The organism is Ruegeria sp. CDSB013 (assembly GCF_059611165.1).
Genome location: NZ_JBXWPA010000003.1, coordinates 1 through 56,355, shown reverse-complemented (window position 1 = coordinate 56,355; position 56,355 = coordinate 1). Strand labels below are relative to the sequence as shown.

The following is a 56,355-nucleotide window of genomic DNA, read 5'->3' as shown; positions in this document are numbered from 1 at the left end:
GCCGAGATGACATGGAAAGCGGGCGTCGATGCGGTCAGCTTCGGTGGCACCAAGAACGGTCTGATGGGCGTCGAAGCGGTGGTTTTCTTTGACGAATCCAAGGCCTGGGAATTCGAACTGCGGCGCAAGCGTGGTGCGCATCTGTTCTCCAAGCATCGTTACTTGTCCGCCCAGATGGCCGCATATCTGAATGATGATCTGTGGCTGCAGATGGCGCGACAAGCCAACGCTAACTGCGCGCATCTGGCCGATGGTCTACGCGGCAAAGGCGCAACCTTTCTACATGAGCCGCAAGCCAATATGATTTTTGCGCAGTTTTCGCGCGCGCGTCACAAGCAGTTGCACCAAGCGGGTGCGGTTTATCATCTGTGGGGCGCAGAGCTGGACGGTGCGGATGACGACGAGATCCTGGCCTGTCGACTGGTCTGCGACTGGTCGATCAACTCAGATGATATCGACCGGTTCATCGGCTTGTTGTGATTTCAGGGATTAGGGGCGTCATCCTGTACGCAACATGGTTCAGGATAGACCACCCCAAAACTTTCGAATGACAGCAGCCGTCTGATCCGGGTGCGTGATTGGGACCATGTGATCAGCACCCGAAACAACGCCCGTTCTGGCATTGGGAAGCCGCCGGGCAAGACCTTCTCCGATCGCGGGCATGACGGGGTGCGTCTCAGACCCGCTGAGGATCAGAACCGGCATGGATGCGCGGTCCAGAACGCCAGGGTTCAATATCCCCTTCTGATCAAGGAACAAAGCGTCATCAACGGCGGGCACAACGTGAATACCGCGGATCATTCCCGCGCGGGTTCGTTCAGGCAAATCGGGCCATCGTGGTCCGTCCTGCACGCCCCACATCCGGTTGAACAAACGGGCGGCCTGCTCAAAATTTCCGGCCGCGAGCGCATCAGAGACAGGTTTCGCCTCTTCATCATGTTGCCGCACCAAATCGGGCGTGTCCTGAATCGCAACCGCAAAGAACACAGGCTCGATCAGGACCGCACTGCGGACCAGGTCCGGAAATTCGACAGCCAACCGAAGGGCAAGCATTCCACCGAAGGAATGCCCAATCACGTCCATCGGTTCGGTCAGATGCGCGGCCGACAGTTGGATCACTTGGTCAAAGAAATCCCCTCTCCCGTCCCAATCGGAACTGCGGCCATGGGACGGCATGTCGGGGGCCGTAAATGTCGCCTCGCCCTCTAGAGCCGTCGCCAGCCCCGACCAAGCCCCGGAATGCGCGATTGTGCAGTGCAGGGCGAGCACCTCGCGCGCGCCCTGCCCCAACGTTCTGACAAAAGTGTTGTCTGCCAGGGGGGTGTCCCTCACCCCTTCAGTTCCGACAAATGACGATCCAGATCATCCAGCCGGTCCTGCCCCCAGAACCGCTGATCATCTTCGGTAATATAAAACGGCGCGCCAAATACACCGCGGTCCACGGCCTCTTCCAGATTGGCGGCATAAGTTTCCGCGCCCACCAGAAGGCCGCTATCCGCCAGCCCTGGATCAAAACCGGCCTGCGTTAGGCAATCGCGGATCACATCATCCTGCGCGATGTCTTTCTCCTCGGCCCAACAGGCCCGCACGAAAGAATGCGCAAGTTTGCCGACATCCCCTGATCCATCCTTGATTGCAGCGATGATCGCATAGGACGATGGTGCCGCATTGGTTGGCCAATGCGCGGGTTGCAGATTGAACTCCATACCAAGCTGTTTGGACTGTCGCTGTAGTTCCTGAGCCCGATATTCGATCCGCGAAATATGGCGGTCTTTCGGAGGAGTGCCCCCCGTGCGCCCAAACAGGGCGACAATATCCAGCGGTTTGTAGTTGATCTTCGCGCCATGTTTCGCCGCCACCTCTTCCAACCGCATACCTGCAAGGTAGGTATAGGGCGAGAGTGTCGCAAAATAGTAGTCAATCTGGGTCATCTGCACTTTCTCCGCTGCGTTATCTTTGCTGGACGTTAGACCCGTGCTAAGCGGTGTCAACATCACGAATCTGTCACATTGCCATTGCTGCCCGGGGACCTCAGCCGATGCCGACACTCAACGAACCCAAGCTTATCGCTGGGAACGCCAACCTTCCTCTTGCCGAATCCATCTCGCGACGCATGAGCCTGTATCGCGGCGTCGATCAGAATCTTGTCGATGCGCGGGTCGAACGCTTCAATGACGGCGAGATTTTCGTCGAAGTGTTCGAGAACGTGCGCGGTGAGGATATGTTCATTGTCCAACCGACGTCGAATCCGGCGAATGACAACCTGATGGAGCTGCTGATCATCGCTGATGCGCTGCGTCGTTCTTCCGCACAGCGTATCACCGCCGTGATCCCCTATTTTGGTTACGCCCGTCAGGACCGCCGCACCAAGGCACGGACGCCGATCAGCGCCAAGCTGGTGGCCAACATGCTGACCGGTGCAGGGATCGAACGGATCCTGACAATGGACCTGCACGCAGCGCAGATTCAGGGGTTCTTCGACATGCCCGTCGACAACCTCTACGCCTCGCCGATTTTTGCGTTGGATGTGAAACACCAGTTCCAGAACAATCTGGACGAGCTTATGGTCGTATCACCTGACGTAGGCGGCGTGGCCCGAGCGCGTGAGCTTGCCAAGCGCATCAACGCCCCCCTGTCGATCGTAGACAAACGCCGCGAAAAGGCTGGCGAAGTGGCCGAGATGACAGTGATTGGCGACGTCAAAGACAAGATCTGCCTGATTGTCGACGACATGTGCGACACCGCCGGTACGCTATGCAAGGCCGCTCAGGTACTGCTGGATAACGGCGCGAAAGAAGTGCACTCCTATATCACCCACGGTGTCATGAGCGGCCCGGCGGTCGAACGTGTGACAAATTCGGTGATGAAATCTCTGGTGCTGACCGACACGATCCAGCCCACCAAAGAGATCACCAACGCCAAGAACATCCGCATTGTGCCGACTGCGCCAATCTTTACGCAGGCGATCCTGAACATCTGGAACGGGACAAGCGTGTCTTCATTGTTCGAGGATAAGACTCTGACACCGATCTACGAGTCGATGTATCACATGGATTGACCGAGTTGGGCGGCGTAACAGCCGCCCTTTTTTGTCAACACAGCAAGACAGGACGTACCCGTGACAGCCTCAAAACGCATAATTCTTTCCAGCGACCACGCGGCTATCGAGCTGCGCCAAGCGGTCGCCGACCACATCGCAGCGCAAGGCTGGGAGGTCGTCGACATCGGCCCCAAAACGCCTGAAAGCACACACTACCCTATCCACGGAAAAGCCGCAGCTCAGGCTGTTGCTGCTGGTGATTGCCAGCTTGGGATCGTCCTATGTGGTACGGGTCAGGGGATCATGATGGCGGCCAACAAGGTTCCCGGCATTCGCTGTGGCGTATGTTCTGACGCCTTTTCGGCCCGCATGATCCGCGCGCACAACAACGCCAACATGTTATCGATTGGCGCGCGTGTCGTGGGTGAAGGTCAGGCCCTGGATATCGTAGATGCGTTTCTGGAGGCCGAGTTCGAAGGCGGTCGTCACGCAACCCGTGTGGACATGATTGGTCAGTAAGACTGCGCTGCAACAGGAGGCGTTGGATAACCCAAGTTTTTTGAAATACTAAAAAAATCGGTACTTTTCCCAAGACGATGGAATTTACCTTTACACTGAACCGCTTCACCATGGCCCTTTCGGGTGTTTATTGGGAGGAACCCAATCCTCGCCCCATTTGGACAAGCTTGGGTTGTCTGGATCTTGCAATGGGCAACGTTCCGTACTTAGGGCCGCCTTTGTGTTCGTGAGACACTCGCAAATCTCACAAATTTTTGCGTCTTTCCCAACTACTACTTTCGTTCCGCGATATACCAGATTGTTTGGCGCAGGTACCTGATGCGCACAGGCTCGGCAGGCCGCAAGCCTTTTTTCAATGACCCAAGGCCTCGCAGGCTTTAGCCCATCCATTCCCCACTTTAAGATACTGTTCGAAGCTTTCTTAACCAACTTCATTGAGCCAGGCTTTTGCTCAGACAACAAGTTATCGCGAACATGACGCAATTTGCGCGTCGCCATCAAAACGCGGGCAAAACTTGGGTCTTCAATTGCACGTCTCGTCACAGTCAAAGGTGCCGGAGCCTCAAGTTCGAGTAAGACACCTAACAACTTAGCTGCTTCTTCGATTGTATCCGCAGTTTGTATCTCGTTCGGTAACTCGAATTGCATTAACTTTCCGACCCCCAAAGTCATCCTATCGTTCGGCTCGTATTCAGTTTTGTTTCTCTTGAAACCCAATCTCGTTTGATTGACGAAGTCTATGATTACGGAGAGAGGCTAATTTAAAACATAGGAATCCCCTAGTTTATTGTCCAATCGTCCGCGTACGACACTTCCCCGAAGGCCGTCCAAGTCACCCTTATGCGTGCGATACGGGTATCCGACCAAGTTTTAAATACGGCTGTGAAACCTTCGGTTGTGACATTTTGTGCTTTCACTTCGGCCCGCAACGCAGAAGAAGTATCTACGTCCCACAGTGAAACGCTGACTTGAACTACAGGTGGTTCGCGGAAAGCCTCGCTGAAACTTATCTTGGAACAGCGTTCACGCGGTCCTTCGCCGGTCCACATTTCTCCGCCTTCGGCAAACTCAGAAAATAACACCACGTCGCCCTGATCAATACCAACAGGATGGGTAAGAAATTTTTTCATTCATTCATCTTTTTTAATATCCACCAGAGGTTAACCCGGTACGTCACTAAAACTCCACAAAAAAACGGCCCCAAACAATGGGGCCGTTTTTATCAATAGAACGCGAATGGCCTTACAGGCTCATATGCGTTCCAAGGGCTTCCATGTCGGCCAGCAGTTTGGCAGCGTCATCGACAATTGTCTGATCATCGCCTGCCTTGGCTGCTTCGTGCGAAGCACGCGCCTCGGCGACCAGATCGTCCAGATGCGACCGTGTCACTTCGGCGACCGGAATGGCTTTTTCGGCCAGAACCGACAGGCCATCGCCATTGATCTGAGCAAACCCGCCGGTGACCAGATATTCACTGGACCCTTGGGGTGCCTCGACCTTCAGGATGCCCGGGCGCAGCGTCGTGATGGTGGGGGCATGATCAGGCATCGCCGTCATGTCCCCGTCCGCGCCGGGAAGCTGGACCGCGGTCGCGCTGAGCGAAGCAAGGCTTCGCTCGGGGCTGACGAGGTCAAATTGCATCGTGTTTGCCATCAGGTTTGCTCCTTAGGCAGCTTCTGCGGCCATCTTCTCCGCTTTGGCGATCACGTCGTCGATGCCGCCAACCATCAGGAAGGCTGCCTCGGGCAGGTGATCGTATTCGCCAGCCACAACGGCCTTGAACGACGCGATGGTGACATCCAGAGGAACCTGAACGCCGGGCGAGCCGGTGAAGACCTGTGCCACGTCGAACGGCTGCGACATGAAGCGTTCGATCTTACGGGCACGGGCCACGGTCAGCTTGTCCTCTTCCGACAGTTCGTCCATGCCGAGGATGGCGATGATGTCCTGCAGCGACTTGTAGCGCTGGAGGATCTGCTGAACGTCGGTCGCAACCTTGTAGTGCTCTTCACCAACGATGGCCGGGTCGAGCAGACGCGAAGTCGAGTCGAGCGGGTCAACCGCCGGGTAGATACCCTTTTCCGAGATCGCACGGTTAAGAACGGTGGTCGCGTCCAAGTGAGCAAACGAAGTTGCCGGTGCAGGGTCGGTAAGGTCATCCGCAGGCACGTAGATCGCCTGAACGGATGTGATCGAACCCGACTTGGTCGAGGTGATGCGTTCCTGCAGGGCGCCCATGTCGGTGGCCAGTGTCGGCTGGTAGCCCACCGCCGAAGGAATACGACCCAGCAGAGCCGAAACCTCGGAACCCGCCTGCGTGAAGCGGAAGATGTTGTCGACGAAGAACAGAACGTCGGTACCGGACTGGTCGCGGAACTGCTCGGCCAGGGTCAGGCCGGTCAGAGCAACACGCGCACGTGCTCCCGGAGGTTCGTTCATCTGGCCGTAAACCAGGGCAACCTGCGATTCCGACAGGTTGTCAGGCTTGATGACGTTCGATTCGATCATCTCGTGGTACAGGTCGTTTCCTTCACGGGTCCGTTCACCAACACCCGCGAACACCGAGAAGCCCGAGTGCACTTTTGCGATGTTGTTGATCAGTTCCATGATCAAAACGGTTTTACCAACGCCGGCACCGCCGAACAGGCCGATCTTACCGCCTTTGGCGTAAGGGGCCAAAAGGTCAACAACCTTGATGCCTGTGACCAGAACTTCCGACTCGGTCGACTGTTCTGCGAAGGTCGGCGCAGGCTGGTGAATTGCGCGGGATTCGGTTGCCTCAACCGGGCCCTTTTCGTCGATGGGGTCGCCAACAACGTTCAGGATGCGGCCCAGAGTGGCGTTACCAACGGGAACCGAGATCGGTGCGCCCATGTCGGTTACAGCCTCGCCGCGGACCAGACCTTCGGTTGCGTCCATCGCGATGGTGCGGACAGTGTTTTCACCCAAGTGCTGAGCAACTTCCAACACGAGGCGCTTGCCGTTGTTGGTGGTTTCCAGCGCGTTCAGAATTTCAGGCAGCTGATCTTCGAAGTGCACGTCGACGACGGCCCCGATGATCTGTGTGACTTTGCCTTTTGCATTCGCCATGTTTCGTCTCCGGTTTGTCTCTACAGCGCTTCGGCGCCGGAAATAATTTCAATCAGCTCGTTGGTGATCACGGCCTGACGCGAACGGTTGAACTGGATCGTCAGCTTGTCGATCATCTCACCCGCGTTGCGTGTTGCGTTGTCCATCGCGGACATACGTGCACCCTGTTCCGAGGCTCCGTTTTCGAGCAGAGCCGAGAAGATTGCAGTCGCAACCCCCTTGGGCAGCAGGTCGGCCAGAATAGCCTCTTCGCTGGGCTCGTAGTCGAACACGGCACCACTGTCGTCGCCCTCGGTGTCCTCGAACGAGGCAGGGATAACCTGTTGTGCCGTCGGGATCTGGGTCACAACGTTGACGAACTTCGAATAGAAGATCGTGGCAACGTCGAACTGACCCCCGTCGAAGCGGGACAGAACATCCTTCGCGATGTCTTGCGCGTTGGTGTAACCCAGACGCTTGACCTCGCTCAGGTCGATATGTCCAACGAACAGATCGCCAAGATCACGCTTGAGCGCGTCGCGGCCCTTCTTGCCGACAGTCAAAACCTTGACCGTCTTGCCTTTCAGGCGCAGCTCTTCCGCTTTGACACGGGCCAGCTTGGCGATACTCGAGTTGAAGCCGCCACACAGGCCGCGTTCAGCTGTCATGACAACCAGCAGATGGACATCATCACTGCCCGTACCACGGAGCAGCTTGGGGGCGCTGTCGCTGCCCCCGACCGATGCCGCCAGCCCCGCCATCACGGCATTGAACCGTTCGGCATAGGGACGAGAGGCTTCGGCAGATTCCTGGGCGCGGCGCAGTTTTGCAGCCGCGACCATCTGCATGGCCTTGGTGATCTTGCGGGTCGATTTGACCGACTCGATCCTGTTTTTAAGATCCTTAAGATTTGGCATGTGCCCGCCTCTCCCTTAAGCGAAGGTTGCGGCGTATTCGTCCAGCGCAGCCTTGATCTTGTCGGAAGCGTCGCCCTTGATCTTGGGATCTTCGTCGGTGATCCACTGAAGCAGGTCGGCGTGCTTGCCGCGCAGGTGCGCCAGCAGGCCAGCTTCGTAACGGCCAACATCGGACACGTCGATCTTGTCGAGGTAACCGTTGGTGCCGGCGAAGATGACGCAGACGATTTCAGCGTTGGTCAGTGGCGAGTATTGCGGCTGTTTCATCAGCTCGGTCAGACGCGCACCACGGTTCAGCAACTGCTGGGTCGCGGCGTCAAGGTCGGAACCAAACTGCGCAAACGCAGCCATTTCGCGGTACTGAGCCAGTTCCAGCTTAACCGGACCGGCAACCGACTTCATCGAGTTGGTCTGAGCCGAAGAGCCCACACGCGAAACCGACAGACCGGTGTTCACAGCAGGACGGATGCCCTGATAGAACAGTTCGGTTTCCAGGAAGATCTGGCCGTCGGTGATCGAGATCACGTTGGTCGGAATAAACGCCGAAACGTCACCACCTTGCGTTTCGATAACCGGCAGAGCGGTCAGCGAGCCAGCACCAAAGTCTTCGTTCAGCTTCGCCGAACGCTCCAGCAGGCGGGAGTGGAGATAGAAAACGTCGCCAGGATAAGCTTCACGTCCGGGCGGGCGACGCAGCAGCAGCGACATCTGACGATAGGACACAGCCTGTTTCGACAGGTCATCATAGATGATCAGTGCGTGGCGGCCATTGTCGCGGAAGAATTCGGCCATTGCGGTTGCGGCATAGGGTGCCAGGAACTGCATCGGCGCCGGGTCGGACGCGGTTGCGGCCACAACGATCGAGTAGTCAATCGCGCCGGACTCTTCCAGTTTCTTCACCAGCTGCGCAACGGTCGAACGCTTTTGGCCGATCGCAACGTAAACGCAGTACAGCTTCTTCGACTCGTCGTCGCCTGCTGCATCGTTGTAGGTTTTCTGGTTCAGGATCGCGTCCAGAGCAACGGCAGTTTTACCGGTCTGACGGTCACCAATGATCAGTTCCCGCTGGCCACGGCCAATCGGGATCATGGCGTCAACCGACTTCAGGCCGGTTGCCATCGGCTCGTGAACCGATTTACGCGGGATGATGCCCGGTGCTTTGACGTCAGCAACGCCACGCTCGGTGGATTCGATGGGGCCTTTGCCGTCCAGCGGGTTACCCAGACCGTCAACAACACGACCCAGCAGACCGTTACCAATCGGAACGTCCACGATCGAGTTGGTGCGCTTGACGATGTCACCTTCTTTGATGTCACGGTCGGAACCGAAGATAACGACACCAACGTTGTCGCTTTCCAGGTTCAGCGCCATGCCCATGATGCCGCCGGGGAATTCGACCATCTCACCCGCTTGCACATTGTCCAGACCGTATACGCGGGCAATCCCGTCACCGACGCTCAGCACGCGACCGATTTCGGCCACTTCGGCTTCCTGACCAAAATTCTTGATCTGGTCCTTCAGGATTGCAGAAATCTCTGCAGCTTGGATTCCCATTTATCCGACCTCTTTCATTGCATTCTGTAGGGAGTTGAGCTTCGAACGGATCGAGCTATCGATCATCTTCGAGCCCACTTTAACGACAAGACCGCCAATGAGGCTTTCATCAACGGTCGCATTTATTGTCACGGTCTTGCCCACACGCTCGGACAGCGTCTTGGACAGTTTTTCCAGTTGTGTCTTGGTCAGCGCTTTGGCCGACGCGACATCGGCGGTCACTTCGCCACGTTCGTCCGCCAGCATGTCGCGCAGAACCTGCACCAACTCGGGAACGACGAACAGACGGCGCTTCTGTGCCATCAGAGCCAGCGTGTTACGCATGATAGCGTGCAAACCCATTTTGTCAGCGATTGCGGTAATGGCGCCTTCTTGTTCGGCACGCGAAACCAGAGGCGATGCGATCAGGTCGCGCAGTTCGGCGCTTTCGCCCAGTGCTGCTGCCAGATCGTTGATTCCGGTTTCCAGACCTGCGAGGTCATTATTCTCTTTGGCGATCTCAAAGATCGCGGTGGCATAGCGCTTGGCAATGCCTGTGGAAATCGAAGCTGGTTCGGACACGTCCACCCTTCCGATATTTTGGGCCCCGAATTCGCGTTGCGGCAGCTACCCCGGGGGCGTGAAGAAACCCCGGCCAGACGGTCGGGGATCAAAATCACCGGGGATGTAGCAGAGCCGAACCCAGCTAGCAATATATTATCACGGCAACAGGTTTATCCACAAAATGTTCAATTTCAATTACTTAAGGAGGGTGCGACCCTTTTATCCGGCTGAAACAGACGAAAAATGTTACGAAAGTGTAGGTTTTTGCGATTCCTGTGTCCTTTTTCCCTCAATTTTTGCGAATTGAAGAGGGGAAATGACCGGGCTGCTCAGGCTGGTTTCAGAAGGCCATCAAGCGCCTTTATCGGACGACGTTCGGCATCCTTTGCAACACTGCCGCTGGGCGGTCGGATGTGTTTTGTCACCTCAACCATAAGCACTCCGCCTGCCATGACTGTTGGCAGCCTTTGGCCAGTCTTTTCGATCAGGCTCGCCGACTTCAGCCAGAAACGGCGGAATGATGGCGGCAGATACAGAGCCGAGCAATGGCTTTCCGGGATGAAGTGATGCGCCTTGAGCTGACTTTCCAGCTGCGAGGCTGTGTACGGTCGGCCAAAGCCAAACGGGGTCTTATCCGTCCGAGACCACAAACCAGCCCGATTGGGCACAACAAAGAATGCGCGCCCCCCTGGCCCCAACACGCGCCAGCACTCATTTAGCAATTGGCTGGGCCGCTGCGAGGTTTCAAGCCCGTGCATCACAATCAGCTTGTCGACATGACCTGTTTCAATCGGCCACAGGGTTTCTTCGGTCAGAACCGACACATTGGGCATTCCGGCGGGCCAGGGCATGACGCCTTGCGGGCCTGGCATCAAACCGATCACGCGGCGGGCGTCCGCAAGATAAGGACGCAGCAATGGAACCGCGAAGCCGAATCCTGCAACCGTTTGTCCCTTGGCCTCGGGCCATTGCTCGATCAATCGCCCACGGATCGCCGCTTGCGCGGCACGACCCAGAGTGCTGCGATAGTAGAAGTTCCTCAAATCCTGCACATCAAGATGCATTGCAGACACCTGGTCAATCGGCTTAGCTGGGCGCAGTCTAGCAACGAAAGGGCAAAAGGCCATGCCTCTTGAGGTCGTCACCATCCCATGTCTCAGCGACAATTACGCATTTCTGGCGCATGACGCCGCAAGCGGCAATACCGCACTGGTCGACGCGCCCGAAGCCGGACCCGTTCTGGCCGAGTTGGACAAGCGCGGCTGGACATTATCCCATGTTCTTCTAACCCATCACCATTGGGACCATGTGGATGGCCTGTCTGCCATTTTGGAAAAACACCCGGCCAAAGTTGTTGGCGCGGCTGCCGATGCGTACCGCCTGCCCCCGCTGGATCAGCAGGTCAGTGACGGCGATACGTTTGAATTCGGAAGCGAGCAGATTCGGGTGCTGGATGTGTCCGGCCATACTGTTGGCCATGTCGCCTTTTACATGCCGGACAGCGCAGTTGTTTTCACAGCAGACAGCCTCATGGCTTTGGGGTGTGGGCGCTTGTTCGAAGGCACGGCACCACAGATGTGGGCTTCTCTCAGCAAGCTGGCCGCGCTTCCCGATGAGACAATCGTATGCTCGGGCCACGAATACACGCAATCAAACGCAAAATTCGCGTTGACCGTCGATCCAACCAATGCTGCGCTGCAAAAACGCGCTGATGATATCAACCGCGCGCGCGCTGCTGGCGAACCCACGGTTCCTTCGACGATGGCGCTGGAAAAGGCCACAAACCCGTTCTTGCGGGCCGCAGATCCGGCGATTCAGGCGCATTTGGGAATGCAAAATTCAGACCCCGCAGAAGTTTTTGCTGAAATTCGGACTAGAAAAGACAGCTTCTAGTACCCAAATTGCCTTCCTCACGGCCACGGTCACGTGAAATGTGACTGTCAAGAGCAAGAAAACCCTTGAAGCCGGGCCACGATCAACCAAACTCTAATAGTATGAGGACATGGTTGGGATGGGGTTCCGGCCGAAGCCTGCCCCTTTCGACCCAAGACAGAGGAGCACCCGCGTGCCTTCATTCTCGAGCACATTAGAACAAGCCATCCACGCGGCCTTGGCAGCTGCGAATGAACGGCGTCATGAATTTGCCACGCTAGAGCATCTGCTTCTGGCGTTACTGGAAGAACCTGACGCCATCCGCGTCATGAAAGCCTGCAGCGTCGATCTGGAAGAACTGCGCAGCACTCTGGTTGAATTCATTGACGAGGACCTGTCCAATCTGGTCACGGATATCGACGGTTCCGAGGCCGTGCCAACGGCCGCTTTCCAGCGCGTCATACAACGCGCGGCGATCCACGTCCAAAGCTCGGGCCGGACCGAAGTGACCGGCGCAAACGTTCTGGTCGCCATCTTTGCCGAACGTGAAAGCAATGCCGCCTATTTCCTGCAAGAGCAGGACATGACGCGCTATGACGCGGTAAACTTCATCGCGCACGGCGTGGCCAAAGACCCTGCCTACGGCGAAAACCGCTCGGTATCCGGCGCGGATCAGGTCGAGGAAGAGGCTCAACCTGGCGTCACCGAAGGCGAACAGAAGGAAAGCGCGCTCGGGAAGTACTGCATTGACCTGAACGCTAAATCGCGCGCAGGCGATGTCGACCCGCTGATCGGTCGAGCTGATGAGGTTGAGCGTTGTATTCAGGTCCTGTGCCGTCGCCGCAAGAACAACCCACTGTTGGTTGGGGACCCGGGCGTGGGCAAGACGGCTATTGCGGAAGGCCTGGCACGTAAGATTGTTGGCGGCGAAGCGCCAGATGTACTGTCTGAGACCACAATTTATTCTCTCGACATGGGTGCTCTGCTGGCAGGTACCCGCTATCGCGGCGACTTTGAGGAACGCCTGAAGGCGGTTGTGACCGAATTGGAAGACCACCCCGACGCGGTGCTGTTCATTGATGAAATTCACACCGTGATCGGTGCCGGTGCAACGTCGGGTGGCGCGATGGATGCGTCGAACCTGCTGAAACCTGCCCTGCAGGGCGGCAAGCTGCGCACCATGGGCTCGACCACATACAAGGAATTCCGTCAGCATTTTGAAAAGGACCGCGCGCTAAGCCGCCGGTTCCAGAAAATCGACGTGAGCGAGCCTTCGGTCGAAGACAGCGTGAAAATCCTGCGCGGTCTGAAGCCTTATTTCGAAGAGCATCACGAGATCAAATATACCGCCGATGCCATCAAGACCGCGGTGGAGTTGTCGGCCCGCTATATCAACGACCGTAAACTGCCCGACAAGGCCATCGACGTAATCGATGAGGCCGGTGCGGCGCAGCATCTGGTGGCTGAGAGCAAACGGCGCAAGACCATCGGGGTCAAGGAAATCGAGGCGGTCGTCGCCAAGATCGCCCGCATCCCGCCCAAGAACGTCACCAAAGATGATGCCGAGGTGCTGAAAGACCTCGAGGCCTCGTTGAAGCGTGTTGTATTCGGCCAGGATCTCGCAATCGAGGCGCTGTCGAGCGCGATCAAACTGGCGCGTGCCGGTCTGCGTGAACCTGAAAAGCCCATCGGTAACTATCTGTTCGCCGGCCCGACCGGTGTGGGTAAGACCGAAGTAGCGAAACAGCTGGCGGATACGCTGGGTGTGGAACTACTGCGCTTTGACATGTCCGAGTACATGGAGAAGCACGCCGTCAGCCGTCTGATCGGCGCGCCTCCGGGCTATGTAGGCTTTGATCAGGGCGGTCTGCTGACCGACGGGGTCGACCAGCATCCGCATTGCGTGCTGCTGCTGGATGAGATCGAAAAGGCCCATCCGGACGTGTTCAACATCCTGTTGCAGGTGATGGACCACGGCGAGCTGACCGATCACAATGGACGTACGGTGAACTTCCGCAACGTGGTGCTGATCATGACCTCGAACGCGGGTGCGCAAGAACAGGCCAAGGCGGCTATCGGCTTTGCACGTGACCGTCGCGAAGGCGAGGATACGGCCGCAATCGAACGTATGTTCACGCCGGAATTCCGCAACCGCCTGGACGCCGTGATCTCATTCGCGCCACTACCGAAAGAGGTCATCCTACAGGTGGTCGAGAAGTTTGTTCTGCAACTTGAAGCGCAATTGCTGGATCGCAATGTGACCATCGATCTGACCCCCAAAGCCGCCGCGTGGCTGGCGGAAAAAGGGTATGACGACAAGATGGGTGCACGTCCTCTGGGTCGTGTCATTCAGGAACACATCAAGAAACCACTGGCCGAGGAGTTGCTGTTCGGCAAGCTGGCGAAGGGTGGTGTGGTCCGCGTGTCTGTCAAGAAAGGCGATTTGAACCTGGATATCCTTGGCCCCGATCAGCCAAGAATTCCGGGCGACAAACCTCCGCTTTTGACCGCGGATTAAGACGCCGCATTCGCCTAACAAGTCTAATCGCCCGGTTGTTCAGCAACCGGGCGATTTCGTTTCGGCCACAAACTTTTTCGACGGATCAGCCAAACCTGCGCGTTTCATTATCACTGATGAATTGCAAAGGGGATTTTGATGACCAAAACCGTCGCCGTTTGGAGCGTAGCATTCGCCCTTTCCGCCGTTGCCGCCATAGCAACCGCTCAGCATAGATTTCGGTATCATGACGAAACGGAAACGCAGCCATTGCGCCTGCAGGCCGCAACGGTTGATCCGGGCAACAGCCACTCTGAAATCTCTGAGACCCGCAAAAGTATACGCGTCTCGGCCAACGGGATCCCCGATCACCTTGTCGGGCGCTTTCCGAACCAAGGCAATCCGCACAGCATTTCCGAGCAGCGCGTCAACTTGAAAGTACCGACGAACCCGAAATCCAATCGATCCACCACCCCGCTTGAAATGGGTTGGAATTTTGGTGTGTCTCTGAACGGCGTCGTGTTCGACCCGCTGGCCGCTGAGTTCTGGCAGGGCAATCCCCGCTCAGGCTGGTCATACAATGCGCTTGGGGGCGCGGTTACTTTGGGGTTCGACGAAAACTATGCGCACGTTCAACCCAATGGAAAATACCATTATCACGGCATTCCCACCGGTTTTATTGAGCTGCTGAATTATTCACCCAACCGACATTCACCGCTGATCGGATATGCGGCAGACGGCTTCCCAATCTATGCGATGACCGGCGTTGTGGATGGGAAAGTGACACAAATTAAGTCGTCCTACCGTCTGAAGAACGGCAACCGCCCCGGAGGAAACGCGCCCGACGGAAAACATGATGGCACGTTCAATGAGGACTACGCCTATGTAGCAGGCGCCGGAAATCTGGATGAATGTAACGGAGCCTTTACGGTTTCGCCTGAATATCCATCTGGAACGTATGCCTATTTCCTGACTGAAAGTTACCCGGTCATCCCGCGCTGCTTTGCGGGCAAGCCCGATAGCAGCTTTCGGTTCGGTCGTCGCTAACCCGGGTTTCTTAACGAGTGTCTCGGTTACCTTTCGGTGAGTTTCAGCTCGATCCGGCGGTTTTGCGCCCGGGCCTCCGGGGTGTCTGCCGGGTTTACGGGCTGGAACTCACCAAAACCGTTTGCGGCCAATCGGCTCGGCGGGATACCCAGCGCATCGACCATGTACCGCACTACGGACAAGGCACGACCCTGACTAAGTTCCCAATTGTCGCGATAGCGCCCGGAACCGGCCAGCGGCACGTTATCAGTGTGACCATCAACGCGGATCACCCAGTTCAGGCCTTCGGGAATTTCAGCCGCCACGCTGCGCAGGATATTTGCCACCTTGGCGATGTCCTGCTGCCCGGCCGGTGACAAAACGGCCGAACCCGTGTCAAACAGGACCTCGGACGAGAATACAAAACGGTCGCCTTCGATCCGAACGCCTTCTTCATCCCCTAGGACGTCGCGCAATCTTCCAAAGAACTCTGACCGATAGCGCTGCAGGTCCTCGGCCTGCGCCGCCAATTCCTGATTTTGTCCAGACAGAGCTTCGGCCTCGGCCTCCAGCCGGGCACGCTCAGCCTCTTCCAACAGACGCCGACGGCGTTCTTCCGAGGCCGCGCGGGCCAAAGCTGCGTTCAGGTCCTGACCCAGGGTCTGAATTCGAATGTCCGAAGCGGCGTTGCGTTCTTCATAGTCGTCCAACAACGCCTGCAACCCGCCAAGTTGTTGGCGCAGCGCCGCCATCTGTTGATTCAACAACGCCGTCTCTCGCTGCGCTTTTGCGGAAATCGTTTTCTCATCTGAGATCGCTTCACGGGCCACAGCCAATAGGTTTGCACGCTCTTCGGCTAATGATCGCTGCGATTGTGCCTCGGCCTGCGCCTCGGTCTGCGCAGCCAAAGCGGCTTGCAGTTGCGCCTGCAACTCCTCTGCGTCCAGCGCACCAAACTGGCGCTCAAGTTCGGCCCTGGCAGCTTGAGCGGCAGCAAGCAGGGTCAGCGTATCTTCAGCTTCTTTGCGCTGCGCTTCCAATGCCAGCGTCATCGCCGTCAACTCGGCATCCGCATTCTGCAGACGATTGCGGAGGTTCTCGGCAGCGGCAGCCTCGGCAAGCTTGGCGGCTTCTTCCGCGCTGAGTTGGTTTTCCAGTTCACCGATCCGAGTGGATTGCGCAGCATCGCTTTGTTCGAGATCCGCAACCAACGCCTCCAACGCCTCGCGTTGGGCGGCTGCCAGCCGGGCGGCTTCGGCCTGTTCATCGATCTCCGACCGGCTTTGCGCCAGCGCGAGGTTCAGCGCCTCTTGGTCCTCCAGCAACTTGGCACGCTGGGATTCCAGTGTTGCAATTGCACTGCGTGCCCGCTCCTGATCCGTCAAAAGTGCGGCGACCTGCGCCTCAAAATCCGTGATACGCGCCTGCGACAGAGCAAGGTCCACTTCGGCCCGCGCCAGCGTATCTTCAGTTTGCGACAGGGTCGTGTTCAACGCGCCAAGACGGGCCTCCAGACGGGTATTCTCACGCTCCTCCAATCCCAACGCCCCGGCCAGCGCTGCGACTTCATCCGAGAGAGCGGTCAGTTCGTCTTCTTGCCCGGAAATGGTTTCGCGCAACACGAACTGCACCACCATAAAGATGGTCAGAACGAAGGTCAGCACCATCAGCAACCCGGTGATCGCGTCAACAAAACCCGGCCAAACCGAGCCCTGAAAACGCTGACCTGTGCGGCGGGACAGAGCCATGGATTACTCTCCTTCCGGAGCGGTGCGAACGGCGCCTCTGGGCAATGTCAGGGCTTTGACAAGCAGTTCGATATCCTTGCGCAATTCGCTCATGCTTTCCTGACGACCGGCCGAAATTTCTTCAAGGATACGCAAAAGCTGAACGTCCATCGACCGCAGGCGCATCCGGCTTTCGGCGTCAATTCCATCCCCTGTACCCTGATCACGCATGTGATCCAGAAGGGCGTCCTGCCCAAGGGCCACGCGTTCCAATGCGGCCGTCACCCCTTCGGATTCAGACTGTCGCACGTTCATCTCACCGATCGCGTCGACCAGTTGGCCCAGTTTGACCGACACGGCAGCACGATCAGCCTCTTGCCCCGAAAACAGGTCCTGCAGTGCATCCATCTGTTCGGACATCGCGTCCAGAACTGGGGTCAGAACCGCAAGCTCTGCGCCACCCTCATCTGCAGCCGCAAAACCAACGCGGGTGATTGAGGACAACCATTCCTCAAGCTCGCGGTAGAACCGGTTCTGGCCGTGACCTGCGAACAGTTCCAGCAAACCGACGATCAGAGACCCGGCAAGGCCCAAAAGGGACGACCCAAATGCCACGCCCATTCCTTGTAGCTGGGCTTCTAACCCCACCATCAGGCGGTTGAATACGGCCAGCCCTTCTTCGCCCTCTTGCGGGTTCAGGCTGCGGATCGTGTCGACAATGGCTGGGACGGTGGTCGCCAAGCCAAAGAACGTGCCCAAAAGGCCCAGATAAATCAGAACATTGGTAATATAGCGCGTGATCTCACGCTCTTCCTCGACGCGTTCCGCGACCGAATCCAGGATCGACCGGGTCGAACTTGAGCTGATCTGCGATCGTGCACCGCGTTCGCGCAGCAATGAGGCTAAAGGTGCCAGCAATTGCGGCGTGCGCGCGTCTTCGCGGACAACGCCGCCAACAAAAGCTTCAATCCAACGCACCGACCCAATCAGCTGTGTCACCTGAAAGAAACAGGCAAAAACGCCGATTATGAAAACCAGGATGATAAAGCCATTCAGGTACGGGTTGGCCTGAAATACCGGCAACACATAAGGCAGCGCCATAAAGACGCCCAAGCCTGCCAGGCCAATTGCGACCAACATCATCACAATTTGACGGATGGGATGCGAGAATTGGGGTCTCGCGCCCTGATGTGCCTGCGCCATGCGCGTACTTCCCGGTTCTTGCCTGCTCTGGCGTGAATCTAGCCAATATCCGCCGGGTACGCCAAGGATTTATGTGGTAATGCTGCGCACCCGTTGCGCTAACCACTCAAGATCGGGATCGCGCAGGTCGATCTCGGCCAGATGTTCAGCAGTATTATACAGGTATTCTGTGTTCGGACCGCGCCCGCCAACTGCGTGTGCTATGATCTGCGCCTGCTCTTCCAATGGCATACCGCCACAATATTGGACGTGATCCGCGTCGATCACATAGGTCACCGCGGTGACGACTTCGCCGTTGTTCAAATGCACATCAAGGTTTTTCTCGACATAGGCTGACGAAATCAGCTCACGCTCGCGCAACTCGTGCAAGGTGCGTTCTTCATGGCCGGTCTCGACCGAAAGTGCCAAGCCAGTGCAATTGGCATCGGCCTGTTCATCCAGTGCCAGCACAAGGCCGGGGTGTTCTTCGGTGCCGCGATGGTGGATCGAGCTCATGCAGAACGACCGGGCGTATCCATGCAATGTGGCGTGTTCGCTGCGGGCGACCGGAAAGCCCGGATTCCACAGCAGTGATCCATATCCAAAAACCCACATCGTCATAGCTCTGGTCCTTGCCCGTTTCGGCCTATAAACATCAAATTCAACGCGGGAAAAAGGGCCAACTGCCATGCGCGGTCTAATACGAGTAGTCATTTTTTTAACGGTTATCTGGAGCGCCTATTGGTTCGTTGCCGGATTCGGATTGCGCAACGCAATCACCGCCTGGTTCGACAATCAGCAGGAACAAGGCTGGCAGGCGGACTTTTCCGATGTTTCAACAGCCGGGTATCCGTTTCGTCACGTTACGCGCCTGAACAGTCCTGCTCTGGCAGACCCGGTCAACGGCACCGCGTGGAGCGCGGATTGGATTGAGTTCCAAAGTCCTGCGATCTGGCCCGGGCGCCAGGTGCTGCGCTTTGCCGACACGCCCCAGCGCCTGTCCTATTTTGATCAGACCGCGACCATTGAAGCCAGCGATCTGCAAGCCGAGCTGCAGCTGCAACCCGGTGTGGCGCTGGAGCTGGAAAAAATGGCTTTGACCGCGGGTTCATGGTTGATCACCGATGATGCCGAAGCGCTGGCTGGCGGCGATACGCTGACATTGGTTATGGAACAGACCTCTATTCCGGTAACCTATGCCATCGGCGCTCGAATAGACGGGTTTACCCCGGGAGATGGTCTGCGCGATTTGATGCGGTCTGCGACCACGTTGCCGCAGGCGTTTGAGACGCTCGAACTGGACATGACGGCCACGTTCTACAAACCGTGGGATCGTACGGCTCTTGAACAGGGCAGACCGCAGCCGGTGAAGATTGACCTGAACCTGGCCGAGATGAAATGGGGCGCTTTGCGTTTGTTTGCAGCGGGTGAGTTCGACATTGACCACCAGGGCATCCCAACGGGCGAGATTGCGGTCAAAGCTGAAAACTGGCGCGACATGATTGCAATGGCTAATGCCGCAGGTGCCCTGCCCGATCAGGCCGTTGATCCTGTGACGCGGGCACTGAACTTTATGGCCGGGTTGGGTGGAAACCCAAATGCGCTGGATCTGCAGCTTAACTTTCGGGACGGTTTCGTGGCACTTGGGCCGTTGCCGCTGGGGCCTGCGCCTCGCCTGATCCTGCGTTAACGGCAGTATGGCCCGCGACGATGGCGGGCGGTATCCAGATGGAAATGATCCCGATGATATCGGTCGGCGTTTGGCCCAAGTACAGTGCCAAACGGCCCGCACGCTTCGCGCCAGATCTTGACCAGTTGTTTTTGCGACGGGTTCTTGCGCCACCCTTTCAGGACCGACACAACCTCTCCATCGGCCATCTTGAAAGCCGAGATATCAATCGCGCGGCCTTTACCGTGCTCGGAAATACGGGCGCCTTTACGGTTGTTTCGCGTCCGACACGCGTAATGAGCTGCGACCTGCAACTGGACCACCGGCCCGCGTCTCTTGAAGGTCGGCTTGACTGCCTTTTCAACCCACTTGTTCAGCGAAACAGCCGTTCCACAATCCATCGTGGAAGGACGACTAAGCGTCACCCCCGAGATCGAGGTGATCTGCACTGCGTCCTTGATCCCACACGCCTTGATCTTACCCGGTACAGTGCCGACTGGCTTGCCCTGTATATTGATGTCGCCGCATACCGACCCCTTACGCAACTTACGCTTTTTGAACAGCGCCTCCTGCTCAAGGGCTTTGGGCCGCAGGTACGGCATCAGCGATGTGTCTGGTCCAAGCAGGGGCAGGTCTGCGGGACGGGCCGCAACCGCCAAAACCTGTGGCGACGCTGGCCGCAACTCCGGGCGTATCGTCGCCGGAGGCAGTTGAGGCAACACTGCGCTGCTGAGGACGATCTGTTGCGGGACCAGTACAGTGCCGGGCCGCGACAACGGTACTAACGAGCGTTCCAGTGAACCAGCCTGATTCGACGCTGCGCAAAGCGCTGCAAATGCAATCAGAGTGGTTCTCCAGCCCCGTGTCATGGGTTCGTTTTCCCCCGTCCGAAATCTGGCGCATCCGTGTCTTGCCCGGCGTCAATGATGCCGCGGCGGATCGCGCGTGTACGGGTGAAATAGTCGAATAGTTGCTCGCCGTCACCTGTTCTGATTGCGCGCTGCAAGGCAAACAGCTCTTCGGTAAACCGGCCAAGGATCTCCAGCGTCGCTTCCTTGTTGGTCAGGAACACGTCACGCCACATCGTCGGATCCGAGGCTGCAATGCGGGTGAAGTCCCGGAACCCCGCAGCGGAATACTTGATAACTTCGGTATCGGTGACCCGACGCAGATCATCCGCCACGCCAACCATTGTGTAGGCGATCAAGTGCGGCGCATGCGATGTCACGGCCAGAACCAGATCATGGTGATCCGCGTCCATTTCATCAACGTTTGAGCCCATGCCTTCCCACATCGCCCGTAGGCGGACAATCGCGTCCGGATCAGAGCCTTTGACCGGAACCAACAGGCACCAGCGGTTGTCAAACAGCTCGGCAAATCCCGACTCCGGACCAGAATGCTCGGTCCCCGCCAACGGGTGCGCAGGTATGAAATGAACGCCATCAGGGATTTCCGGTCCAACGGCCTGAATTACGTGGTGTTTGACCGAGCCGACATCTGTCACTGTCGCCCCAGGTTTCAATGCGGGCACAATTTCCTTTGCAACAGCCCCCATCGCGCCGACAGGGACGCAGAGCACGACAAGATCCGCTCCCTCGACCGCCTCTTGCGCGCTGTCGCAAACGCGGTCGCACAGACCGATACGGCGGGCCGTTTCGCGGGTGGCCTCGGACCTCGCATAGCCAGTCACCTCGCCCGCAAGCCCGGCGCGTTTGATCGCCCAGAACATTGACGAGGCGATCAGGCCCAGCCCGATCAAGGCCACACGGTCGTAAACTTGGCTCATGCGGCGCCCCCTTTGAACGCAGTGATGGCCGCAACAACGCGGCGGCAGGCTTCTTCGTCGCCCACGGTGATCCGCAGGGCGTTTGGCAGGTTGTAGCCCGCCACGCGGCGCACGATCAAACCCTGGGTCTTGAGATAGTCGTCACACGCTTCGGCCTCGGCTTGGTTGGCAAAGCGGGCGAGGATGAAATTGGTGCAGGACGCATTCGACGGAATCCCGATCTTGTCCAGTTCTTCCGACAGCCACACCCGCAGGCGCGCGTTTTCAGCCTGGCAGAAGGACAGGAATTCCAAGTCATTCACCGCTGCCTCTGCAGCAGCCAACGCGGTCAAGGACAGGTTGAACGGCTGGCGCACCCGATTCAGAACGTCGATAATCGACTGCGCCGCATAGCCCCATCCGACACGCATTCCGCCCAGACCGTACACCTTGGAAAAGGTTCGCGTCATGATCACGTTGTCAAACCGATCCACCAGCAATGCACCACCGTCGAACCCATCGACAAACTCGGCATAGGCCCCGTCGATCACCATCAGGCAGGTCTTGGGCAATGCCTCGGCCAGACGCAGTAATTCAGCCTCGGGGATCATGGTCGAGGTCGGGTTGCCCGGGTTGGTCACAAACACAATCCGCGTCCGGTCGTTCACGGCAGCCAGAATGTTGTCGACATCCACGTGGCGATCCCGCTCGGCCACCATCACTGGGGTTGCACCAGCCATGCGGGCGATGATCGGGTACATCGAAAACCCGTGCTCGGTATAGATGACCTCATCCGCAGGGCCCGCATAAGCCTGAGCGATGAACTGCAGGACTTCGTCACTGCCAACGCCGCAGATAAGTCGTGCCGGGTCCAGCGCGTGACGCTCGCCGATCGCCGCGCGCAGACTGGCGTGGTCGGTACTGGGATAACGATGAAGCGTTGCCGCGCTATCGCGAACCGCTTCGATTGCCTTGGGGCTTGGCCCAAACGGATTTTCGTTCGAGCTGAGCTTGATCACATGCTCCACCCCGGCCACATGCGACTGACCGCCTTGATAAAGCGCGATGTCCATAATGCCGGGTTGCGGGGTGATCTTGTTCATAAGAGGCTCCGTTGTTGGAGCCTCTCATACCCGTCTCAACGCGTTGAGAAAAGCGGCAATTCCGTCACGCTGCTTTGAAGCGGGCGGTCGCCGGGTCCGCGTTGTAATAAGGGGTAAATTCCTCAGTCCGGTGGGACAGGTCATTGACGCTGTCGATGATGAACTGAACCGTCTCTTCGCTCATAAGGTACGAGAAATTCAGGCGGACCCATCCGGGTTTCTTCATCTCTTCCCCTGCGGACAATGCGGCATGCAATTCAGCGGACGTTTCACGGTCGATTTCCAGCAAGCGATGCGCATATGGCCCGGCACACGCGCAACCACCGCGCGCCTGAATGCCGTAGATGTCGCTGAGCATCCGGGTAAACAGCTGCTGATGCACCGGCCGGCCAGAGTTGTCCCGCACAAGGAAAGAATAGATCGGCAAACGATGCGGGTTTTCAGTACCTAGCAAAGTCAGGTTCGGATTGTCGCCCCACCCTTTCAATGCCATTTCATTGTACCGGGCTTCGCGTTCAGCAATTTCATCCGTGCCGACGACATCCTTGACGATGAAGGCCAGCGCGGCGCGAATATCTCCGATCACATTGGGTGTTCCGGCTTCTTCTCGCGTGGCCAAATCCTCGCTGTAGTCATGGCGCCAGGGCGACACAAAGCTGACAGTGCCGCCACCAGGCCAACTTGGGCAAGTGCGGCGAACTGCGTTCTGATTGACGATCAGCACACCGGACGCGCCCGGGCCGCCCGGGAACTTGTGCGGAGAGACTACGATGGCATCCTTGCGCGCATCTTCTGGCCCCATGTCCATCGGCAAATAAGGTCCACCACCGGCGTAATCCCAGATCGAAACAGCGCCATGAGACTTAAGCAGCCGCGTGATCGGGTCCGGGTCTGTAATGATGCCGGTTACGTTAGAGGCAGCGGAAAATGAACCGACAATCAGATCGGAATCGGAATTGTCCACCAATGCCCGTTCAAGTGCATCCAGATCAACGCCACCTTCAGGCGCTTCGGGGATTTCGATGACCTGCGCTTTGCTTTCCCGCCAGGGGAGGATGTTCGAATGATGCTCATACGGCCCGATCAGAACAACCGGCCGGTCAGCCCCCTCAATTCCCATCAAACTGACCAGCCGGTTAAGACCCGCAGTGGCGCCGGACCCGGTAAAGATCACCGCGTCGTCTTCCTTTGCTCCAACAATGCGGGCTATTTCCGCGCGCGCTTCGCGGCGCAGACGGGTCATATACGACCCACAATAGGAGGCCTCAGTGTGGCTGTTGGCATAAAAAGGCAGCACCTCATGGGCGACAAAATCCTCTACCTGCTGCAGCGCACGACCCGAAGCGACGTAGTCCGCATAAACCAGCGGCACGTCCCCATTCAGACCGGGGATCAGAACATTCTCTCCGATCAGCCCGTCGCGCAGGGTTGAATTGCGAGTGGTGGATTGGAGGTCTGCGCGAAATTTTGACAAGGTCATGGTGAAATCTCCGTATTGCACAATCAAATATGATTGATCATTGCCGCGGAAACCTCCCCTATCTTTTGGTAGAATTCTAAAATTTTGTGTCATATGATGCGGAATGGCTGAAAATTTAGATCAAATCGATAAACGTATCTTGCGTGAGCTTCAAACAGACGCAACGCTATCTCAGCGTGAGTTGGCTGATCGGGTCGGGCTATCGCAAAACGCCTGCTGGCGCCGATTAAAGGCTTTGAACGAAAATGGTGTCGTTACCGGATCAACCGCGCAGATCGCGCGTGAGAAACTGGGGCTAAGCCTTGTCGTCTTTGTCATGCTACGCACCCGGCATCATTCGGCGGACTGGTTGCAGGCCTTTCGCCGCCACGTCCTGACCATCCCCGAAGTGGTGGATTTCCATCGCATCGGCGGCGACTATGACTATCAGTTGAAGGTCGTCACACAGGATATGTCATCTTACGATAAAGTATATCAGCGCCTGATCGACAAGGTCGAACTGGACAGCGTCACATCATATTTCGCAATGGAGGCAATCGCTGAGGGGCGCCCTTTGCCGATCTGATCCGCTATTCATCTGGCCCCAGTCGTCCCGGCGAAAGCACAGCCCGCCTCAATTGGGAACAGCGCCTCTTTCAAACAAAGAAAGGCCGCGCAGATGCGCGGCCTTTCGAAAATTCGATGTCGGCGAGATTAGTTCTTCGCGTAGAATTCGACGACCAGGTTCGGTTCCATGACGACCGGGTAAGGTACATCGCCCAGGCCCGGCGCGCGAACGAAGGTCGCGGTCATTTTCGAGTGGTCGGCGTCAATGTAGTCAGGCACGTCACGCTCGGCCAGAGCAACGGCTTCAAGAACAACAGCCAGTTGCTTGGACTTGTCGCGCACTTCGATCACGTCACCTTCTTTGACACGGTAGCTGGGGATGTTGACCCGCTGGCCGTTCACTTTGACGTGGCCGTGGTTCACGAACTGACGTGCAGCAAAAACGGTTGCAACGAACTTAGCGCGGTAGACAACAGCGTCCAGACGACGCTCCAGCAGACCGATCAGGTTTTCACCGGTGTCGCCGTTCACACGCACGGCTTCGGCGTAGATGCGGCGGAACTGCTTCTCGGTCAGGTCGCCATAGTAGCCCTTCAGCTTCTGCTTGGCGCGCAGCTGCAGACCGAAGTCCGACAGTTTGCCCTTGCGCCGCTGGCCGTGCTGGCCGGGGCCATATTCGCGACGGTTGACCGGGGATTTCGGACGACCCCAGATGTTTTCCCCCATCCGGCGGTCAATTTTGTACTTGGCAGACGTGCGTTTGGTCACGGCTGATCTCCTTCTTTAGGTCGAGGCCCACACAGGCCACTATGAAGGGCGTTGTCCTCTTGAGGTTTCCCCCATGACAGGAATCCCCTTGCGGGGTCCACCAACACCAATGAAGCCGCGCTTATATCCGCAGAACTGGCGGAGTCAACACGGCTATGGTTTTTTTGCTATGTGCGAATGCAGGCAGCCTGATTGGAACTTTAGTCTGCTACGCTTCGGACGCCCGCAACTGCGTTTTCCCAACCCTTATCCATCGGCGACCGCGTCGGGAAAGCGACAACGGTTTGGTCCGTGAGGCTGGAATTGCTTTCGCTTTCAAACTCGGTATACGCACTGACCCAGAATTCCTGATCGCGCGCCGGATACCCATTTTCAAAAACCAGCGTTGGATCTGCCTCTCCGGCGACCGAAAACAATAGCGCCGTGTACTTTTGCGCGCCATTGGTCAGAACGATACGACCCAGTGCTCCGTCTGCCAGATTCGGCAACGGCGCTATTCTGCTTAGCACTTTTGATGCGTATGCTTCGGCCTGGCCCGACAACACAAGGCCCTGCTCGGCCGGACTGGCCAACGAAAGGGCCTGCCCTCGCCACGACCAAGCGGCTCCTACTTTCAAAAAAGACTGAGGCGCCGCCTCAAGTCCGTTTAACTCTGTCTGCGTCCACGAAATGGATATGCGACCGCTGTCCCCGGCTGTCATTGTATCCGCCTGTACCTTTCAACAAATCACTGCTTACTACACCTACTTATCAGGACAGAATCTGGCGGAAAAGAGACCGAAGTGCAGCAATCACGTAAATGTTTCCGGTGTGTCAAGTCAAACTGATACTAAAAGTGAAAATAATTCAACCTTAGATTGTTTCTGACAAATGGCGACACACTAGTCTCAAGAAAGATCAAAGCGATTCTCTACTCAAACATTTGTTTTTTAATTGCAAATTAAGCCTAGGGTATTCGCCCTTCATGTACCACCAATTCCACGCGGTATTTTGGGAACCATGATATTCCGCTTCATCCAATGCTATCTGTGCATCCGATTTGAGCCGTCCGATCGTTGCATTACAGCAACTAAATTGGGCAGCGGTGCCAATCTGGGCCTGCCCCTACTTCAACTCATCAATGGGTGTCATTCGACTGCTTCAGCTTGTCCAAGTAAGCTCGTTTCGCGGCCGCCACCTCTTCATCGCTCAAATTCGACCGATTCAGGTCCAGAAAATAGTCCGCGCCACCTGCAGGCTGGACGTTCCGATTGTCACTTGTGATGAGCCTGTCGGATCTCACATTCAGAATGGACAGTGTCTTGATCAACGCGAAATCGTGATCGCCCAGCCCAGAAACGTTGACAGATTCGACCTCGGCGCGCGGTGAAACCACCTCTTTCACGCGGCGCACCACCATCTCAAGATCTGCACCCTGTTGCAACGCCTTGCCGTACTGTGACAGATCCTCGCGGATTCTATGGCTGCGAAGGTTTTGCCAATATGTAATTCTGATCCAATCAGCCGCGTTTCTGGTCGTAAATAGAAAGATAATGCGATCCCCGGCATCAGTCAGGCGCAAGACCTCATCCAACAGAGTTTTGGCAAGAACGTGCGTTTGCTCATATGACCAAACCCCTTTGCGACCGGGGATCAAACCAGCGAATTCTTCATTGCTGATCAGCAGGGGTTTGCCACCATGGTCCGCAAAAGGCTTCAGCGCCTCGCGAACGATTGCTCCGAAATTGCGAAGGGTGCGATCCTTGGGGGCGACCGCATACCGCCGCGCGGCCAGGCTGGCTTCTTGCAAGTCATCAGGCAAAAGAACATTCACGCGATCTTTCAGGTATCCCCGATTTTTCGAGAGCGTCTTTTGCAAGGTCGTTGTGCCCGTTTTATGAAAACCTTGATGAATTACGACCTTCAAAACATAACGTCCCGTTCGTCCTTGGCCTGCGTGCTGTTGGGCTTTCAAAAAAATGCCAAACCTGCTCAACACAGGTTTGGCGCTTCTTTGGTCAGACCAATTTGAATGTAAAATGACCCATAGTTTGCCCATTTGGCAAACACTTTTGGCATGCAAATCATAGCCTTAACCGAGACCCATCTTTGAATGTTACTCTTTGGCGCCCATAAAATACACATAGCATGCACATTAAATCTAAATACTATTTCTCATGAAATTTGAGCCCTCAGTTTGAGCTGATGGTTGTTTTAATGCCTTACGGCCCACGAAGTCGCCCTCTCGCACTACTGAAAATCAAAGACCAACTGCTGTGAGGCATTCAGCAGCCCGATTTTTCGCCCCATTGAAGCTTCTGCTTTCAAAGTAACTTCGGCAGCAGCACGTGCATCTTCCCCGGCATCATGGTGTTTGAATTGAAGCCCTAACACCTTCTTGAGATTGGCCAGACCATGCCCACCATTGCCCCCCAACTCCGGCCAGGCTTGGCGAGCGATGGTAACGCTGTCTGACCATACCGACTTCAACACTTGAAGTCCTGCAAGTCGGCACGCTGCGTCAAAGGCTTTCTCATCGTAACGGCTATGTTGAATAAGCGGATTTGCATTAAGAACCGGACGCAGGTCTGGCAGTACTTCTGCAAATTTGGGGGCGTTTTTGACAGTCGCAGCATCAATGCCATGCAATCGGGTGTTGCCTGCAGCGAATGGCGTGCAGGGATCGATGTATGCACTATAAGTTACAATTGAGCTGTCAAACCCAACAAAAGCGAGGCCAATTTGACAGATGCTCGCGATATCGTACCCGGCAGTCTCGACGTCCACAGCTATGAACCTAGGGTTGTCGCTCAGCGGTTCGACCTGATTGAAACAGGTTGGTAAAGACAAAGATGCAGCAATGGCCATGATAACGACTTTCACACGCTCACTGACTGATGCAAAGCCCGACCAGTAGCTGAGCAAAGCAGCCAGGCTTCTTTTCCTGACCACGCAGCACATGATAGCAGTCATTGGTACAGATTGTAGCGAACAGCGTAAGAGAGCCCGACCTGCTCATTCGACATAGCGCAGCGAAGGTCGGATTTTTCATGGGGTTGGCCACAAATGCGGCTCGAATCGCGGCCATCATCGCGTCCTGAGGCCCTTGTTCTTGCGCCTTGCTGGATGCCATCACCAGCTTGGAGGCAGGCGTGTTTCTATGTTTGTTTGCATAGTCTACCATCTGCGCGTTGCCCTTGGTGCTGACCGCAGCGCTGCAGAGTGCTCTGCCAGATGGGATGAATGGCCGTTTTCAAGAAGGCAGCCCCATTTTTGAAGCCTCTATATTAACCAGACATTAATGAATCGTTTTTTTCCATAAAAGATAATCCCTCCAAATGGCCAGTAGGCCGCCGCATTTTTGACATATTCAAATCACAGAGTTTATAGAGATGCTCTCAGTTAAAAAATAAACCTAATTCCAAAGACTTAGAGGGATTCTGAGTCAATGTCCTAGTAAATGTTTCCGTAATTGCAATACCTGCAATTGCGAGCCTTCCCCTAATAGAAATGAACTTATGGCAGCTTTCCGCCGCTAAAGGAGGTTATAAATGCCTACGAATTTTGTAAAATCAACAAGCTCTAGCGTTTCTCCTGCATTCGGTGTGTGGAAAGGTGCTCGACGTCTTGCCCGCGACGAGGATGGCGCGCTTACTATATTCGCCCTATTTATGTTTGTGGCTATTGTCGCCTTTGTGGGAATTGGTATCGATTTCATGCGCCACGAGAGCGAACGTGCAAATTTGCAGTACACGCTGGATCGGTCTGTTTTGGCTGCGGCGGATCTTGATCAAAAGGCGGAACCAGGATCTGTCGTTCGTTCGTACCTAGAAAAGGCGGGCCTTCTGGAAAATCTGACCAATATCAATGTAGTCAACGACACTGGTTATCGAGAGGTGTCGGCGACAGCCCAATCTGAGATACAGACCCAATTCATGCACCTCTCTGGTGTTGATACATTGATCGCACCCGCAGCGAGCACTGCCGAGGAAAGCGTCGGTGCTGCCGAAATCTCAATCGTATTGGACGTTTCGACCTCGATCGACTTGTTTCAATTAAAAAATGCAACGAAAAACATCATCACAAAGATAGGAAAGAAAAACGGGCATTGGAGCAACGAAGTTTCGTTTTCCCTGATTCCGTATTCCAGCCAGGTTAACGCTGGCGCAGATTTGCTGAAATACTACAATGTCGACCGTTTTCATGGCCACTCGCATTGCGTCAACTTTATCGACAATGAATTTAGCAAGCCTGATCTTTCTCTGACCAGAGTGCTGGAGCAAACGGCTCATTTCGACCCTTACACCGAGACAAAAGAGCCGATTCAAAATCCCGTTTGCCCAATCCGCCCTGGATCAGCGATCCTGCCATTCCAAAACAATGAAACAGTGCTTCATGACTATGTCGATGGCTTGACCAAGCTAAGCAACCCAGTGGCAGACGAAGATTCTGGCCTGGACAACGGTGCAAATTGGGGCCTTATTTTACTGGATCCGAGCACACGCCCAGTCATCAATGGTCTGGCCACTCCTGTATCCGCAGATGGTGATGGTATCGTCCCGGAAGCATTCAAATACCGCCCAATGGATTACAATAGTAACGTTCTAAAAGTTCTGATCCTGGTGTCCGACGGGGACAACACCGATCAGCACATGCTCAACCCCTCGATGCGTACTACCTTGTCGGATTTGTGGTATAATGAGGAAGCCGATCGTTTCTCAGTCTTCCAATCAAATGGCACCCCTATGTATTGGTGGCCTCATGATAACAGCTGGCAGGATCACCCTTACGGCAACGGGGACTCACGTTGCACGACCAAAGGCAGCAAAACTTCATGCGTTAAAGAAGACGAGCCCGGCAAGTCGGTACAGTTGTCCTACGTTGAACTGCTGAACCTTGTGTCCTTGGAATACATCGAAAACAATATTTTCACCCAGTCGCCAAGTGCCTATGGGCAGTGGGAAAGCAGCGCGTTCAGCAAGAAAAATGCAGTAGCCAAGGATGCGCGCACCAAGCACGTATGCAAGGCAGCCAAAGATGAAGGCGTGATTGTCTTTAGTGTCAGCGTCAATGCCCCTGCGAACGGTCAAAAGGTGCTGCAAGGCTGCGCAAGCTCTGCCAGTCATTACTATGATGCATCGGCGCCTGACCTTACAGATGCCTTTACTTCAATCGCGTCCTCGGTTCGTATGTTGAGGTTGACACAATGATGCGCCGGATGTTCTCCGCTCTAACTGAGCTTCGCCGCAAGGAAGACGGCAATGTGACTGTCGAGTTTGTTATCATATTCCCTGCCGTGTTTTTCCTGGTTCTTTCGGGATTGGAGCTTGGCTTAGTAACACTGAAACATGCGCAACTGGAGCGGGCTGTCGACATGACCGTTCGCGACATTAGGCTGAACACCGGCATTAACCCACAGCATGACGATATTAAGGCGATTATCTGCAACCGAGCCGGTTTTATCAGCAATTGTGAAAACAGCTTGCGTCTAGAAATGATCCGTCAAGATCCATTTGCGTCCATAACAGTACCGACCATCCCTGACTGCACTGACTTGTCCGACGAGGTGCGCCCTGTGCGGACTTTTCAAAACGGCCTTGAGAACGAGTTGATGGTTCTTCGGGCCTGCGCCAAGATCAATCCCAGGTTCCCGACATCCGCTATGGGCAAGGCAATAGTTAACGAAGAAGGTCAATACGCTTTGACCGCTACAACCGTTTTCGTACAGGAGCCTAAATAGTATGAGGATTAACCGACTTTCGATACACTGTTCAAAACGATTCCTCGGCCGGGAAAACGGCTCGATTTCCGTCGAAGCCGTTCTTGTCATCCCAATCCTCTTTTGGGCGATCATGGCGGGTTATACATTTTTTGACGCTTATAGGCAGAATGCCTCGAACACCAAAGCAGCACATACGATCGGTGACCTAGTTTCTCGAGAAACTCGGGAGATCAATAGCGAATACATTGACTCGATGGTGGAAATGTTCAAATTAATGGTGGCAAATGATACGGATTTGAAAATTCGAATTTCGTTAGTTCTTTACGATGCAGCCAACGACAATCATTCGGTGAACTGGTCTGCAATTCGCGGCGAGTATGTTGAAAAGTTAACGGACGACAATATCGGTCTATATAAAGATCTTCTTCCCCCGATGTCGGATCAGAATACGCTTATTCTGGTTGAAACCTCCAACACGCTTGTCCCGATCTTTAGAGTAGGCTTAGACAATATCGAACTGAAAAACTTCATTTTCACCCGACCGCGCTTCGCAAACAATATTAAAGCGAACGTCTAAGTGCCTGAGCTCGGCAACGAAGGGTCCCCGTAGGTGCCACCAAGGCCCAAGCGTTACTCCCCCAGATCAACAGCGGCGGTTCGATCAAGGCGCAACGGAATCAACTAAAGAGCCCAAACTACTGAATGCTGCACTGCACACGATTGTCCGCTGTTACTTGGTCGCCAAAGCGCGTTGCTAGATTTTTCTTCCCATCAAGCTTGCTGATGCTACGAATAAGTTATGACAGATTTTTCGAATGAATTTTTTGGCCAGCCAGAACAGCAGGACCTGCAACGCAGGGCGGACCGTATTTGGACATTGGTCAAGAATGACCCGACTTATTCCTGCCATGGCCGCGCGGTGGGCCTTAGCGCGGAGAACGACATCGATTTGGTGAAGCAAATTGCGATGACTCGACTACAGGGCGTTTGCATGGCCGAAGGAACTCCTGTCGAAGCTGCCGATCGTAGGCGTGAAGGGCTTGAACAGCACGGTCTGAAAACGGATCAGTTCGTTGACTGGCAAGGGAGCGCAGCATCGCTTGAAGCCGCGGCCATGGTTTTGGCGTCGCGCAAGTTACCCGATGATCTCGAACTCGTGCGTGTAGATGCGCAAACACCAGGTGATGACTTGGCCAAATTGGATACGCTCACACAGGCATGTGGAGTCCTGCTTCCGATGGGCGCGTTCATCCGCGGGCTGAGACGCCCGAGCGTGTGTTTGTTGGCACGTGACCGCAAGGGGGAAGTCGTCGCGGCAACAGCAGCCGTTGCGCAGTTTCATCCTGATCACCGGAATGCCGATCAGGCTTGGTGGGGTATGCTAGCGACAGATGAATCGCGGCGGGGCGAGGGGATTGCCCTGATCATGGGCGCAAATTCAATGCTTGCTATGCGTGATCTCCATGGTCTTGGGACTTTTTTCACAGGGATCCGTGAAGGTAACGCGCCTTCTGAAGGTTTGTGCAGAAAATTGGAGATGGCGCCAACTAATGACGTGCATCTCATGGCGATAGACCCGGACGTGTTCGCAGCTGGGCGGTTGACCAAATAAGTCGTGTCCTAATTGCGTCTTTGGAGTATGCGACTGCTCCAAACTGAGCGACACAAGCCGACATTCCCAGAGCGAATTCAAACGGCAGCTTTGTCCCGCATCTTACCATTTTAAGCGTCGTGTAGCGAACGCCTGCTTCTCGGCAATGGATGCATTCCGCATGGTCTGTATTTACCTGAACCGATTCAGAGCCTAAGTGCTGACAGTGACTGGGGCAGCGGCCTCTCTCAATGGAGATTTTGTGAAAGAGTCCCGGGCCTAACGCCCGTTCCTGCCGACGCAAATTCAGGAACACCCACACTGATAGGCACACTCATGCGCGACGCTGAGTGGCCCGTTTGTTGTACTTTCGTAAAATCGAGACATCCCAATGAACATCTCAAAGCACGAGCAACGTGTTTTGCATGAACTCGCTTTAGGCGGCGAGATAAAATTCGTGCGCGCTGACAACGGCAAGGTCAAATCCGTACAGTGCTTCACACGTGACGGCTTCGTATTCTCAGCTTGCACCTTGGACGTATTCACGCGGCTCAAGGAAAAGCGCTTCATCAAATCCATCAAAGGCGGCCAATACCGCATCACCAAACTGGGCAACACATCCGTGCGCGCCCAAATGAACCAGACTTGAGGAAACACAAAAGAAAAACGATGACATTGACGCCATTCTAGACGTCCACCGATTGGCATTTGGCGAGGCCGAAGGCGAAGATATAGCTCAGCTCGCCAAGAGCATCCTTGACCATCCGGAGACGATTTCGATCAGTGCTGCACGGGACAGGAAACTCGCGGGTAATGTGCTGTTCACGCGATTTGTCTTTGCGGATCATCCCGATGCGACATGCTACCTGCTCGCACCGTGCGGCGTTGTTCCAGAATACCAAGGCCATGGCGTTGGAAAAGAAAACATGGAGACTGGCATCGAGCACCTCAGGTCCATCGGAACGGACGCAGTGTTCGTGTTGGGTGTCCCGACATTCTACCCGAGATACGGCTTTGTGCCGACCCAAAAGCAGGCACCTTATCCTGAATTGATGAGAGCGGCTGATGCTTGGATGGCTCTGGAGTTGACCTCAGGTATAGTCGAAAGACTGAGCGGCCCGACAAAGGCTATCCCACAATTCATGCATCCGCATTGGTGGGATACGTCACAACACGGTTGATGTCTGCATCGCCAGCAGAACCAGGCACTCGGTTTCAATGAACGAGTGCCTGGTTCGTCCCGCGATTGAAATCAACTCCACCAAATGCCGCAATTTCCCAATTTGAATGCTATCGCCATCCAATAATACGGTTAGATAAAAATCATACCAATTAGTATGATTTTTGTTGACTTGGTACTCACGCCAACATAATCACACTTGAAAGTATGATTATGAGTGGCCGAACTTCATTTGCTGCTCCTACAACGCAAAGGATACGGCAATGTCTGAAACAACAACCGCTCAACCAGGCAAGAACCTTCGATTCAAAGGAATGTTAATCGCGCTTGTCGGTGCAGCTCTGATGAGCCTCGACCCGGTGTTCATCCGGCTTTCTGGAGTCGATGAACTTGAAACCACATTCCTTTTTGGTTTGTTTACCGCAATTTCCATGGCTGTCGTCATTCAGGTAACTGACAAACGGGGTTTGTTCAAAGTCCTGATCGAAAGCGGGTGGCCTGTGATTGTCGCTGGCATTTTGATGTTGGCCAGCAGCACTGGCCTGGTCTTCGCCATTAAGAACACCTCTGTCGTCAATACCTTCGTAATTCTCAGTGCAATACCCGCCGTTGCAGCTCTGTTTGGTTGGATTTTCTTGCGCGAACGTGTCTCCAAGCAAACGACGTTTGCGATCATCGGGGTTATTGTCGGCATTGTCGTGGTTGTTTCCGGTTCTACCGGTGGCGGTGCCAGCAGTTTATACGGCGACTTGCTTGCCCTGTTTGCCGTTGCCGTTCTGGCCCTGATGCTGACATTGCTGCGCAAATTTCCGGACGTTAGCCGCATGGGCGCGGTAGGCTTCGGTGGCTTCCTCGTCGCAGTGGTCATGTTCTTCTTCACCGAACCATCCTCCTTCAGCACCAACACATGGCTGATCATGGGCGTGATGGGTCTTCTTACGGCCCCGTTTGGCCGTGTACTGTCGATGGTTGCGACTCGCTACGCCACAGCGACTGAAGTTTCGATGACCCTGATGCTGGAAACCGTTCTGGCACCAGTTTGGGCATACATTTTCTTCACTGAAGCGCCGGGTGCCAACAGTCTCGCCGGTGGCGCCATCATCTTGATCACCATCACTGCTTACACGCTGTATCTGGCGAAACAGAAGGACTGAAGCCGCAAAGTTTCAGTCCTCTTTATGATGACAGGAGTTCAAAATGGACATCAAACAGATCTCAGCCGACTTCAGCGTAAGCTCGCAAATTTTTGAGAATGACCCGACAGCCGTGAAAGACGCTGGATTCAAGGGGATCATTTGCAATCGGCCCGACGATGAGATTGCGGGGCAGCCCAGGTTTGCCGAGATAGACAAGGCAGCGAACAAACTTGGATTGGCTGCCCGCTATGTGCCCGTTCAGCCCAGCGCGGTAACGAGCGAAGATGTGGCTGCATTTATCAAAGCGCTCGGAGATCTCGAAAGCCCGGTTTTGGCGTTCTGTGGGTCGGGTATGCGCTCTGCCTCACTGTGGTCCCTGCTGCACGCAAAGTAACCACTGACTGAACTTCCTGACCAATTTCAAAGCAAGAGGTGACCATGACTAAATTTGAGATTGTAGGTTATGATTTTTGCCCATTCTGCCAACCCACCTTAATCACGCTCAAGGAAAAGGGCGCTGAGTTCAAGGTTACTTACATAGAGCCCGACAAAAAGCCGAAGTGGGTGTACCAGTTATCGCCGCAGGGCGCGACGCCGTTTCTATTGGTGAACGGTAAGCCGCTATTCGAGTCTGCTGCCATGAACGAGTTCGCCAACGACGCAACCAGTGGCGACCTGCATCCCGAGGATGCGTTCCAGAGAGCGCAGAATCGCATGTGGATTGGTCGCAGCTATGATCTGCTGGATCACATCTATGAATTGAAAACCGCCAACGAACAGGTTGTGTTTGAAGTTGAAAAAGAGAAGCTGAGAGCCAAACTCTGCACGATTGACGAGGCTTTGGGCGATAACACGTATTTTAACGGGGGCGATTTCAGCCTGGTAGATACAGCGTTTGCACCTTCACTCCGAGCCATCGTGATGCTGGATGAACATTTCTCGACGGGCATACTATCTGAATTACAAAACATCGCTCGTTGGTCCAACAACGTCCTAAAAAGGCCATCGGTTCGGACGTCAGTTGTTGAACACTTTGAAGCCAATTCAGTGGCAAAAATCGCTGCTAGCGAAGCGTTCGTGGTTCGCTATCGCACGGTTAAGGCGGTGTGCGCACTGAACCCTAAGACTGATTAGAGTTAGCCAATACCATAGTCGTTGCGGCCTCCGCGAGCCGGACGATCTGCTGGTCGTTCGGCTGCCTTCTTCCAAGCAGAGCTTCATCCCGGTAGGCTGAAAGCATCGATGTATAAAGAAGTATCTCCTCGTGGGGGTCGGAAATGGACAGCCGTTTTTTGAAGAAATTATATAGTGCGGCATTTGTTTCATCAGGGGCCGCTGTAAAGAAAGTCTCTATGATCTCTGGCGATTTGACACTTTCTGCGGTCAGCAACCTAAAGACACGCATTGGTTCTTCTTGGATGTGCCAGCGGATAAATCCCTCTGCGAAGCCGACTAGCGCTTGTCGCGTATCAGAATGCTCAAGATGGCGAGTGAAGTCCGCATTGCTTGATTGTCCAAGGAACTTGATAGTTGTTCCAAACAATTCGATCTTGGATGGGAAGTAGCGATAGACGGTCTGCTTCGTCACGCCTGCTAGCGAAGCTATCCTGTCCATATTGGCGGCTTCATAGCCCGCCGAAAGAAATTCTTCCCTAGCAGCGTTCAGGATGGAGACGCGCTTCGCTTCTCTCTTTTCTTCCATCTTGCCCATACTGCAGTAACCACCCCCAATATTATCATCCCCATAAGTATGATAATATTGACTCCGGAGCAAGCGCAAGTTAATCATACCGTTCCGTATGATTATTAGAAAGTTCTCTAGATGCTTACCCTCAACCCAATTGGGTGAATCAAAACGCCCTACGAACGACTTGAAGATTGCCCGAACAATGTCGAGGCCGAAGGACCTGAATGTGAAGTCATCTTGTATCAAGAGTTTGCGCCGGGCTTGAAAGGTCTACGTGTCGGCCAATCGGTATTATTGTCATACTGGTTTGAATGTGTTGAAAGGCCTCTTGTTACACAAACCCGTGGACCAAAGGCCAACGGTAAGGAAGTTGGCACCTTTTCCCTACGTTCTCCGCATCGACTAAACCCAATTGCTGCCTCAACTGGTCCAATTCAGTGGATATCCGACGACAAACTTGGTGTGAGAGGGCTAGACTGCCTCAGCGGAACACAGCTCTTGGATATCAAGCCAGCGACAACATAAGCAATTTGATTTCCGGAATGCCGTTATTCGCGTAGCCGCAGCAAGAGCTTACTTTGGCGGCACTGCCGACAATGACCTAGATCGAAGCGAAAGACCAGTTTGGGTCAGAAATAATTGACGTTTGGGCCAAACAGCTGGATGTGGCCATTTGATGGAATGCGGATATTCCGCCGCATTGAAACAAATATGCGCGGTGTTGAAGATCGGCCAAACACCCGTTTCAGCTCGTCACCCTGGATGCTCTATTCACTCTACATGAGACCTTCACACTGCTACATCTTTTGGAGTGCCCGCAGCAAACAAACGGAAAGAAAGTCCGATCACAGACTTTGAAAGAGAATATGCCTTTGCGGGCGACATGGACGCGTAGTTCCGACTCATCAAAGAAGCGTTTGAAAGCGGAGATGAGCAAAAATTTGAGCACGCGCTTCGCGCCGTATGTGACGCGAGAGATAGCCTTCGTCGCGGAATTCTCAACATGGTAAGCCGCTCAATGTACAACCTATGTGTAGATAGTGGACCCAAATTAGAACGAAATGGGCAAACTATGGGTCATTTCACAGAAACCGACTGTTCCGTTGGGCATAAATAACCCATAATCGGCAGCCCCCAAAAACCAAAACATTGTTTTTTATATACATTTAGTATCACCCTTGATTATGCTGCGGCCACTTCGCCCATCTTGACAACTCATTGTCGCCCACAAAAAAATTTGGGCCACAAAAAAGCCGCCCCGAAGGGCGGCTGTTACTCCAGCTTTTTGTTCTTCTAGAATTCTGAGGTTCTGTAGAGCTCCACTCCCGCCGCTTTGGGTTCCCAAACTGGCAAGATCCCTCGAGATTTTAACTTCCTTCGGGCTTCCGGAACTGTTGTTGCCATTCTCGTCGCAACGTCGGTAATCTTTTGATAGTCCACCTTGAAACGGTCCACGCTAGCAGGGCTAACAAGATCGCGCATCTGCCCCATGTGTCTAGCTTGTCCGCAAATTGTCAGAACCGGTTCCATTCCGTCTGGTGGAGTTCGAAGAAGGAAGTCGACTGAGGTGGCAGAAAAGCCAAGCTTTCGCGCGACATCCGAAATCGATTTCCCGGGAGAACCGGTTTGACAACCGAGTTTTTCACCCACTTCTGCCACGTCAACAAGTACAGATTGGTAACGCAGTTCTTCGTCGAGAAGCTCAACTCCAGTTAGTTGCCTTTGGAGCAACAGTTCGACAATCTTGACAGCGGGCACTTTCAAGGCTTCAGCCGCATTGGCAATTCCCAACATACGCTCTGAGGGCTCAGAAATGGGCTGTCCGAAACTTCGCAAGCGATTCACAAAACTGTCCAGGTCGTTGGCGTCAACTCCCTGAGCAATGCTCCTTCGGCCATCTCTACAGCCCGCGATTGGTTTAAGCATCCCAGCTTCGATGAGCTGCGTCACTTGGGGCCGTTTGCAGCCTAGGTATTTTGGAACCTCTGAAATCGGAACCGAACGCCGCATCCTGCTGAGAAGGTCTTCAGAACGAGCAACGTCAATGGCTCCGAAATCCCGTTTCGCGTCATAGTCCGCAGGCAGCAGATCGGCGACCATCAGCGCATTTCGAACTGTTCTGGGGTGCACACCAAACTTCTGGCTCAGTGACACTACAGAATGACGCCGCCGCTGCAAAACGGGTTCTCCAAACAGAATCGTCCCCGCACCAATTGGCATGGTTTCCAGAATATGTTCACGGAAAACCTCCCGAAATGGCCCAATCGGTTTTCGGTTTTTTTTGAACTGAATCCACTTATAAAGAACACCGAACACACCTTGCGGCCCGGCTTGGACCTTGGAGCATGGCGTCTTCTTCTGCACCGCTTCAAGCCCTTCTCGAACGCCTTCAGGGCCACATCGAGTAAACTCGTACCCAACCGCCCCGGCCAAGTCCCAATCCGCTTGCGATAGATTTGGAAGATTTGCATTTGGACCAAATGCGATACACGCACCGAGCATTTCAGATGTACGTGAGGCTAGATCAATCAGCTGCCCATCTAGCCACTCTGGCCCAGGGCGTCCTTCAAGTCTGGCTTCAAGGTAAGATTGCAATTCAGAGACGCGCCTCTGTTTCCCAATTTCGGCCAGCTTCGCCAACCGCGCTTCGTCTGGCATATGGGCAGCCAAGTCCAGAAAGAGATTACCTCGGCCTCTCCCAGGCTCTCGGACCAAAGAAACGGAATGAACGGGACAAGTTCTCACAGGTGAAAAAGCCCAATTGATCTTCCCAACCGGCATTCTCAACGACTGATGGCAGTCCGAGATGTCGTTCAAGATGCATTGCGGGCAATAACTTACCCGATTGCCCGCAACGAATTCTGAATGAAACTCTTCATCTCGATGTTTGTAGTAGCGAAAGGCAAGCTGTGTGTATCCGCCCTGAGTAAGTCGCTCCGCAGGAATGCCGGTCAGCTGGCGCATCTGCTCAACCGCGTTGTCTCGGGTCCTTGCGAGGTCCTGAAGCGGAATACGTACAAAAGAAGAAAACTCTTTCGCAGACATATCACATTGAACACGGGCGAACCGGCTGACCCATGAAACAAAGCTCTCACCTGGCAAAATGGGCATCATTGGCAAAATTGTACTCAATGAATCAACCCCGTCCAACTTGCTGATGTTGCCGCCGGGTTCGTTCTGCATCAAACTCTTCGGCGTCGCTATCGATCTCCAGCGCTGCCCAATCATTGATCTCGAACACGTTTTGATCCCAAGAACAGCCTTCTTGGATGCTCCAAGCTTCAGCAAAGTGAGATCGCTTCAAACAGCAGCTCTCTTCGTAGAGGGCTTGTTCGATGGCCGCGAGGATAGTCTCGATTGCTCTTCCGAACAGACCCCGGCTGCCATGGATAAGTCGCGTCAGTGTATCCGGTTCGATGTCGGGTCGGATGCCGGCCATCAGACAGTATGTATCAATCAAGCCTTGAAGGTTTTGTTCGTGGTGGCCCACGACGAGCGGTCGAGACATGATTTTTCTGAACCGTCGGTCGACTTGCTGATCATAACGCGCCACCTCAAGAAGCCGGTCAGTACCACTGAGAACAAGGACTACTGCTTGGTCTCCTTGCATCAACGATTTCAGCGTTTTGAGCATGTCGTCAATCTCACGTGCTGAGCGTGACAGGAAAACGTCTTGGGCTTCATCGATCCAAAGCACGACGATGCCCAACAACGACAAGCGATGCCTCACGACACGCCAGATGTCCCAAGCGGGGGCCCGCTCTGAAACGTCGTTCATTCCAAGTTCTCCGAGAATGGCGCGGCCCAGGCTTTTGAGTGTCGCTGGACTTGGCACCTGAATGCGGATGTACCGAGGCAAGTCCTGCTCTGTCGCCGCTTGCAACGCCGGGTGGCGACTCAGGACCCTGTGAACCGCGGTAGTTTTGCCATCCCCCGGCTTTGCAACAACCATAAGCCCCCTGGCCTCAAGCCCTCCTGCATGGAGTTCCGGAGCAGGCAACCTACCACCTTGCTGGTCGGGTTGAAGCAAACGGTCAAGTTCACGCGTAATTTGGTGGTGCCGATTGTTTGTGAAGTACTTGGCCCGCAACGACTGCATAACAGTCTGAGGATCGATAACTGGGTTGGTCTGGTTCATTTGTCACCCTCCTCGTCGCTCTCCCAAACATCTTTTTCAACGAGTGGATGACGGTCCTGGTTACCCTCGTCCTCGGACAAGTAGTTCGGTTTTTTCGGAGCAACGGTAGTGCCAAATTGCGTTGGCCCCTGTTCCAGCCGTGTCTCAGACGAGGAAACGGTGAATCCGACAAACAGTTCCTTTTCCAACGCCTCCATGCGTGACTCAGAGTAGACCTGTGAAACCAGACCGAACTCGAGCGATTTTTTGAGGTTCATTGCGTCAATGGCTTCAAGCGCATTTGCGACGACATTTTGCTCCCACGCGCTTTGGCGCGGTTCAGCACTCTTCATCTTGCGTCGAGCTGCAACCCACTGTTGTGCATGAACACTGTCGAATTCATCGTAAACCGCTGGCACTTCATGCCAGTGTTCCCCAAGCTTCACAGAGATCGTCCCAATATTCTCAGGCAACCAGCTGACTTGCAGATCCTGCTTGCCACGATGCGCAAACCACTCCGCCAATTGCTCTGAGTGATACTGAACACCCAAAACTGTGACACCTGATTTGCTCAGGGTCCGTTCAAGTTTCTTTCCAAAAATCAGCCACCTCTTGCGCATATCAGGCGCTGCCTGAGCGGGGAAGTTGCCGTCCGCGATGTCTTTGTTCCACTGCTCGAGCGGTGTCCGGCCGTGCAGACCTTCATGAGGTGTATTATGGTAAACGTCCACAATCCAGCGTACCAGCGCAAAGCACAGATCTTCTGTGTTCAAGCAGGTGCGCTCCTCTGTCGGATGATCTCCGCGTTCAACCGAATTCGAAAACGTGCGACCATGAAGTCGGGCGGCAAGCCCCGTCGATGCAGTCTTGAAAAACCTTTCGACTGTTCCGCGCATACCAGGCATGCCGGCGATAGTTTTTTCGACGGTAATACCCAGATCCAGGCAAGTGCTGATGAACTCTTGAGATTTGAATGCAGCTCCATTGTCAGTAACAAGGACTTCCGGCAAACCAAACATGTCCCAAGCCGCTTCGGCGCCTACGGCATCCACCCATGCACCTTTATCCTGTACCGCCATTTGCAAGCAATCGATTGCTGTGGCGGATTTAGGGTTCTTCGTCAGCTTCATCGCAAGAATGCAGCGGCTGCGGCAATCAATAATGACAGACAACCACCAACGTGTGCTCTTTGCCCCCTTTTCACCAAGCAAACCGAGGTCCTCAAGCTCTTTCAGGGTCAAAAGTTCGCCGAGACGTGTACTAGAAACCAGAGTGCGAAGATCGACCCGCCATTCGTCCATTTCGCACCGTTCAAGCGGCCGGGATGTCTCGATCCCTCGCCCAACTGGCTTGCACCGTTTCATCGCCTCGTCGTACCCGTACCGGTGCAGCAAAACTTCGAACTCACTGAAGCTCTTGATGCATTGACGCACCGCACTCCGACTAGGAACCCGAAGCGGGGTCAGACCCTCCTTTTTGCGATCTTCATTGACCTTTTCAAACGCCCTCTGAACGTCTTCTGTGGTTTTTACTTGAGTGGGACGGTTGAGATTGAAGTAACTATTTCGCGTTTCTGAATTGAGCAACTTCTGCTCTTCGGAGCTAAAATAGCTATACCGATTTCCGCGGTTGTGAACGCTATCGAGAAGACCAAGCTTGCCGTTTCGACGATATGCGGTCACCCACTTCCTCAGCGTGGTCGCATGGACGGGCTCAACGCTCCTTACAATCCGTCCGCCGCCCTGCCGACGCCGCCGCTTTCCAGACCGAATTTCTTCGTCGCGCATGCACTCTTCTGGGGTCCGCATCTCTTCCAAGGCAATTGTTGCGGCCAATTGACAAATTTCCGCCATACACTCCTTGATCGACTTGTCATTTGGTGAGACACGATCCTCGCTTTCCAGCTCCAGATAAGCGCTTACCAAGCTGTAGCGTTTCCAGAACCGCTCTTTCTGCTTTTCCGTCAAATCGAAAAGCGAGATAGAGTTATTGAAGTTTTGATTGCGATCCGCCTTGGGCAGGAAGTGGTTACGTTCATGCACAATTTCGCCAGAGGCGTTGCGACGGCTCAATTCTTCATAACCAAAAAACTCGGCAAGTCCTGATCCAGAAGTTGGGTAAAGGACATAGCCATTTGCCGTTTTGCCAGCCAACCGCATACGTTTCCCTGCAATCGTTACGCGGTCATACATCGAGATTTCAAAGCGGCTTTTTGTTGAAGTACTTGCGGTATTCTTCGCTTCAGCCATTTTCTTGATCAGATCATAGTGAACAGTCATGGGAATTATCCTTTCCGTTGGACAATTGTTTGGGGGTCGATGATTTCACGGGTAAGTGGCACAAGGTGTTGCGCGGAAACCAAGCGTACGAGCGCTTGCCAACCGTCTACGCCAAGCCCAGTTTTGATCGTCAGGTCGCGCAGCGAAGCAGCGCCAACAAGGTCTTGGGCTACATTCCAGGCCACTTCGTCGGCACTGGGCATTGGATGACGCGCAGCCCAGAACAACTGAGCATTCCGTTGTTCAATCCGGTCTGCGCTGTGCTCCGTCAGGATCCGTACTTCATCGCAAAAGCCAGACCGAGTGGAAAACCACGCAATCTCCTGCATTTGCTTCACAAATTCTGGCTTCGTAGCCCGGAGACTTGGCTTTACGGCAAAGGCAACTTTAGAGCCTCCACGAATGTGTGCGACGTAGTCGAACACATGCTCCCGGACCTTTTCGCTGAAGCCATTCCAACGGAACCGCACTTGATCGAAGATGTCTTCAATCTCCAGCTGGGCGTTCAATACCAGCAGATTGACCAACTCAAGACGAGACTCCGCCTGAACCCTTACACCCGGGTTTGAACCGATCACGGTGTAAGCAGTGCAATGGTGTTTCGCGGCCTTCGCAATGGCGCGGTCTGAACGAAAATCCGACGGGAGCCGAATTCCGTCAGGAAAGTTTTTCTTCATGTGAATACCTCACGTCTTATCGAGCCCACCGAACATGTTCGGTAGAAAAACTCGTGATTTGAATTTTGGTGGGAAGCAGGCGGCCGAAACCGCCCGATCACACGGCTATTCGCGTGAGATTCAAGAAACGTGGAGCAAAAGAAGGAGTGATGTCGCGATGGCTATCGCAACACGTCTTCAAGAACCCCAAATGTTTTGTAGTAAACGCCATGATAAGCGCCTCATATCGACTTAGTGCCTATAGGAGCTCACAGCAGAAGCAGGATATGTAAACCTATCGCTGAAGAGAGCTACCAACGGATCGGAAACTCAGAAAACCCGTATCTGATTGGGCGCGATATGTTGGTCAGCATTTTGCATGGGCGTTTCTCGTACTCAAAACTCGGAGGTCTGCGCAATCGAAAAGACGCGGGTGTAGTTGATGTGACTTTCACGCCGACAAAATGTGACAAATTTGTCAGATCATTCGACCGCGCTTCAAGCAACTGGCAGCCTCATTGATTAGCCGATTTGTGCATTTCGTCTTTTTCAACGAAAAGGCGCCTCCGAACTCAGCACTGCGTCACCGGCAGCAAATTTATCTACAACGAATGGCATATCTCTCAGCCTCGCTTTCATTTCGTGCACCGCCCAGGTTGGGATAGGTTTGACACGCCAATCAGCATATCAAACTTCCGCCAATATCTCAATAAAACATTGTTTTTAAACATTTATCCTTGGGAGTACTTGCGTTGCAAAAACCGACCCTGAATTAGGCTCTGCCTAATTCACTTCTTCCGAGTAAGGATAAATTGAAAGAGAGATAGTTGTCGTTGCGGCATGAGAGAGCGCTCAAGTGTAAGAATAGAATTCCTGCACTTTCGTCTCGTCAAATGGCCTCAATAGCCAAATCACCCGTGTCCTGATCGAGGTGATTCGCCGATTGTTGAAACTGGAGTCGGGGCTCTTTGGAACTCTCGGCAGTCTCCGCTCAATGTGCTCCGACACTATCGCAGTCAATTAATCGGGACGGTTTCGCGGCGGTTAGTCCAATAGTGATATTGCGCGGATTGCCTTGCAAGTTATCAACGGCAAAAATGTTCATTTCCCGGAGCTGTCGAATTCACGCACCGGTTTTGCAGTAAAAAGCCGGGATTTGATGATTTTATTCAGGTCGCGAAAGTTATGCATTTGCAATATCGCGATCTCGCATCCTGCGGACCCGATCAGTGTTTTGAATAATCCCATTTCAATGCGATTGGCCTTTTCGCCGCGTTGCTTGATGATCTTCACCAAGCATCGTGCGCCATACTCATCGCGCACCTCCTTCCTCTGAGGCCTTCACTGCTTGGTAGCAGGCCCACAACCGCTCCACCTCTTCGCGAGGAACATCAGATATCCGCTTGTGTACCTTCAGTTGCTGTTTCATCGCTCGACGAGATGCATCATCTTGCATGATTTGTTCCGCACGAAGTACGTCGACTTTGTGTAGATGCCCAACCTCTGCTTCAGCCAATAGACGCTCCAACAATCCTGAAGTCGCTGAAGAATCCGAGTAGATCCATCCGGCTTCACAGAACTCGATGAGATCGAGTGTTTGGTTTGCTACCTCCTCAGCGACCGGAGCCGTCGACAGGTCGATTGGAGACGCATCCAGAACCTGTTGTGGCCATGATCGCGCAGGATAAATGGGCGAACTCCAAATTTGTGGCTTGTCATCGATCACCCTCAAAACTGCGATCTCAATCGGGTAAAAGCTGTCTTGGACGGCGACGATCCTTAAGTCGCAGAATATGTGGCTGACTGTTGGTTCCGGGAGGCCAAGGTCTTGATAGACGCTACCAGACCCTTCTGTGATTTCGTCTTTTTCGGTCACTTTGGCCACTTATTCTCTTTAATCCAGATGTCTGTCCATTCTGCTGGTCCATCAGCTGGAGCAGCGTCCACGATGTGCTCTTGTACAGTCGTCAGAAGTGCCGGCCATGCATCTGAATCCTTTTTCAGACGTGCTTTTAGCTCATCAATCAGGTCATCCAGAGGGATGGACTCCAACGGACGTCCAAAGGTCTCTCCATCGGAAAGCTCATCACTCAACGAAGGGATTCCAATCGCCTTGCTCATGACAATGCGCGCACAGGGCAGTTGCCTTGTGCTTCTTCCGTACGATATCCCCGACATGACCACATCTTGCACATGTGCGCTTGCTGTCCAGTACGAGACGCTTGAGCGGGAGATCCAGGCATTGATCGTACCGACGGAAGATGATCTGGATTGAACCGTCTGAGGCCGCCGTCACATCCGAGATCTGCACTTGAATCGGTGTCTCACAGTTCTCTCGAACCAGATGCTCTGCTTCCGCCAGGAACCTTCCAAGCAGGACGAGCCGACCCGGACCAATGCTTGGCCATAATGATGCCGTATCAGCGCTCACCAGGTCTGGAAAACGATTTGCTACGTTGAGCTCAAGATCTGTTGGCCACCTCGCCTCAGCGCCTTCAAATCGACTTTGAAGGTAGTTGTTGTAGCACCAGCAACAAAGCGTCGTGAGATAGCCCTGGATGCTTTGGATTCCGGCAGAATTTCCACATCTCTCACACCTCTTCTCGATCTCTTCGACACGCGTCTCCAGCTCGTCGAAGATGTTTCGATTGCATTCTCGTGTGTAGACGCGCAATCCGCCGAGTTTTTGCTTGATCTGCACGACCACCGGCAACTCATCCCCAAAGATGTCAGGGTGTTGTGCAGCACTGCGCTTTACATCCTCAAGCACCAGTGCGAGTTGGTCAGCCCATCCCTGGCGATGCTCTCCAAGCTCCTTCAGCACGCTTGTGTGGATGTCATTCCAGTCGACAACCTGTTTCATCACTCATCCTCCAGCGCGTCAGCTTTCTCATGAATAACACGCCTGATTTCTTCTTCCGTGAGATCTTCGATACCTTCGAAACCCTTGGGTGAGCTTGGGAGCACGACATTGCGTTCACTGTCGTGAACCGCAATCGACAGGCGTAGGAATCTCGGATCTTCAGTTTTCGAGAAAACTGGGTCAATCGTCCTGGCCATCGTCATTCTCTTTCTTAGCGATGCGCTCATCCAATTCGCGAATGCTCGCTTGAATCAGCGACAGCAATTCGTTGTCACTCTCATTCACCTTGCGCGCTCTGATTTCCTCTGCACTGACCGGACCAGACAGTTTTGCGCGGCCCAATGCGATCTCTGCTGCTTGCAGTGCCAAAAGTGCCCTGGTCAGTGGATCAATCTCGACGCCATCAATGAGAGCATCAAACTCCTCTGCGCTGCTGATCGGATCAGACAGCGGTACTTGTCCGGCGAGAAATTTGGCCTTCTTCAGCTTCAGGAATGCGCGCGCCACTTCATCAGCCTTAGGGCGGGGCTCTCGCGCACCGGTCTTCTCTAGCCACATTGAGGCGATCTTCTCAACCAGTGCCCACACGGTCTGCGTGCGATCATGCAGCGAGATCTCGAAGCGTACTGCTTTCTCTTCGATACCGAGCTGCTCGGACTGTCGTTCGCTCACGCGCACTTCGTAGTCGCAGAGCCCACTAATATCATCGCTGACGTTCCCGGCATGGGCCCGGGCAATCTCTCTTTCGTTTGCGAAGACGACGATTTTGAGCATCACTCACCACCCTTTCTTCACACATGCAGGGCAGCGCCCCCGATCATCAGTCCGGTCGATCTGGCCGATGTAGCCGCAAACAGAACAGGTCATTCGATCCCGAACAGGCTTTTTCCGAACACCAAAAAACCTCTTCCTTTCAGGGTGGCGCTTGCTCGCGACATCATGCGCGCACCAACAGCACAGGGTCGTGTACCACCCATCCAAAATGTGGGTCTCGGCAGCGTTTGAGCATCGTTCACAGGTACGATTTTCTCGTGCAATCGTGACGGTGATGATCGACTGGATGTGTCGATCATCACACCGGTGGTAGATGCGGAGCTCTCCCAGTTTCTCTTTGATCTGGAGGATGAAGGGGTAGGTGGCATCCTTCAGATCGCAGTATTCTTTGATCTCTGTGAAGAGCGTCGTCGCCAACCCAGACCAACCTTCGGGTGTACGACCGAGGCTCTCCTCGACCGATTGCTTGATATCGTTGAAGTCAATTGTGTTCGTGACGTCGTCCGCCATGTCGGACTCCTCCTGAGGATGGTAGGAGGCGTCGGAATCGAACCGACTCGTGCACTCTAATCTGGAGCAATTACAAGGATATAAGCCTCGCCCGCATACCAATGCTGCCTCCCACGGATTTCGCGTGGGTTATCGACCTCAGGTCGATATTCGTTGGCAGTGGATGCGTGTGTACGTCATGAGCCGAAGCTGAACCAGATCGTGTCGCCATGTCAAGACGGAGTGTGCTGCACTTCGAAATTCACCGCGTAGTTCCGGGAACCTTCTCGCTAAACGAGTGCCAAATAGGCTGTCCGCATCGCAGAATTGTAAGCACAGTAGGCATGTGCGGTCTAAGGCTTTCTCTAGCCACTTATACGAAAGTCAGCGACGGTCGATACCGAGGCCACTTTAATAGACGCTACGCGGTGCCCAAATTGCAGCAAAGCGCAGATAGCGACCTTTGCAAAGTTTCGCGGACGGCCCAAACCGAACCTTCTAAAATAGGCTTTGCAGCTCCGGGTTGCGGACAAAAGTAGCTTTCGCTGCGCTTGCACCAATGACCGTTTTTTCTGGTATTCATGGCCCAGTTTCTTTGCAAAATCCACGTCCAAAATATCTAAAACTCATCAAATTCCGGGACGTTGCCAAGCCTAATGAGGAAACTTGGCGACCCGACTTCGCCACTGTTCGGATCTTCACTGACCATGTAGGCATCGGCGCCAGCGCAATCGTCGGATTGCGCTTCTCTTTCTGCTCTGTTTTGTGCTTCCGCTGCCGTGGAGTATTCAAATTGCTTGCCAATTTTCAAGCTTCCTTGCCCTCCGCGTCCTGGCTTCCGTTCCACATATGTTTGGCAGATGTAGTGAACTTTTTCTGAGCTCTCATCTGAGAGTGTCATGGCAATATCCTTGAAACGAGTACGGGCGCTACTGATGCATGAGATAAACAGTGCTCGCTAGCCACTTTGTTTGTGTTTCGCTCAATCAAGTCGCGCGGAGAGGAGGGCCAACGATCCTGTCACCGCTTTTTGGCGGGCTTCGGCGGACAGGCTTCAGATGGAGTCGTCGCATCCCTTTCGAGCCGAGTTTTGCGAAGCCGGGCGTTCTTGATCTGTCTTTGCTCAGCTTCTTCGTTGACCATTTCCCTAACGACCCGCGTTGTTTTGTCCATCGGCGTTTCCGCCTTGGGAACGTGTGCATTGAAGACAGTTGTTTTTTTCAGCTTTGCCAATGGTTATTCTCCTATCCGTTTTCAACGGCGCATTTGTCAGTTGAGTATTTCAAATTGATGCCAGGTGATTGCCTGGTCCTTGAGAGACACGCGCGTGTCGTAAAGGACTGCGATGGAGCAGCTTTGTTTTAACGTCAGGAGCGGACATAGCTTTCATCAACGCACTATAGTTCATTTGGAATCTCATTTCCGATCCTACGTTTGTTGTCGAATGGGGTGTGCCGATGACAAGATGGTCGCTTGTTGCACCGATGAGTCTGTTTCTGGGAGGCATAGAAAGCCCCAAAACGTCCGTATCTTGCTGACCAATGGCGAGAACTAATTGTGTGCTCTGTCCACTTTTTGGAACAAGGTGAAGTCTTTTGAATACCGGGTCGCAGATGCTCTGAGGGTAAGATGAAGGTTTGGACCCTGTTTCAATGACCTCGGCGACAAGCGTAAAGGCATCCGTATACATCCCGCCTATCTGATCTCCGGAAACCGGATCAACGCCCAGAAGTATTGCTTCCCCCAGCCTTAAATCGTTGATGCGACCAGCTGGGTGCCCACTGAAGGCCCAAGGAAGGTTGGCCGAGTTACCGCCAGATACCGTCTGAAGGAAGGGGCCACACTGCCCCTCTGTGTCATTCGCCAAGACAGACAAGGCGTCCATGTCTGCTGCATTCGGGGCAATTCCACTCAGGCATGCGAAGTTCGCTCCGATGCCTTTTAGCGCGACACCTGGCATATCCACCACTTGCCGTGCAATTGAACCGAGGTATTTGGGCATGACCCCTTCGCGCAGATCGCCCATCTCAACCATCAAGATAATGCCGTGAATGCAGTCCTTCCGGATTGCGGCGGCGGCTAGAGCGGTAATCACGAGGATTTCTGTGTTGTAGCTTGCCTCACAGTACTGGACGACCTGATCGACCTGGCTCAGCATTGGTGTACGGATCAAGGTGATCGGGCATGTCATGCCCGCATTGCGTAACTTCCGAACGTTGCTAAGACGCGCTTCTGCAAGTCCCACAGCGCCACCGTCCAGCATGGCCCGAGCGATGGTTGGATGCCCGCACACCGCTTTGGTCACACCGGTGACGCTGATGCCGCGTGTCTTGAGGCGCCCGATCACAGTCTTTGCATTGTGGCGTATCTTGCTCAGATGCACCTCAATGCGGGGTGTACTCATATCGCAGCCACAGGCGTGGGTTGATGCAACCCAGGATAGGCGGCGACAACCATTGCAAGCAAATGCGATGCCGGCCGGCTGAGCACATCCGTTACGGGTAACCCGAGCATTTGTGACTGTGCGGCGATAGTGTCGGTAATCTCGGCCTCAGACATCCCCTCGTGATTGAGCGTGACGCCGATGACTTTTGTGTCAGCAAACGCTTCGATGAGGGCAATCTCACTTGCAGGCTTGGGCATTGACATATTGGGAAAATCACAGCGATGCGCGCGCTTTGGAGCGTGTTGAAGGATCACGGCGTCCGGCTGGCTGCCCCGCAGGATAAAGGCGGATGTGCAGAACGCCGGATGGCTCAACGCTCCTTGACCTTCAATCAAAATGACATCGGGTTGTTCAGCCTCGGAAGCGTCAACAATCGCACCTTCAAGCTCGCCGCAACAGAACTGCGGCGGCACGGCATCCATTGCCACTCCAAATTTTGCGCCCTGCATCAAACCCGTTTGGCCCGTACCAACAAGAACAGTCTTGATGCCCCTTGCATTCAAGGCGCGGGCCAATACGGTCGCTGTTGTCCGTTTTCCAATGGCGCAATCGGTTCCAAGAACCGCTATGCGCAGTGCCTTCACACCTGCAATACTTCCGTCGAACAGACGCATATCCTTGCTGGGTTTAGGTTTTCGAATATCTCGAATGGTGACTTTGCGTTCGACTGCAAAAGACGCGATTTCGAGATCATCGCTCAAATACTCATGCAATCCACTGACGATGTTCATACCAAGTGAAATCGCATCGAGAACAACGTCGCGATCTGTCGATGAGAGTCTCCCCGTAGATGGTGCCATTCCGTAAATGAGGGTATCTGGGATGACGGTTTCATGGGCGATAGCAGCGTCCAAACTTCTAAAGACCGGAATGTGGTTTACTGCATCGTCAAGAATCTGCCCGCTGTCTTCGCCGTCGTGGTTGCTATCAATGACAGACAGGATCCTGTAGGCCTCTGAATGACGAACAAGGCCATTAGCAGTTTTGCCATCAATGTTGGCGAAGTTACCTTGGCAATAGACAATCGCAGTTGGTGGCGAGACGATCTTAGTGGTAGAGATTGATCTTATGGGTTCATCGCTGGTCAATGGCGGCGCTTGTGCACCGCTGACGGGACGACGGATAGTGTTAGCCGCGCTAAAGTCGGTTTTCATGATGTTTCCTTTTTGTGGTCGACACCGAAGGCAACGCTGCCGTCACCATTGGGTAATGAAGTCGAGAATATCGTGCCGCACGCTCAGTTATCGAGAATGCAAAGTCCCTTAGATAACTTGAAATTCTTGTTGCAGTCCCACCGGTTTCCGGACCTGTCGAGATGGGCATTCGCAGGAAGGTCTATTACGTTACAGCTCGCACCTAAGGCAGCGTATCCCCGCTCGCACTTCCATCCCGTTCCGTAACTTGCATCGTCAAAGAAGGCATGTTCAGGGATCACAACGGGCGCGCACGACCCATCTTGTGCAAAGTACCCACGTTCGCATGTCCAGGGTCGACCGTGTCCTGATGAATTCAGATACGCGTTGGCCGGGACTTCAATAGCGACGCAAAGGTCGTCCGATGCTTCGAACCCCCGTTTGCATTTCCACGCTGGCCCATAGGTAGTAGCTGCCAGGTAAGCGTTTGCGGGTACGACAATTTCTTGGCATGTGTCGTCGATTTTGAGAAAACCGCGAGAGCAATGCCAGCGCTCACCTGATGGATCAAGAAACCCGCCATCAGGTACAATCACCGCAACACAGGCCGTGTCATCCTTCTTGCGAAACCCATGAAGACATTCCCAACCAGAGCCATAGGTGCGGTTGGTCGGATACGCATTTGCTGGCACTATGACAACGGCGCAGACATCGCCACTCAGCCTATACCCGGCGTTACATTTCCAGCCGTCACCGTAGCTCTTTGCAGTGGCATTTTCAGGCACAGGTTGCGATGTGGATTGAGCATATGCAGGCGTTGAAAACAGAAGCAGAGCACAGATTGGGAGCACAATCAGAGCCGCAATCATCTGAATGCCTGGTGACGGATGCGCTCCCCAGATCGCCTGACAGAGTTGCGGCATTGCCTTTGAGTTATGATCCATCCAGCTCAAGCCCCGCGATACAGGCATCTGCAAGGTCACGGCTTGGCGTTTCCGACCCCGGCAACGTAGCCCAACCCGTATCCATCATAGCCTTGCGGCGACTGAAGCCAGAGGCCTCTTGGAGGGTTACGATTATTTCTTCGCGCTTGGGGTCAGCAGCTGACCTGTTCAGGCAAACCGGCACCATCGCGAGCGTCACTTCTTCGCTTGCATGGTCCTTCGCCAATTCTTGAGCGCCACCGCTGGTTGTCCACCCGCCCCAGGTAAAGCCAAGGATTGAGACCGCAATCGCACCACACAAAGCACCGTAGATGCCTGGTTTCGTCCATTCTGGAAATGTCATTTTAGATCCTCTGGCGGAGAAAGCGCCGCCGCGCTGTTTTGTGTCTTTTTGCGCATTCTTATTCTCGCGCTAGGGCCATTCCCAAGCCGCGATGACCGATAGGCGCAGTTCGGGCCTACCGGAAGCTCGTTTGATCAACGGTTGCGTTGTGGTTCTTTGGCAAACCGACGGTGCGTCTGATCACCAAAACGGATCAACAAACATCACAAGCGATGTGGTTGTGCGCGAAAACATCGGCAACCTTCCCAAACATCAGATCCAAGTAGAGGACGTGACAGCTGAATTTTCATGATGGAAGAACTTAGTTTACTCTGGCAGGCGATACGCCTAGGCCGCAGAAAACCAGAACCTTAGTGGGGCGTATATAACCACTTGGCGACGGTATTACAACGTTCATGGGCTTAACGCTTTTTTCACGGCCCCGATACAGATGAAAGAATTGGTTACAACCCAGCCTTCGCCTCGTGTATCGGCAAACTCGTGACCACTTGTGTAGCCTCTATAGCATGCCACTCTGAAGCCGACATTCGCTGCATCACAGAAAACATGTAGTTTGGGCTCGAAGCGGTCATTCGCGGCAGTTGGTACGAACGACCACTCTGCGGACAAAGCTGACATTCAAGATCACCGAGTCTACCATAGCGGCATAAGTTAGGGAGGCTTCAACATGACTGATCCCAATGAAGTCGCGCACCACTACCACTCCGGTCACTTGCTAAAGCGAATTTCTGATGGTTGCGCAGCACTGGACTTGACCCCACCGATTTCTCGCGACGCTTTGGCGCCGGTTGACGAGTTTCACATTGGCGGACGCCTTGCGACCGAACCTTTTGTGAAGGCTTTGGACCTTTCGCCCCAAAGTCGGGTTGTCGATTTTGGATGTGGCCTCGGTGGTCCTGCCCGCTATGTCGCAGCGGCCACTGGGGCTCATGTGACCGGCATCGATTTAACCGCCGAGTTTGTTGAAACAGGACGCGCCCTTACAGAATGGACGGGCATGTCGGATCGGGTTCAACTCATCGAAGGCAGCGTACTTGATCTGCCGTTAGAATCTGACTCGATGGACGCTGCTTACATGATCCACGTCGGCATGAATATTGTGGACAAAGTTGGCATCGCGCGGGAGGCAATGCGTTTGCTTAAACCAGGGGGTATTTTTGCGATTTACGATGTGATGCAAGTCGGCGAGGGCAATATGGATTATCCAGCGCCTTGGGCTTCGACTTCGGATCAGAGTGCGCTTGCACCACCAGAGACATATGAGGCGGCTTTGAAGTCCGTTGGTTTCGAATTGACCGATAGGATCGACCGCACCGTGTTTGCCAAACAATTCTTTGAAGATTTGGCGGCTGCGCAAAGCCGTGCGGATGGTCCTCCACATCTTGGCCTGCATCTGATCATGGGCGACGACACAGCGATAAAGGTCCAAAACATGGTGCGAAACATAGAAGGCGGATTGATAGCCCCGATTGAGATCCACGCCCGTCTGCCCATCTAACTTTGCGTCCGCACTGGGCTCGAATTAATCATTCTCTGCGGTGTGCGGATGGGCCGATGGCAGCCCGAAGCAGACAATCACAGTCACGCTTTTCAGTTTTGCACCAAGCCATTCACTAGGACATGCGCGACGTTCAGGAAATCATGTTGTCTTTTCCAAGCAGCGTAATTTGCGCTACCATTAGACATGAATGGAGACCGCAGACTTTCCGCAGTACTCTCGGCCGATGTAGTAAACTACTCAGGCCAGATTAAGGCAGATGAAAATAGGACTCTCGGCGAACTTCGCGTTCTACGTCGAGAGTTATTTGATCCTTTGGTTAGCGATCATCGCGGTAATGTCGTTAAGAGGATGGGTGATGGATGGATAGTCGAGTTTAACTCGGTATCTGATGCAGTACGATGCGCCCTTGATCTTCAAAGCCAGGTGTTAACCCAGTCCTCATTGAAACTACGAGTGGGTGTGCATCTTGGAGATGTCGTATTCGACGAAGATGACATTTTCGGCGATGGCATCAATCTATCCGCACGTCTACAAGAGGCTTCCAACGAAGGGGCTGTGTTAATTTCAGATGTCGTCCATCGCAGCCTTGACGAGCGCCTCGCTGAGCAATTTTATCGCGCTGGAGAGCGACAGTTTAAGAACGCGCCGTCACCAATAGAAGTTTTCCAATGGTCGCCGCCAGGTTCTGCCCCACCGCGAGTAACTCCGGCTAGCCATACAAAGTCTCTGCTAATCGGCGTCTTACCTTTCGATAATCTTTCTTCTGACCCCGATCAGGAGTTTTTTGCAGATGGAATTACCGAAGAGATCATCACCACTTTATCAAAACTCCCGAATTTACTGGTCGTCGCGCGTAACTCTACATTCGTTTACAAAGGTCGCTCCGTTGACGTGAAACAGGTCGGTCTGGAGCAGGGTGTCGATCTTGTTCTTGAGGGAAGTGTCCGTCAAAGCAGGAACCGGGTGAGGATCACAGCACAGCTAATCGATGCAAAGTCCGGTATGCACATTTGGGCAGACCGCTATGATCGCCTCATTGAAGATGTATTCGAAGTTCAGGATGAACTCGCACTTAGGATTGCAACCGAGTTACAAGTCGAACTTTTGGCGGGAGAAATGGCTCGTTTCAGAGGATCCGGCACGAAAAACCTAGGCGCGTGGACCGCTCAACTAAAGGCCGTGGAGGCTTCGCGCAGAATTACTAGGGAAGCTCACGCCGACGCTCGCCGATTTGCACAACAGGCAATTGCACTCGACCCGGGTTACTCGGCTCCGTACTGTACTTTGGGATTCATTTGCACTGTCGAAGCACGACATGGATTTGTTGCTGACCGGCGTGCCGCGCTAGCGGAGGCTCGTGACTGCGCTCAGCGGGCTCTGGAAATAGACAGCTACAACCCAGAGGCTCACGCTATTGCGGGTTTTGCAGATGCAATCGATGGCAAGCTGGTTTCGGCTATCGATAAGTTCAACGAGGCACTAGCGCTAAATCCAAACCACGCTGACGTGGCTGCCAGACTGTCAATCACCCTAGCTTTCAATGGCCAGGCAAATGAAGCGATCCAAGTCGCACAACAAGCCATTACCCTGAACCCTCACTATCCAGGTTGGTATGCAGGCGTTCTGGGTTTAGCCCTTCGACTTGACGGTCAATACGAGGAAGCCAAGAAAGCATTCACCGAATATGGTCAAAGGGTTGAAGGCTTTGGTCACCTCGACCTCGTAATCGTCCATGTAGAGACAGAGAACTTTGAGGCCGCTCGCGATGAAGCACGGAATGTGATGAAATACCGCCCTCAGTTTTCCATATCGGACTGGGCGAAAACTCAACTTTTCTCTAACAGAAAAAGGCTGGAGAAAGACTGTGCGTCTTTGCGACTAGCCGGTTTGCCTGAATAAGAGCAGGGTTTCGCTGTAGCAGGTTGGTTTGTGATGGAAACCGATCTCACACATTTCCGATTTGGGTTCGTGATGGCCTTGCGCTTCTAGGTGCCTTGGCGGTGGGCCGCAGCCCAAACCGGATACTCACAAATGGGCCCAGCAATTTCCCAGTTGCAGAGGAAAGTTGCCCTTCGCGGTTAAACAAACCAAGCCGAAAATTTTGGCCGATTATCCCTAGGAATTTGAGGCCTAATTAATTTGATCACGCGGGCTTTATCAGTGTTTCCAGATATTCTCGAGTGTCGGCGTCCCACGAGCTGGGGTCCTCTCCATGAGCGACCACCGCGTGGAGTTCCA

At 54.2% G+C, this 56,355-nt stretch carries 58 protein-coding genes and 1 tRNA gene (1 of these 59 only partly in view); 20 read left to right on the top strand and 39 right to left on the bottom strand.

What is annotated here, in order from left to right; translation table 11 throughout:
- Positions 1-480: the end of a threonine aldolase family protein gene (locus AC2FJF_RS06430; RefSeq protein WP_496723976.1), read on the top strand. It extends 555 nt beyond the left edge of the window; 480 of the gene's 1,035 nt are visible here — the last part of the coding sequence; its start codon lies off the left edge, out of view; the stop codon is at positions 478-480.
- 39 nt (positions 481-519) lie between these two features.
- Here AC2FJF_RS06430 and AC2FJF_RS06425 read toward each other — a convergent pair whose 3' ends face one another.
- Both AC2FJF_RS06425 and AC2FJF_RS06420 read right to left on the bottom strand, forming a co-directional pair.
- A complete protein-coding gene (locus AC2FJF_RS06425) occupies positions 520-1,332 on the bottom strand; it encodes an alpha/beta fold hydrolase (protein WP_496723974.1) in 813 nt (270 codons plus the stop codon).
- The gene (locus AC2FJF_RS06420; protein WP_496723972.1) at positions 1,329-1,931 is read right to left on the bottom strand and encodes a 2-hydroxychromene-2-carboxylate isomerase; all 603 of its coding nucleotides are present in this window, start codon (positions 1,929-1,931) and stop codon (positions 1,329-1,331) included. Before AC2FJF_RS06420 ends, AC2FJF_RS06425 begins: the two co-directional genes overlap by 4 nt.
- A gap of 107 nt (positions 1,932-2,038) precedes the next feature.
- On the opposite strand from AC2FJF_RS06420, the gene AC2FJF_RS06415 reads away from it, so the two are divergent.
- Together AC2FJF_RS06415 and rpiB are read left to right on the top strand one after the other, a co-directional pair.
- Positions 2,039-3,058 carry a ribose-phosphate pyrophosphokinase gene (locus AC2FJF_RS06415; protein ID WP_496723970.1) on the top strand — a complete coding sequence of 340 codons (1,020 nt, stop codon included), beginning with the start codon at positions 2,039-2,041 and terminating at the stop codon, positions 3,056-3,058.
- 60 nt (positions 3,059-3,118) lie between these two features.
- Positions 3,119-3,559, top strand: coding sequence for a ribose 5-phosphate isomerase B (rpiB, locus tag AC2FJF_RS06410; protein ID WP_496723968.1), 441 nt, complete (start codon positions 3,119-3,121; stop codon positions 3,557-3,559).
- Between the two features lie 105 nt (positions 3,560-3,664).
- On the opposite strand, the gene AC2FJF_RS06405 is transcribed toward rpiB, so the two are convergent.
- The 8 genes from AC2FJF_RS06405 to AC2FJF_RS06370 all read right to left on the bottom strand — a co-directional run bounded on the left by AC2FJF_RS06405 (position 3,665) and on the right by AC2FJF_RS06370 (position 10,706).
- The gene (locus tag AC2FJF_RS06405; RefSeq protein WP_496723966.1) at positions 3,665-4,231 is read right to left on the bottom strand and encodes a hypothetical protein; all 567 of its coding nucleotides are present in this window, start codon (positions 4,229-4,231) and stop codon (positions 3,665-3,667) included.
- Between the two features lie 107 nt (positions 4,232-4,338).
- The gene (locus AC2FJF_RS06400; protein ID WP_496723964.1) at positions 4,339-4,689 is read right to left on the bottom strand and encodes an H-type lectin domain-containing protein; all 351 of its coding nucleotides are present in this window, start codon (positions 4,687-4,689) and stop codon (positions 4,339-4,341) included.
- Between the two features lie 112 nt (positions 4,690-4,801).
- Positions 4,802-5,212, bottom strand: a complete 411-nt coding sequence (locus AC2FJF_RS06395; RefSeq protein WP_496696191.1) for a F0F1 ATP synthase subunit epsilon — start codon at positions 5,210-5,212, stop codon at positions 4,802-4,804.
- 12 nt (positions 5,213-5,224) lie between these two features.
- Positions 5,225-6,649 (bottom strand): F0F1 ATP synthase subunit beta, encoded by a 1,425-nt coding sequence (atpD, locus tag AC2FJF_RS06390; RefSeq protein ID WP_108859264.1) that lies wholly within the window; start codon positions 6,647-6,649, stop codon positions 5,225-5,227.
- A 20-nt stretch (positions 6,650-6,669) separates the two neighbouring features.
- Positions 6,670-7,545, bottom strand: coding sequence for a F0F1 ATP synthase subunit gamma (locus tag AC2FJF_RS06385; protein WP_496723962.1), 876 nt, complete (start codon positions 7,543-7,545; stop codon positions 6,670-6,672).
- 15 nt (positions 7,546-7,560) lie between these two features.
- Positions 7,561-9,099 (bottom strand): F0F1 ATP synthase subunit alpha, encoded by a 1,539-nt coding sequence (gene atpA / locus AC2FJF_RS06380; protein WP_058275507.1) that lies wholly within the window; start codon positions 9,097-9,099, stop codon positions 7,561-7,563.
- On the bottom strand, positions 9,100-9,660 hold the full coding sequence (locus AC2FJF_RS06375; RefSeq protein ID WP_058276054.1) for a F0F1 ATP synthase subunit delta: 561 nt from the start codon (positions 9,658-9,660) through the stop codon (positions 9,100-9,102). It abuts the gene before it with no gap.
- 311 nt (positions 9,661-9,971) lie between these two features.
- Positions 9,972-10,706 (bottom strand): class I SAM-dependent methyltransferase, encoded by a 735-nt coding sequence (locus tag AC2FJF_RS06370; RefSeq protein WP_109313357.1) that lies wholly within the window; start codon positions 10,704-10,706, stop codon positions 9,972-9,974.
- Between the two features lie 61 nt (positions 10,707-10,767).
- On the opposite strand from AC2FJF_RS06370, the gene gloB reads away from it, so the two are divergent.
- The 3 genes from gloB to AC2FJF_RS06355 all read left to right on the top strand — a co-directional run bounded on the left by gloB (position 10,768) and on the right by AC2FJF_RS06355 (position 15,058).
- Complete coding sequence (gene gloB / locus AC2FJF_RS06365) at positions 10,768-11,535, top strand: hydroxyacylglutathione hydrolase (RefSeq protein ID WP_496723961.1); 768 nt, start codon at positions 10,768-10,770, stop codon at positions 11,533-11,535.
- Positions 11,536-11,707: 172 nt separating this feature from the next.
- Positions 11,708-14,032, top strand: a complete 2,325-nt coding sequence (gene clpA, locus AC2FJF_RS06360; RefSeq protein ID WP_058275504.1) for an ATP-dependent Clp protease ATP-binding subunit ClpA — start codon at positions 11,708-11,710, stop codon at positions 14,030-14,032.
- 138 nt (positions 14,033-14,170) lie between these two features.
- Complete coding sequence (locus tag AC2FJF_RS06355) at positions 14,171-15,058, top strand: YHYH protein (protein WP_496723959.1); 888 nt, start codon at positions 14,171-14,173, stop codon at positions 15,056-15,058.
- A 26-nt stretch (positions 15,059-15,084) separates the two neighbouring features.
- Here AC2FJF_RS06355 and AC2FJF_RS06350 read toward each other — a convergent pair whose 3' ends face one another.
- The 3 genes from AC2FJF_RS06350 to AC2FJF_RS06340 form a co-directional block, all read right to left on the bottom strand.
- Entirely contained in the window at positions 15,085-16,785 is a 1,701-nt protein-coding gene (locus AC2FJF_RS06350; RefSeq protein WP_496723957.1) for a peptidoglycan -binding protein, read from the bottom strand.
- A 3-nt stretch (positions 16,786-16,788) separates the two neighbouring features.
- The gene (locus AC2FJF_RS06345) at positions 16,789-17,967 is read right to left on the bottom strand and encodes a biopolymer transporter ExbB (protein ID WP_496723955.1); all 1,179 of its coding nucleotides are present in this window, start codon (positions 17,965-17,967) and stop codon (positions 16,789-16,791) included.
- Positions 17,968-18,036: 69 nt separating this feature from the next.
- Positions 18,037-18,567 carry a gamma-glutamylcyclotransferase gene (locus AC2FJF_RS06340; RefSeq protein WP_496723953.1) on the bottom strand — a complete coding sequence of 177 codons (531 nt, stop codon included), beginning with the start codon at positions 18,565-18,567 and terminating at the stop codon, positions 18,037-18,039.
- Between the two features lie 67 nt (positions 18,568-18,634).
- On the opposite strand from AC2FJF_RS06340, the gene AC2FJF_RS06335 reads away from it, so the two are divergent.
- Positions 18,635-19,636: a DUF2125 domain-containing protein gene (locus AC2FJF_RS06335; protein WP_496723951.1), complete on the top strand. Its 1,002-nt coding sequence runs from the start codon at positions 18,635-18,637 to the stop codon at positions 19,634-19,636.
- Here AC2FJF_RS06335 and AC2FJF_RS06330 read toward each other — a convergent pair.
- The 4 genes from AC2FJF_RS06330 to AC2FJF_RS06315 form a co-directional block, all read right to left on the bottom strand.
- Entirely contained in the window at positions 19,633-20,484 is an 852-nt protein-coding gene (locus AC2FJF_RS06330; RefSeq protein ID WP_496723949.1) for an extensin-like domain-containing protein, read from the bottom strand. The genes AC2FJF_RS06335 and AC2FJF_RS06330 overlap by 4 nt on opposite strands.
- Positions 20,481-21,401: a prephenate/arogenate dehydrogenase family protein gene (locus AC2FJF_RS06325; RefSeq protein WP_496723947.1), complete on the bottom strand. Its 921-nt coding sequence runs from the start codon at positions 21,399-21,401 to the stop codon at positions 20,481-20,483. The genes AC2FJF_RS06330 and AC2FJF_RS06325 overlap by 4 nt, the downstream gene beginning before the upstream one ends.
- Positions 21,398-22,483, bottom strand: coding sequence for a histidinol-phosphate transaminase (gene hisC, locus AC2FJF_RS06320; RefSeq protein ID WP_496723945.1), 1,086 nt, complete (start codon positions 22,481-22,483; stop codon positions 21,398-21,400). The genes AC2FJF_RS06325 and hisC overlap by 4 nt, the downstream gene beginning before the upstream one ends.
- A gap of 64 nt (positions 22,484-22,547) precedes the next feature.
- Positions 22,548-23,963: an aminotransferase class V-fold PLP-dependent enzyme gene (locus tag AC2FJF_RS06315; protein ID WP_496723943.1), complete on the bottom strand. Its 1,416-nt coding sequence runs from the start codon at positions 23,961-23,963 to the stop codon at positions 22,548-22,550.
- A 103-nt stretch (positions 23,964-24,066) separates the two neighbouring features.
- Between AC2FJF_RS06315 and AC2FJF_RS06310 the strand changes: the two genes are divergently transcribed.
- The gene (locus AC2FJF_RS06310; protein ID WP_496723941.1) at positions 24,067-24,528 is read left to right on the top strand and encodes an Lrp/AsnC family transcriptional regulator; all 462 of its coding nucleotides are present in this window, start codon (positions 24,067-24,069) and stop codon (positions 24,526-24,528) included.
- A gap of 128 nt (positions 24,529-24,656) precedes the next feature.
- Here the strand turns inward: AC2FJF_RS06310 and rpsD are convergent, their stop codons facing one another.
- From rpsD to AC2FJF_RS06285, 5 genes are all read right to left on the bottom strand, one after another.
- A complete protein-coding gene (gene rpsD / locus AC2FJF_RS06305) occupies positions 24,657-25,277 on the bottom strand; it encodes a 30S ribosomal protein S4 (RefSeq protein ID WP_496723939.1) in 621 nt (206 codons plus the stop codon).
- Positions 25,278-25,477: 200 nt separating this feature from the next.
- The gene (locus AC2FJF_RS06300; RefSeq protein ID WP_496723937.1) at positions 25,478-25,978 is read right to left on the bottom strand and encodes a hypothetical protein; all 501 of its coding nucleotides are present in this window, start codon (positions 25,976-25,978) and stop codon (positions 25,478-25,480) included.
- Between the two features lie 416 nt (positions 25,979-26,394).
- Positions 26,395-27,090 carry a hypothetical protein gene (locus AC2FJF_RS06295; RefSeq protein ID WP_496723936.1) on the bottom strand — a complete coding sequence of 232 codons (696 nt, stop codon included), beginning with the start codon at positions 27,088-27,090 and terminating at the stop codon, positions 26,395-26,397.
- Between the two features lie 416 nt (positions 27,091-27,506).
- Complete coding sequence (locus AC2FJF_RS06290) at positions 27,507-28,124, bottom strand: exonuclease domain-containing protein (RefSeq protein WP_496723934.1); 618 nt, start codon at positions 28,122-28,124, stop codon at positions 27,507-27,509.
- 19 nt (positions 28,125-28,143) lie between these two features.
- Complete coding sequence (locus AC2FJF_RS06285) at positions 28,144-28,440, bottom strand: hypothetical protein (RefSeq protein ID WP_496723932.1); 297 nt, start codon at positions 28,438-28,440, stop codon at positions 28,144-28,146.
- A gap of 367 nt (positions 28,441-28,807) precedes the next feature.
- On the opposite strand from AC2FJF_RS06285, the gene AC2FJF_RS06280 reads away from it, so the two are divergent.
- From AC2FJF_RS06280 to AC2FJF_RS06240, 9 genes are all read left to right on the top strand, one after another.
- Positions 28,808-30,466, top strand: coding sequence for a TadE/TadG family type IV pilus assembly protein (locus tag AC2FJF_RS06280; protein ID WP_496723930.1), 1,659 nt, complete (start codon positions 28,808-28,810; stop codon positions 30,464-30,466).
- The gene (locus tag AC2FJF_RS06275; RefSeq protein ID WP_496723928.1) at positions 30,466-30,996 is read left to right on the top strand and encodes a TadE/TadG family type IV pilus assembly protein; all 531 of its coding nucleotides are present in this window, start codon (positions 30,466-30,468) and stop codon (positions 30,994-30,996) included. The genes AC2FJF_RS06280 and AC2FJF_RS06275 overlap by 1 nt, the downstream gene beginning before the upstream one ends.
- A 1-nt stretch (position 30,997) precedes the next feature.
- On the top strand, positions 30,998-31,555 hold the full coding sequence (locus tag AC2FJF_RS06270; RefSeq protein WP_496723926.1) for a TadE/TadG family type IV pilus assembly protein: 558 nt from the start codon (positions 30,998-31,000) through the stop codon (positions 31,553-31,555).
- A gap of 300 nt (positions 31,556-31,855) precedes the next feature.
- Positions 31,856-32,590 carry a hypothetical protein gene (locus tag AC2FJF_RS06265; protein WP_496723924.1) on the top strand — a complete coding sequence of 245 codons (735 nt, stop codon included), beginning with the start codon at positions 31,856-31,858 and terminating at the stop codon, positions 32,588-32,590.
- Between the two features lie 370 nt (positions 32,591-32,960).
- Entirely contained in the window at positions 32,961-33,218 is a 258-nt protein-coding gene (locus AC2FJF_RS06260; RefSeq protein ID WP_496723922.1) for a YjhX family toxin, read from the top strand.
- A gap of 25 nt (positions 33,219-33,243) precedes the next feature.
- The gene (locus AC2FJF_RS06255) at positions 33,244-33,750 is read left to right on the top strand and encodes a GNAT family N-acetyltransferase (RefSeq protein WP_496724574.1); all 507 of its coding nucleotides are present in this window, start codon (positions 33,244-33,246) and stop codon (positions 33,748-33,750) included.
- Between the two features lie 262 nt (positions 33,751-34,012).
- Positions 34,013-34,903, top strand: coding sequence for a DMT family transporter (locus AC2FJF_RS06250; RefSeq protein ID WP_496723920.1), 891 nt, complete (start codon positions 34,013-34,015; stop codon positions 34,901-34,903).
- A gap of 43 nt (positions 34,904-34,946) precedes the next feature.
- On the top strand, positions 34,947-35,279 hold the full coding sequence (locus tag AC2FJF_RS06245) for a protein tyrosine phosphatase family protein (protein ID WP_496723918.1): 333 nt from the start codon (positions 34,947-34,949) through the stop codon (positions 35,277-35,279).
- Between the two features lie 44 nt (positions 35,280-35,323).
- Positions 35,324-36,019, top strand: coding sequence for a glutathione S-transferase family protein (locus tag AC2FJF_RS06240; protein WP_496723916.1), 696 nt, complete (start codon positions 35,324-35,326; stop codon positions 36,017-36,019).
- Here AC2FJF_RS06240 and AC2FJF_RS06235 read toward each other — a convergent pair.
- Positions 36,006-36,596, bottom strand: a complete 591-nt coding sequence (locus tag AC2FJF_RS06235; RefSeq protein ID WP_496723914.1) for a TetR/AcrR family transcriptional regulator — start codon at positions 36,594-36,596, stop codon at positions 36,006-36,008. The two genes, AC2FJF_RS06240 and AC2FJF_RS06235, sit on opposite strands and share 14 nt — an antisense overlap.
- A 138-nt stretch (positions 36,597-36,734) precedes the next feature.
- On the opposite strand from AC2FJF_RS06235, the gene AC2FJF_RS06230 reads away from it, so the two are divergent.
- A complete protein-coding gene (locus AC2FJF_RS06230; protein ID WP_496724572.1) occupies positions 36,735-37,097 on the top strand; it encodes a TrmO family methyltransferase domain-containing protein in 363 nt (120 codons plus the stop codon).
- A gap of 768 nt (positions 37,098-37,865) precedes the next feature.
- Here AC2FJF_RS06230 and AC2FJF_RS06225 read toward each other — a convergent pair.
- The 16 genes from AC2FJF_RS06225 to AC2FJF_RS06150 form a co-directional block, all read right to left on the bottom strand.
- Positions 37,866-39,755 (bottom strand): TniQ family protein, encoded by a 1,890-nt coding sequence (locus AC2FJF_RS06225; protein WP_496723912.1) that lies wholly within the window; start codon positions 39,753-39,755, stop codon positions 37,866-37,868.
- Positions 39,709-40,710: a TniB family NTP-binding protein gene (locus AC2FJF_RS06220; protein ID WP_496723910.1), complete on the bottom strand. Its 1,002-nt coding sequence runs from the start codon at positions 40,708-40,710 to the stop codon at positions 39,709-39,711. The genes AC2FJF_RS06225 and AC2FJF_RS06220 overlap by 47 nt, the downstream gene beginning before the upstream one ends.
- Positions 40,707-42,968 carry a TnsB C-terminal domain-containing protein gene (locus AC2FJF_RS06215; RefSeq protein ID WP_496723908.1) on the bottom strand — a complete coding sequence of 754 codons (2,262 nt, stop codon included), beginning with the start codon at positions 42,966-42,968 and terminating at the stop codon, positions 40,707-40,709. Before AC2FJF_RS06215 ends, AC2FJF_RS06220 begins: the two co-directional genes overlap by 4 nt.
- Positions 42,969-42,973: 5 nt before the next feature.
- On the bottom strand, positions 42,974-43,546 hold the full coding sequence (locus AC2FJF_RS06210) for a hypothetical protein (protein WP_496723906.1): 573 nt from the start codon (positions 43,544-43,546) through the stop codon (positions 42,974-42,976).
- A gap of 1,390 nt (positions 43,547-44,936) precedes the next feature.
- The gene (locus tag AC2FJF_RS06205; protein ID WP_496723904.1) at positions 44,937-45,509 is read right to left on the bottom strand and encodes a hypothetical protein; all 573 of its coding nucleotides are present in this window, start codon (positions 45,507-45,509) and stop codon (positions 44,937-44,939) included.
- Positions 45,497-45,745, bottom strand: coding sequence for a hypothetical protein (locus tag AC2FJF_RS06200; RefSeq protein ID WP_496723902.1), 249 nt, complete (start codon positions 45,743-45,745; stop codon positions 45,497-45,499). The genes AC2FJF_RS06205 and AC2FJF_RS06200 overlap by 13 nt, the downstream gene beginning before the upstream one ends.
- A complete protein-coding gene (locus AC2FJF_RS06195; protein WP_496723900.1) occupies positions 45,711-46,487 on the bottom strand; it encodes a hypothetical protein in 777 nt (258 codons plus the stop codon). The genes AC2FJF_RS06200 and AC2FJF_RS06195 overlap by 35 nt, the downstream gene beginning before the upstream one ends.
- Positions 46,487-46,684 (bottom strand): hypothetical protein, encoded by a 198-nt coding sequence (locus AC2FJF_RS06190; RefSeq protein ID WP_496723898.1) that lies wholly within the window; start codon positions 46,682-46,684, stop codon positions 46,487-46,489. The genes AC2FJF_RS06195 and AC2FJF_RS06190 overlap by 1 nt, the downstream gene beginning before the upstream one ends.
- Positions 46,668-47,261, bottom strand: a complete 594-nt coding sequence (locus tag AC2FJF_RS06185) for a hypothetical protein (protein WP_496723897.1) — start codon at positions 47,259-47,261, stop codon at positions 46,668-46,670. The genes AC2FJF_RS06190 and AC2FJF_RS06185 overlap by 17 nt, the downstream gene beginning before the upstream one ends.
- A 3-nt stretch (positions 47,262-47,264) precedes the next feature.
- Positions 47,265-47,771 carry a hypothetical protein gene (locus AC2FJF_RS06180; RefSeq protein WP_496720525.1) on the bottom strand — a complete coding sequence of 169 codons (507 nt, stop codon included), beginning with the start codon at positions 47,769-47,771 and terminating at the stop codon, positions 47,265-47,267.
- Between the two features lie 19 nt (positions 47,772-47,790).
- Positions 47,791-47,884 (bottom strand) — tRNA-OTHER (locus AC2FJF_RS06175).
- Between the two features lie 485 nt (positions 47,885-48,369).
- Positions 48,370-48,651 (bottom strand): hypothetical protein, encoded by a 282-nt coding sequence (locus AC2FJF_RS06170; RefSeq protein ID WP_282154323.1) that lies wholly within the window; start codon positions 48,649-48,651, stop codon positions 48,370-48,372.
- Between the two features lie 119 nt (positions 48,652-48,770).
- Positions 48,771-48,983: a hypothetical protein gene (locus tag AC2FJF_RS06165; protein WP_496720527.1), complete on the bottom strand. Its 213-nt coding sequence runs from the start codon at positions 48,981-48,983 to the stop codon at positions 48,771-48,773.
- Positions 48,984-49,032: 49 nt separating this feature from the next.
- Positions 49,033-50,154: an alanine/ornithine racemase family PLP-dependent enzyme gene (locus AC2FJF_RS06160; protein WP_496720529.1), complete on the bottom strand. Its 1,122-nt coding sequence runs from the start codon at positions 50,152-50,154 to the stop codon at positions 49,033-49,035.
- A complete protein-coding gene (locus tag AC2FJF_RS06155; RefSeq protein ID WP_496720531.1) occupies positions 50,151-51,350 on the bottom strand; it encodes an N-acetyltransferase DgcN family protein in 1,200 nt (399 codons plus the stop codon). Before AC2FJF_RS06155 ends, AC2FJF_RS06160 begins: the two co-directional genes overlap by 4 nt.
- 912 nt (positions 51,351-52,262) lie before the next feature.
- Entirely contained in the window at positions 52,263-52,616 is a 354-nt protein-coding gene (locus AC2FJF_RS06150) for a hypothetical protein (RefSeq protein ID WP_496723895.1), read from the bottom strand.
- A gap of 667 nt (positions 52,617-53,283) precedes the next feature.
- Here AC2FJF_RS06150 and AC2FJF_RS06145 point away from each other — a divergent pair.
- Complete coding sequence (locus AC2FJF_RS06145; RefSeq protein WP_496723893.1) at positions 53,284-54,114, top strand: class I SAM-dependent methyltransferase; 831 nt, start codon at positions 53,284-53,286, stop codon at positions 54,112-54,114.
- Between the two features lie 186 nt (positions 54,115-54,300).
- Positions 54,301-56,016, top strand: a complete 1,716-nt coding sequence (locus AC2FJF_RS06140; RefSeq protein ID WP_496720535.1) for an adenylate/guanylate cyclase domain-containing protein — start codon at positions 54,301-54,303, stop codon at positions 56,014-56,016.
- The last annotated feature ends 339 nt before the right edge of the window (positions 56,017-56,355 follow it).

What these genes read in the sequence shown, in the direction of transcription:
- AC2FJF_RS06420 (WP_496723972.1), bottom strand. Translation starts at nt 1,931, where the DNA reads ATGACCCAGATTGACTACTATTTTGCGACACTCTCGCCCTATACCTAC.
- AC2FJF_RS06415 (WP_496723970.1), top strand. Translation starts at nt 2,039, where the DNA reads ATGCCGACACTCAACGAACCCAAGCTTATCGCTGGGAACGCCAACCTT.
- AC2FJF_RS06405 (WP_496723966.1), bottom strand. Translation starts at nt 4,231, where the DNA reads ATGACTTTGGGGGTCGGAAAGTTAATGCAATTCGAGTTACCGAACGAG.
- AC2FJF_RS06400 (WP_496723964.1), bottom strand. Translation starts at nt 4,689, where the DNA reads ATGAAAAAATTTCTTACCCATCCTGTTGGTATTGATCAGGGCGACGTG.
- AC2FJF_RS06395 (WP_496696191.1), bottom strand. Translation starts at nt 5,212, where the DNA reads ATGGCAAACACGATGCAATTTGACCTCGTCAGCCCCGAGCGAAGCCTT.
- atpD (WP_108859264.1), bottom strand. Translation starts at nt 6,649, where the DNA reads ATGGCGAATGCAAAAGGCAAAGTCACACAGATCATCGGGGCCGTCGTC.
- AC2FJF_RS06385 (WP_496723962.1), bottom strand. Translation starts at nt 7,545, where the DNA reads ATGCCAAATCTTAAGGATCTTAAAAACAGGATCGAGTCGGTCAAATCG.
- atpA (WP_058275507.1), bottom strand. Translation starts at nt 9,099, where the DNA reads ATGGGAATCCAAGCTGCAGAGATTTCTGCAATCCTGAAGGACCAGATC.
- AC2FJF_RS06370 (WP_109313357.1), bottom strand. Translation starts at nt 10,706, where the DNA reads ATGCATCTTGATGTGCAGGATTTGAGGAACTTCTACTATCGCAGCACT.
- gloB (WP_496723961.1), top strand. Translation starts at nt 10,768, where the DNA reads ATGCCTCTTGAGGTCGTCACCATCCCATGTCTCAGCGACAATTACGCA.
- AC2FJF_RS06355 (WP_496723959.1), top strand. Translation starts at nt 14,171, where the DNA reads ATGACCAAAACCGTCGCCGTTTGGAGCGTAGCATTCGCCCTTTCCGCC.
- AC2FJF_RS06350 (WP_496723957.1), bottom strand. Translation starts at nt 16,785, where the DNA reads ATGGCTCTGTCCCGCCGCACAGGTCAGCGTTTTCAGGGCTCGGTTTGG.
- AC2FJF_RS06345 (WP_496723955.1), bottom strand. Translation starts at nt 17,967, where the DNA reads ATGGCGCAGGCACATCAGGGCGCGAGACCCCAATTCTCGCATCCCATC.
- AC2FJF_RS06340 (WP_496723953.1), bottom strand. Translation starts at nt 18,567, where the DNA reads ATGACGATGTGGGTTTTTGGATATGGATCACTGCTGTGGAATCCGGGC.
- AC2FJF_RS06335 (WP_496723951.1), top strand. Translation starts at nt 18,635, where the DNA reads ATGCGCGGTCTAATACGAGTAGTCATTTTTTTAACGGTTATCTGGAGC.
- AC2FJF_RS06330 (WP_496723949.1), bottom strand. Translation starts at nt 20,484, where the DNA reads ATGACACGGGGCTGGAGAACCACTCTGATTGCATTTGCAGCGCTTTGC.
- AC2FJF_RS06325 (WP_496723947.1), bottom strand. Translation starts at nt 21,401, where the DNA reads ATGAGCCAAGTTTACGACCGTGTGGCCTTGATCGGGCTGGGCCTGATC.
- hisC (WP_496723945.1), bottom strand. Translation starts at nt 22,483, where the DNA reads ATGAACAAGATCACCCCGCAACCCGGCATTATGGACATCGCGCTTTAT.
- AC2FJF_RS06315 (WP_496723943.1), bottom strand. Translation starts at nt 23,963, where the DNA reads ATGACCTTGTCAAAATTTCGCGCAGACCTCCAATCCACCACTCGCAAT.
- AC2FJF_RS06310 (WP_496723941.1), top strand. Translation starts at nt 24,067, where the DNA reads ATGGCTGAAAATTTAGATCAAATCGATAAACGTATCTTGCGTGAGCTT.
- AC2FJF_RS06300 (WP_496723937.1), bottom strand. Translation starts at nt 25,978, where the DNA reads ATGACAGCCGGGGACAGCGGTCGCATATCCATTTCGTGGACGCAGACA.
- AC2FJF_RS06290 (WP_496723934.1), bottom strand. Translation starts at nt 28,124, where the DNA reads ATGGCCATTGCTGCATCTTTGTCTTTACCAACCTGTTTCAATCAGGTC.
- AC2FJF_RS06285 (WP_496723932.1), bottom strand. Translation starts at nt 28,440, where the DNA reads ATGGTAGACTATGCAAACAAACATAGAAACACGCCTGCCTCCAAGCTG.
- AC2FJF_RS06280 (WP_496723930.1), top strand. Translation starts at nt 28,808, where the DNA reads ATGCCTACGAATTTTGTAAAATCAACAAGCTCTAGCGTTTCTCCTGCA.
- AC2FJF_RS06275 (WP_496723928.1), top strand. Translation starts at nt 30,466, where the DNA reads ATGCGCCGGATGTTCTCCGCTCTAACTGAGCTTCGCCGCAAGGAAGAC.
- AC2FJF_RS06270 (WP_496723926.1), top strand. Translation starts at nt 30,998, where the DNA reads ATGAGGATTAACCGACTTTCGATACACTGTTCAAAACGATTCCTCGGC.
- AC2FJF_RS06260 (WP_496723922.1), top strand. Translation starts at nt 32,961, where the DNA reads ATGAACATCTCAAAGCACGAGCAACGTGTTTTGCATGAACTCGCTTTA.
- AC2FJF_RS06250 (WP_496723920.1), top strand. Translation starts at nt 34,013, where the DNA reads ATGTCTGAAACAACAACCGCTCAACCAGGCAAGAACCTTCGATTCAAA.
- AC2FJF_RS06245 (WP_496723918.1), top strand. Translation starts at nt 34,947, where the DNA reads ATGGACATCAAACAGATCTCAGCCGACTTCAGCGTAAGCTCGCAAATT.
- AC2FJF_RS06240 (WP_496723916.1), top strand. Translation starts at nt 35,324, where the DNA reads ATGACTAAATTTGAGATTGTAGGTTATGATTTTTGCCCATTCTGCCAA.
- AC2FJF_RS06235 (WP_496723914.1), bottom strand. Translation starts at nt 36,596, where the DNA reads ATGGGCAAGATGGAAGAAAAGAGAGAAGCGAAGCGCGTCTCCATCCTG.
- AC2FJF_RS06225 (WP_496723912.1), bottom strand. Translation starts at nt 39,755, where the DNA reads ATGCAGAACGAACCCGGCGGCAACATCAGCAAGTTGGACGGGGTTGAT.
- AC2FJF_RS06220 (WP_496723910.1), bottom strand. Translation starts at nt 40,710, where the DNA reads ATGAACCAGACCAACCCAGTTATCGATCCTCAGACTGTTATGCAGTCG.
- AC2FJF_RS06215 (WP_496723908.1), bottom strand. Translation starts at nt 42,968, where the DNA reads ATGACTGTTCACTATGATCTGATCAAGAAAATGGCTGAAGCGAAGAAT.
- AC2FJF_RS06200 (WP_496723902.1), bottom strand. Translation starts at nt 45,745, where the DNA reads ATGAGCAAGGCGATTGGAATCCCTTCGTTGAGTGATGAGCTTTCCGAT.
- AC2FJF_RS06195 (WP_496723900.1), bottom strand. Translation starts at nt 46,487, where the DNA reads ATGAAACAGGTTGTCGACTGGAATGACATCCACACAAGCGTGCTGAAG.
- AC2FJF_RS06190 (WP_496723898.1), bottom strand. Translation starts at nt 46,684, where the DNA reads ATGGCCAGGACGATTGACCCAGTTTTCTCGAAAACTGAAGATCCGAGA.
- AC2FJF_RS06185 (WP_496723897.1), bottom strand. Translation starts at nt 47,261, where the DNA reads ATGCTCAAAATCGTCGTCTTCGCAAACGAAAGAGAGATTGCCCGGGCC.
- AC2FJF_RS06180 (WP_496720525.1), bottom strand. Translation starts at nt 47,771, where the DNA reads ATGGCGGACGACGTCACGAACACAATTGACTTCAACGATATCAAGCAA.
- AC2FJF_RS06170 (WP_282154323.1), bottom strand. Translation starts at nt 48,651, where the DNA reads ATGACACTCTCAGATGAGAGCTCAGAAAAAGTTCACTACATCTGCCAA.
- AC2FJF_RS06160 (WP_496720529.1), bottom strand. Translation starts at nt 50,154, where the DNA reads ATGAGTACACCCCGCATTGAGGTGCATCTGAGCAAGATACGCCACAAT.
- AC2FJF_RS06155 (WP_496720531.1), bottom strand. Translation starts at nt 51,350, where the DNA reads ATGAAAACCGACTTTAGCGCGGCTAACACTATCCGTCGTCCCGTCAGC.
- AC2FJF_RS06150 (WP_496723895.1), bottom strand. Translation starts at nt 52,616, where the DNA reads ATGACATTTCCAGAATGGACGAAACCAGGCATCTACGGTGCTTTGTGT.
- AC2FJF_RS06145 (WP_496723893.1), top strand. Translation starts at nt 53,284, where the DNA reads ATGACTGATCCCAATGAAGTCGCGCACCACTACCACTCCGGTCACTTG.
- AC2FJF_RS06140 (WP_496720535.1), top strand. Translation starts at nt 54,301, where the DNA reads ATGAATGGAGACCGCAGACTTTCCGCAGTACTCTCGGCCGATGTAGTA.